Here is a 57,671-nt window from a genome sequence, read left to right on the forward strand (position 1 = left end):
AGCGGTCGAGTCGCGACACCGCGGTTGACTCCTGCGCACGACCTTCGCTGTCGTGCCCGTCTATCCGCGCCATAGCCAATTTTCTCAGGTGCCCGCGCGGATCGACTGGTAGCCTAGGGCGCCTGAGCATTCGCTACTATTCGAGGCCCTCGCCATGACCGTGTCCACTGCAATTGCCCGTCTCAACGCCGCTGATCCGGATTTCGCCCGACATCTGGATCATCTGCTGAGCTGGGAGAGTGTGTCCGATGACGCGGTCAACCAGCGCGTGCTCGACATCATCAAAGCCGTCCGTGAGCGCGGTGATGCCGCCTTGGTCGAGTTCACCCAGCGTTTCGATGGCGTGCAGGCGACCTCCATCAACGATCTGATTCTTGACCGTGCCCGGCTGGAACTTGCGCTTACGCGGATTACCGCGAGCCAGCGTGAAGCCCTGGAAAAAGCCGCCGAGCGCGTGCGCAGCTACCACCAGCGGCAGAAGCAGGATTCCTGGCAGTACACCGAAGCCGACGGCACCGTGCTTGGCCAGAAGGTCACGCCACTGGACCGCGCTGGCTTGTACGTTCCCGGCGGCAAAGCGTCCTATCCGTCGTCGGTGTTGATGAACGCGATTCCGGCCAAGGTTGCCGGTGTTGGCGAAGTAGTCATGGTGGTGCCGACGCCGCGTGGCGAGCTCAACGAGCTGGTGCTCGCGGCGGCCTGCATCGCTGGGGTTGACCGGGTGTTCACGGTCGGCGGCGCTCAGGCCGTGGCTGCGCTTGCCTACGGTACCGAGAGCGTGCCGCAGGTCGACAAGATCGTCGGCCCGGGCAATATCTATGTGGCCACCGCCAAGCGCCATGTGTTCGGTCAGGTCGGCATCGACATGATCGCCGGCCCGTCGGAAATCCTGGTGGTCTGCGACGGCCAGACTGATCCGGACTGGATCGCCATGGACCTGTTCTCCCAGGCCGAGCACGATGAAGATGCCCAAGCCATTCTGGTCAGCCCGGATGCGGAGTTTCTGGATCGGGTGGCGGCCAGTATCGACAAACTGATGCCGACCCTGGAGCGCGCCGAGATCATCGAAAAGTCGATCAATGGCCGTGGTGCACTGATCCACGTGCGCGACATGCAGCAGGCCATCGAAGTGGCCAACCGGATTGCTCCGGAGCACCTTGAACTGTCGGTTGCCGACCCGCAGGCCTGGCTGCCGCAGATCCGCCACGCCGGTGCGATCTTCATGGGCCGCCACACCAGCGAGGCGCTGGGCGATTACTGCGCAGGCCCCAACCACGTCCTGCCAACCTCCGGCACCGCGCGCTTCTCGTCGCCGCTGGGCGTGTATGACTTCCAGAAGCGCTCGTCGATCATCTTCTGCTCCGAGCAGGGCGCTTCCGAGCTCGGCCACACCGCATCGGTGCTGGCCCGTGGCGAATCGCTGACGGCCCACGCCCGCAGCGCCGAATACCGTATCCGCACCACTGCCGAGGGCAACTGAACATGAGTCGATTCTGGAGCCCATTCGTCAAGGACCTGGTGCCTTACGTACCCGGCGAGCAGCCCAAGCTGACCCGCCTGATCAAGCTCAACACCAATGAAAACCCCTATGGCCCGTCGCCCAAGGCGCTGGAGGCCATGCGTGGGGAGCTGAACGACAACCTGCGGCTGTACCCGGACCCTAACAGTGACCGGCTCAAGCAGGCCGTGGCCGAGTATTACGGTGTGAGCAGCGGCCAGGTGTTTGTCGGCAATGGCTCGGACGAGGTGCTTGCGCACATTTTCCATGGCCTGTTCCAGCACGGCGCGCCGCTGCTGTTCCCTGATGTGAGCTACAGCTTCTATCCGGTGTACTGCGGTCTGTACGGCATTGCGTTCGAGCAGATCGCCCTGGACGAGCAGTTCCAGATCCGCGTCGAAGATTATGCCAAGCCCAACGGCGGCATCATCTTCCCCAACCCGAACGCGCCTACGGGCTGCCTGTTGGCGCTGGAGGCGATCGAGCAGTTGCTGCAGGCCAACCCTGACTCGGTGGTGGTGGTAGACGAAGCCTACATCGACTTCGGCGGCCAGACGGCGATCAGCCTGGTCGACCGTTACGACAACCTGCTGGTCACCCAGACCTTGTCCAAGTCGCGCTCGCTGGCCGGCCTGCGGGTAGGCTTGGCGGTGGGCCACCCGGACCTGATCGATGCGCTGGAGCGGATCAAGAACAGCTTCAACTCCTATCCGCTCGACCGCATGGCGATCGTCGGCGCCGCGGTAGCGTTCGAGGACCGCGAGTACTTCGACGAGACCTGTCGCCAGGTCATCGACAGCCGCGAGGCCTTGGTCGCGCAGCTGCAGGCCAAGGGTTTCGAGGTGCTGCCGTCAGCGGCCAACTTCATCTTTGCCCGCCACCCGCAGCACGACGCTGCCGAGCTTGCGGCGCGCCTGCGCGAGCAAGGGGTGATCGTGCGTCACTTCAAACAAGCGCGAGTTGCCCAGTTCCTGCGCATCACCATCGGTACGCCGCAGATGAACCAGGCGCTGGTCGATGCCCTGGGCTGAGTAAGCCAGGCGGCCCGGCCCTCACTTGCGAGGGCCGGCTTTGCTCATCGGACTTGATGACGATCGCCAACAGCAACAGCGTCAGTACCACCAGCCCGATGACGATACCCATGGCTATGTGGTTACGCATTCACGTTCAGCCCTGTAAAAAAGCGCTACAGCCTCCCAAAGTCGCACCGCAGCCGCAACTGACAAAAATGCCAAGTGGCGGCAGGCCAGCTTTCAGTTACAATCCGATAATTCGTAGGATGATTGGTTGAGTTGGTTGCGACATGGGAAATGAACTGATCAAGCGTTCGCTGGTGGAGCTGGCGGTCGAGCAATTGCGCCGGCGGATCGTCGAGGGCAGTTGGAAAGTAGGTGAGCGCCTGCCGACCGAGCCAGAGCTGGCCGCCGAGCTCGGCATCAGCCGCAATACCGTACGCGAGGCCATGCGCGTGCTTGCTTTCAGCGGTCTGGTCGAAGTCCGCCAGGGTGATGGCAGCTACCTGCGTACCGCGCAGGATCCGCTCCACGCGATACAGGCCATGGCCCGCTGCACGCCCGAACAGGCGCGCGAGACCCGCCACATTCTCGAGGCTGAAGCGATTGGTCTGGCAGCCCTGCGGCGCACCGAGCAGGACCTGCTGGAGCTGCGCGCAGCCCTTGCCGGCAGCGCCGAGCACTATCACGCCGACCTCGATACCTATGTGCACTGCGATCTGCTGTTCCACCAGCGCCTGGTCGATGCCGCGCACAACCCTGCCTTGAGCGAGCTGTACCGATACTTCTCCGGTGTCGTGGCCGCTGCCCTGGAACGCAACATGAGCGCGCTGCCGCGCTGCCAGGCGGTGTTCGATCTGCACGGAGAGATTCTCGATGCGGTTGAACAACGCGATCCGGAACGGGCCAAGCGTCTGTGCCGGGCCCTTATCGAATCCTGACTGCGAGACCATCATGGCTGACCAACTGACCCGCTCTGCGCCTGTGCGTGAGACCGAACTGGATGAACTGCTGATCGATGCCGAGGCCGATGACGAACAGGTGCAACAGCAGCCGCCAGCCATTCACCGGCCCTGGCTGTTGCTGTTGGGGCTGGTGCTGGTTGCGCTGAACCTGCGGCCGGCCCTGTCGAGCATGGCGCCAGTGCTCGGCCAGGTTGCCGAGAGCCTGGGCTTGAGTGCTGCGCAATCGGGCCTGCTGACGACCTTGCCGGTGCTGTGCCTGGGTTTGTTTGCGCCACTGGCGCCGTTGCTGGCACGCCGCTTCGGCAGTGAGCGGGTGGTACTGGGCATTCTCTTCACGTTGGCCCTGGGGATTGTCCTGCGCAGTACGTTCGGCGCGACCGGAGTATTTCTCGGCAGCCTGCTGGCGGGGGCGAGTATCGGCGTCATTGGCGTGCTCTTGCCCGGTATCGTCAAGCGCGACTTTCCCAAGCATGCCGGGACTTTGACCGGTGTCTACACCATGGCCTTGTGCCTGGGTGCAGCGCTGGCCGCTGGCGCCACCGTTCCTCTGAGCCACGCCTTGGGCGACAGCTGGTCGCTCGGCCTGGGCTTCTGGATGCTGCCGGCGCTGCTGGCGATGCTGGTGTGGTTGCCGCAGGCGAAGCAGCGGCATGCCGGGCACAAGGTCGCTTATCGCGTGCGTGGCCTGTGGCGTGACCCGCTGGCGTGGCAAGTGACGCTGTACATGGGCTTGCAGTCGTCGCTGGCGTATATCGTGTTTGGCTGGCTGCCGTCGATTCTGATCGGCCGTGGCCTGAGCCCCACCGAAGCAGGGCTGGTGTTGTCCGGCTCGGTCATCGTGCAGCTGATCAGCGCGCTGAGTGCGCCGTGGCTGGCGACCCGCGGCAAGGATCAGCGGCTGGCGATTGTGCTGGTCATGCTGGTAACGCTGGTGGGTTTGTTTGGCTGCTTGTACGCGCCGTTGGGCGGGCTGTGGGGCTGGGCGGTGTTGCTTGGGCTGGGGCAGGGCGGCACTTTCGCTCTGGCGCTGACCCTGATCGTGCTGCGCTCCAAAGATGCCCACGTGGCCGCCAATCTGTCGAGCATGGCTCAAGGCGTCGGTTACACCCTGGCGTCGATGGGACCCTTTGCCGTTGGCGTGGTGCATGATCTGACGGGCGGCTGGGCTGCCTTGGGGTGGATCTTTGCGGTGATCGGTGGCGGTGCCATCCTGTTTGGCCTCAAGGCCGGCCGGGCGCTGCATGTACAGGTGACCTGTGAGCGTATCCAAGGCTGAGCAGGGCCTGGCATTCACCTGGCAAATGAGCGTGGCAATCCTTGGCGTCTGGCTTTATCGTGCCGCTGTTGACCCGGACCATGGATGCCACGCATGAGCGACACCTCACACGCCCTGATTACCCGCTTCTACCAGGCGTTCCAGCGCCTGGATGCCGAGGCCATGATCGCCTGTTACAGCGCGGACATCGTCTTCACTGACCCGGTCTTCGGTACTTTGCGCGGTCAGGAGGCGGGCGCCATGTGGCGCATGCTCACCTCGCGCGCGGAAGACTTCAGCCTGACCTTCGATCAAGTGCGTGGCGAGCCAGGCGGCGCCAGCGCGCATTGGGTGGCAACCTATCTGTTCAGCCAGACCGGGCGTACCGTGATCAACGATATCCGCGCACGGTTCGTGATCGAGGACGGTCTGATCACCGAGCACCATGACAACTTCGACCTGTGGCGCTGGTCGCGCCAGGCATTGGGCATGCCTGGCGTGCTGCTGGGTTGGACGCCGCTGCTGCAGAACAAGCTGCGTCAGCAAGCGCGCAAGGGCTTGCAGGCGTTTACCCGAGCCCGTTGAGCTGGTCTAGTCTGCACCAACCGCCTGTTCCTCCGGGGGACTCGGCCTTATCCCACGCTGCGACGATCACCTCGTTCCACGGAAACGCCAGCGTTGCGGCGAAGATTTTCTTGGACATGATGAAGCCCCGTTGATGTGGGGCTCATCAAGCTAATGCCGGGCAGGAGCAAAGTCGTGAGTGAACAAGTTCCGCCTCCGGCGGAAAAACCCTGGTACGTATATCTGGTGCGCGCGCTGAATGGCTCGCTGTACTGCGGTATCAGTGATGATCCGCAGCGCCGCTTCAAGGTGCACCAGCAGGGGCGTGGTGCGCGCTATTTCAAGACCAGCCCGGCGCAGGCGCTGGTCTATGTCGAAGCCTGGCCAGACCGCTCCGAGGCTTTGCGTCAGGAGCGGCTGGTGAAGAAGCTGCGCAAGTCGGCCAAGGAAGCCTTGGTCGCGTCCTGGTCTGGTTTTACTCAGCCCGACGCTTGAGCTGATCGATCAGCTGGGTTGGCAGGCCCTTGATGATCAAAGTGCCGGCTTCTTCGTCATACTCCACTTTTGACCCGAGCAAGTGCGCCTCGAAGCTGATCGACAAGCCTTCGGCACGGCCGGTGAAACGGCGGAACTGGTTCAGTGTGCGTTTATCCGCCGGGATCTCTGGCGACAGGCCGTAGTCCTTGTTGCGGATGTGATCGTAGAACGCCTTGGGCCGCTCTTCGTCGATCAGGCTGGAGAGCTCTTCAAGGCCGACCGGCTCGCCCATCTTGGTCTGGCTGGTGGCGTAGTCGACAAGCGTCTGGGTCTTCTCGCGCGCGGACTCTTCCGGCAGGTCTTCGCTCTCGACGAAATCACTGAAGGCCTTGAGCAGAGTGCGTGTTTCGCCGGGACCGTCGACGCCTTCCTGGCAGCCGATGAAGTCGCGGAAATACTCCGAGACCTTCTTGCCGTTCTTGCCCTTGATGAACGAGATGTACTGTTTGGAGTTGAGATTGTTCTTCCACTCCGACAGGTTGATCCGTGCGGCCAGGTGCAACTGCCCCAGGTCCAGGTGGCGCGAGGGCGTTACGTCGAGCTCGGCGTTCACGGCCACGCCGTCACTGTGGTGCAGCAGGGCAATCGCCAGGTACTCGGTCATGCCTTGCTGGTAATGGGCGAACAGCACGTGGCCGCCGGTGGAGAGGTTGGACTCTTCCATCAGCTTTTGCAGGTGCTCGACGGCGGTGCGACTGAAGGCGGTAAAGCCTTGCTCCTCGTTCAGGTACTGCTTGAGCCAGCCACTGAACGGGTAGGCACCGGACTCACCATGGAAGAAACCCCAGGCCTTGCCCTGCTTGGCGTTGTAGTTGTCGTTGAGGTCGGCCAGGAGGTTTTCGATGGCATCCGATGCAGCCAGCTCGTTATCCCGTGCGTGGAGCACGGCGGGGCTGCCATCGGGCTTCTTGTCGATCAGGTGGACGATGCAATGACGGATAGGCATGGAAAATCTCGGCAGTAGCTGGAGCGCGGTTTGCGAGTACTCGCGGGGCGCTGGGCAAAGTGGCTAAGTTTAACCCAGACCACCAGTGATGCAGTGGCCAGAAGTTGGCGCAAATAGCGGTTGCTGGTTTTTTGCTCAATTTTTGCCGATTTATGTGAAAAGCCCCGAATTAGCTGCATTAAATCGGCCTCGACAGCGGATATTTATCCAGTCCTGTGGTACTTTTCGCGGTCTTGCGCTGCATCAATGGCGCATCGCTGGCAGATCACTTGCGTAATGTCGAACCAAACGCCGATTTGTGTATCTACATACGCAATTGGCGCGGCCCGCCGGAATTACCGGGCTGGCCCGATACCGACGTAGCATGCTGCATAACCTCTGAATTTTTTAGGGAAGGAACACCACCATGGCATTGACCAAAGACCAACTGATTGCCGACATCGCCGAAGCAATCGACGCGCCAAAAACCACCGCTCGTAACGCCCTGGAGCAACTTGGCCAGATCGTTGCCGACCAACTGGAAAACGGCGCCGAAATCACTCTGCCAGGCATCGGCAAGCTGAAAGTCTCGGAGCGTCCTGCCCGTACCGGCCGCAACCCTTCGACTGGCGCTGCCATCGAAATCGCTGCCAAGAAAGTCGTCAAGTTCGTACCTGCGAAAGTGCTGACCGACGCCGTCAACAAGTAATTGTCGACGCTTGGATAAACCGCGCCCGGCTTGCCGGGCGCGGTTTTTTTACGCCTGCGATTTGCCCTGGCGCTGCGCATGCCAGGCTTTGCGCGCAGCTGCGTCGTGGAAGCTCCAGGCAACCACGCGGCTCTGTTTCTGCCCTTGGCCCATTGCCAGCGTCTGTACTGCTACGGCGCCAGCCTTTTTCAGTGCGGCTTCGATCACCGGCAGGTTACCCGCCTTGGACACCAGGCTGGTGAACCACAGCACCTGCGGCGCACAGGCGACGCTCTCGCTGATCAGCTGGCTGACGAAGCGGATTTCGCCGCCTTCACACCACAGCTCATTGTTTTGCCCGCCGAAGTTCAACACCGGCAGCTTGCGCTTGGGGTCTTGCTTGCCGAGGTTTTTCCATTTGCGCTGGCTGCCACGGGTAGCCTCGTCGCGCGAGCTGTGGAAGGGTGGGTTGCTCAGCGTCACATCGAAGCGCTCGTCGGGCTGTAGCAGGCCGCTGAAGATGAGCTTGCTGTTGCTTTGCTGGCGCAGGGCAACGGCCTTATGGAGGCCATTGGCCTGCACGATGGCCTTGGCCGAAGCAAGCGCCACAGGGTCGATATCGGAGCCGAGGAAGCTCCAGCGGTAGTCGCTGTGGCCGAGCAGGGGATAGATGCAATTGGCGCCAACGCCGATGTCCAGCGCGCGCACCTGAGGGCCGCGGGGGATTTCACCGCCGTTATCGGCAGCCAGCAGATCGGCGAGGACGTGCAGGTAATCGGCGCGGCCAGGGATCGGCGGGCACAGGTAGTCGGCCGGAATATCCCAGTGCTGGATACCGTACTGAGCCTTGAGCAGGGCACGGTTGAACACGCGCACGGCTTCGGGGTTGGCAAAGTCGATGCTGGGGTTGCCGTAGGGGTTGGTAATAGTGAAACGGGCCAGATCGGGGTGGGCCTTGATCAGGGCGGGAAAGTCGTAGCGGCCCTGGTGGCGGTTTCTCGGGTGCAGGGTGGGTTTTTCGGTCATGGTCGGATCCGGTGTTGCAAGCCTTGGGGCTGCTCTGCAGCCCTTTCGCGACACAAGGCCGCTCCTACAGTAACCGCGTCAGTCTAGGTGAACGCGGTCGGTGTAGGAGCGGCCTTGTGTCGCGAAACGAGGGCAAAGCCCTCGCCGCTCAGGTCAGCAATGTCGAGTTACAGCGCTGCAATCCGCGCATGCTGCTCGGTAAAGTTGGCCAGTGCCTGTTCGGCTTCGGCCAGCTTGGCGCGTTCCTTGTCGATCACCGCAGGCGGTGCCTTGTCGACAAAGGCAGCATTCGACAGCTTGCCGCCAACGCGCTGGACTTCGCCCTGCAGACGCTGGATTTCCTTGTTCAGGCGCGCCAGCTCGGCATCCTTGTCGATCAGCCCAGCCATTGGCACCAGCACCTGCAGATCACCCACCAGTGCAGTCGCCGACAGCGGCGCTTCGTCGGCTTCACCGAGCACGGTGAACGACTCGACCTTTGCCAGCTTCTTCAGCAATGGTTCGTTTTCCTGCAGGCGGCGCTGGTCTTCGGCACCGGCGTTCTTGAGGAACAGCGGCAGCGGTTTGCCCGGGCCGATGTTCATCTCGGCGCGGATGTTGCGCAGGCCGTTCATCAGCTGTTGCAGCCATTCGATATCGCCTTCGGCAACGGTATCGATACGGCTCTCGTTGGCCACCGGCCACGGTTGCAGCATGATCGTCTTGCCGCTGACGCCGGCCAGCGGCGCGATGCGCTGCCAGATCTCTTCGGTGATGAAGGGCATGAACGGATGCGCCAGGCGCAGTGCCACTTCAAGTACCCGCACCAGCGTGCGACGCGTGCCACGGGCGCGCTCGATCGGGGCGTTTTCGTCCCACAGGACCGGCTTGGACAGCTCCAGGTACCAGTCGCAATACTGGTTCCAGATGAACTCGTAGAGCGCCTGGCTGGCCAGGTCGAAGCGGAACTGCTCCAGCTGACGGGTCACTTCGGCTTCGGTGCGCTGCAGCTGCGAGATGATCCAGCGATCAGCCAGCGACAGCTCGTAGGCTTCGCCGTTCTGGCCGCAGTCTTCGCCCTTGTCCAGCACGTAGCGCGCGGCGTTCCAGATCTTGTTGCAGAAGTTGCGATAGCCTTCGACGCGGCCCATGTCGAACTTGATGTCGCGACCGGTCGACGCCAGCGAGCAGAAGGTGAAGCGCAAGGCATCGGTGCCGTAGCTGGCGATGCCTTCCGGGAACTCGGCCTTGGTCTGCTTGGCGATCTTCTCGGCAAGTTTTGGCTGCATCATGCCGCTGGTGCGTTTTTCCAGCAGGGCATCGAGGGTGATACCGTCGACGATGTCCAGCGGGTCAAGCACGTTGCCCTTGGACTTGGACATCTTCTGGCCTTGGCCATCACGCACCAGGCCGTGCACATAGACGGTCTTGAACGGTACCTGCGGGGTGCCGTCCTCGTTCTTCACCAGGTGCATGGTCAGCATGATCATCCGGGCAACCCAGAAGAAGATGATGTCGAAACCGGTGACCAGCACGTCGGTGGAGTGGAATTTCTTCAGGAACTCGGTTTGCTCTGGCCAGCCGAGAGTGGAGAAGGTCCACAGCCCCGAGCTGAACCAGGTATCCAGCACGTCGTCGTCCTGACGCAGTACCACGTCGCTGCCCAGCTGATGCTTGGCGCGGACTTCGGCTTCGTTGCGGCCAACGTAGACCTGGCCGGCTTCGTCGTACCAGGCCGGGATGCGGTGGCCCCACCACAGCTGACGGCTGATGCACCAGTCCTGGATGTCGCGCATCCACGAGAAGTACATGTTTTCGTACTGCTTGGGCACGAACTGGATACGGCCGTCTTCAACGGCAGCAATCGCAGGCTCGGCCAGCGGCTTGGTCGACACGTACCACTGGTCGGTCAGCCACGGCTCGATGATGGTCCCGGAACGGTCGCCCTTGGGCACCTTCAGGGCGTGGTCATCGACGCTGACCAGCAAGCCCTGGGCATCCAGGTCGGCAACCATCTGCTTGCGCGCGACAAAGCGGTCGAGGCCGGCGTACTGCGCAGGCAGGCTGGTGTCGAGCTGCTCGTTGAGGCTGCCGTCGAGGTTGAACGCCTGGGCGTTGGCCAGCACCAGCGCATTCTTGTCGAAGATGTTCAGCAGCGGCAGGTTGTGACGCTTGCCGACTTCATAGTCGTTGAAGTCGTGGGCCGGGGTGATCTTCACGCAGCCGGTGCCGAACTCGGGATCGCAGTAGTCGTCGGCGATGATCGGGATAAGACGCCCGACCAGCGGCAGTTTGACGAACTTGCCGATCAGCGCCTGATAGCGCTCGTCGTTCGGGTTGACCGCAACCGCCGCGTCACCCAGCAGGGTTTCCGGGCGAGTGGTGGCGACTACCAGGTAGTCCTTGCCATCAGCGGTGGTGGCGCCATCGGCCAGCGGGTAGCTCAGGTTCCACAGGTGGCCCTTCTCGTCGTGGTTTTCCACTTCAAGGTCGGAGATTGCCGTGTGCAGCTTGGTGTCCCAGTTGACCAGGCGCTTGCCGCGGTAGATCAGGCCGTCTTCATGCAGACGCACGAAGGCTTCCTTGACCGCATCGGACAAACCGTCATCCATGGTGAAGCGCTCGCGGCTCCAGTCGACCGACGAGCCCAGACGGCGGATCTGCCGGCTGATGTTGCCGCCGGACTGTTCCTTCCATTCCCAGACCTTGTCGAGGAACTGTTCGCGGCCCAGATCGTGGCGGCTCTGGCCTTTGGCCTCGAGCTGACGCTCTACCAGCATCTGCGTGGCGATACCGGCGTGGTCGGTGCCCGGCTGCCACAGGGTGTCGCGACCCTGCATGCGGCGGAAGCGGATCAGGGCATCCATGATCGCGTTGTTGAAACCATGGCCCATGTGCAGGCTGCCGGTCACGTTTGGCGGCGGGATCATGATGGTGTAGGACTCGCCTGCACCTTGTGGGGCGAAGTAGTTCTCGGACTCCCAGGTGTTGTACCAGGAAGTTTCAATGGCGTGCGGCTGGTAGGTCTTATCCATGCGCGGCGGGACCCTTAGGCATTAATTCGGGAAAGCCGAGCAGTATAACGGAGCGGCTGGTTGCACGCGACAGGCGCCTGATTCGATCGCAGCGAGTGCTGCGTGCAGACTTCGCCAGCCGCCGCTACGCGGCACTGCGGGCTGTGCTGTTACTCGGGGCGCTTGAGCAGGCGCTCCATGCGGGCATCGAGGCGGCGCTTGATTTCGGTCTCGATGTGCGGGGTGTAGTCGTTGATGACGTCCTGCATGATCAACTGCGCGGCAGCACGCAGCTCGGCGTCCAGCCGCAGCAAGGTGTCCTGGCGGCGCGCCTGGGCAGCGTCGTCGTCCTCGGCTTCGATTTCGGCCACGGACGTCGGCGCATGGTTGCCTTGCGGCTCGTCGAGCACCAGCGGGATTTGCTCGACGGTATCGGTCAGCAGCGGCGGTTGCAGGTTGTCGTCGCCCAGCAGCACCCGAATCGACTCGAGATCATCCAGCAGGTGGGCGGAGGTAGGCAGAGAAGAAGGCTTGTCCATCGTCGTTAAAGTCGCTGTAGGCGGTGATTGTGCAGAGCATAGCCCTGTTCCCGGTAGAAACGGAACCGTTCTCGGGCCGCCTCGCGAATCGCTGGCGCCTCGACGACGATTTCCGCTACACGCTGGAAGTTGCCGACAAAGCCTGGCACTTCGCCGCCAAGGTTGATCAGCAGGTCGGCATGGCTGCCGGCATCGTTGCCCAGGCCCAGCACCACCACGGCGTTGGCATCGACCTCGGCCAGGTCGTGGGGCACGAAGGCTTCGCCCTTGAACTGCCACAGGCGTTGGTCGAGCTGAGCGCGCTGGTCGGCATCCTCGCAATGCAGGTACACCCGATGGCCCAGCCGCCAGGCTTTCTCGCACAGCTTGCAGGCAAAATCCAACCGCGCGTCGAGGGCGTCGGTAGGCAGCACATAGAAGTCTACTTGGCTCATGATTCAGTCCGTTGGCGGCAGCCCCTGCGGGCTGCCGCCGTGCCCGGTCAGGCGTTGGCGCGGTCGAGCAGGTACTGGGTCAGCATCGGCACCGGGCGGCCAGTGGCGCCCTTGTCCTTGCCGCCGCTGATCCAGGCGGTGCCGGCGATGTCCAGGTGGGCCCAGTTGTAGGCTTTGGCAAAGCGCGACAGGAAGCAGGCAGCGGTGATGGTGCCGGCCTTTGGCCCGCCGATGTTGGCGATGTCGGCGAACGGGCTGTCGAGCTGCTCCTGATACTCATCGAACAGTGGCAGCTGCCAGGCGCGGTCGTCGGCGCGCTTGCCGGCGTCGAGCAGTTGCCCGAGCAGTTCGTCGTTGTTGCCGAGCATGCCGGTGGTGTGGCTGCCTAGAGCGACGATGCAGGCGCCGGTGAGGGTGGCGATGTCGATCACCGCCTGCGGCTTGAAGCGCTCGGCGTAGGTCAGGGCGTCACACAGCACCAGACGGCCTTCGGCGTCGGTGTTGAGGATTTCGACGGTTTGCCCGCTCATGGTGGTGACGATGTCGCCCGGGCGAGTGGCATTGCCGCTCGGCATGTTCTCGGCACAGGCGAGGATGCACACCAGGTTGATCGGCAGCTTCAGTTCAAGCACGGCGCGCAGGGTGCCGAACACGCTGGCGGCGCCGCACATGTCGTACTTCATTTCATCCATGCCGGCGCCAGGCTTGAGGCTGATGCCGCCGGTGTCGAAGGTGATGCCTTTACCGACCAGAACGTAGGGTTTTTCGCTTTTTTTGCCGCCCTGGTACTGCATGACGATCAAGCGTGGCGGCTGCTCGCTGCCCTGGCCGACCGCATAGAAAGCACCCATGCCCAGTTCTTTGATTTTTTTCTCGTCGAACACTTCGATCTTGAGGCCCTTGTGCGTCTTGCCCAGCTCCTTGGCCTGTTCAGCCAGGAACACCGGGTGGCACAGGTTAGGCGGCAGGTTGCCGAGGTCGCGCGTGAAGGCCATGCCGCTGGCAATCGCGGTAGCGTGCTGCACGGCGCGTTCGACTTCGGCCAAGCCAGCCTTGTCGGCCAGCAGGGTAATTTTCTTCAGGGCGCGCGGCTCGGCTTTCTGGCTCTTGAAGCGGTCGAACACGTACTCGCCATCGAGCAGGCTTTCAGCCAGCAGACGGTATTTGCCGTAATGACCTTCGCGGCCAGTGATGGCGATATCGTCCAGCGCCAGTACGGCATCGCTGCCACCGAGGTTTTTCAGCACGCCGGCGACAGCGCTGGCCAGCTTGCGCCAGCTGCGGTCGCCAAGGTCATCCTTGCCGCTGCCGACCAGCAGCACGCGCTCGGCCTTCAAGCCGGCCAGACCGTGCAGAAGCAGGGTCTGGCCCGACTTGCCGGCCAGGTCGCCGCGCTTGAGCACGGCGCTGATGGCGCCGTTGCTGGCTTCGTCGACAGCCTTGGCGATTTCACCGAGCTTGCGCCCTTCGCCAACGGCCAGTACCAAAGTGGCGGTTTTCACCGATGCAGCAGCTACGCTCTTTACAACCAGTTCCATGTACGGGTCCCCGAATGGTCAGTCAGATAGCGCATGGGCTTTTGTCAGCCCTGGATACGCTCGATGCGAGCCTGGCCGCGTACTAGCGTGCCAGCAGGAAAGCTGCCAGTTTGAGCCTCGCGCAAGCGTGCTGACAACCCCGATGTCTGCGCTGATGCGTAGCCAAGTGACAGGCGAGGGCAATCACAGGATAATGCGCGCACTTTACATGGAGGTTCGCCCCTGGCGAACCGGCATTGGTCTTGGCTGTCTGAAGCCATTGTTTGGCGTCCGCCCCTGACAACCCAGGAGTGTCTGGTTTGATCGTCTTTCGTTATTTGTCCCGCGAGGTCCTGCTGACCTTGAGCGCCGTCAGCGCTGTGCTGCTGGTGATCATCATGAGCGGGCGTTTCATCAAATACCTGGCGCAGGCCGCACAGGGGGTTCTTGACCCGAGCGTGCTGTTCCTGATCATGGGCTTCCGGCTGCCGGGTTTCCTGCAGTTGATCCTACCATTGGGGCTGTTCCTGGGTATCTTGCTGGCTTATGGCCGGCTGTACCTGGAAAGCGAAATGACCGTGCTGTCTGCCACCGGCATGAGCCAGCAGCGTCTGCTCGCCATGACCTTGGCACCGGCTGCGCTGGTGGCACTGCTGGTGGCCTGGCTGAGCCTGAGCCTGGCCCCGCAGGGCGTCGCGCAGGTGCAGCAGATCATCTCTCAGCAGGATGCGCTGACCGAGTTCGATACCTTGGTGCCTGGGCGTTTCCAGACCTTGCGTGACGGCTCGCGGGTGACCTACACCGAGCAACTGTCGGACGACCGCGTCAACCTCAGTGGCGTGTTCATCTCCGAGAAGCGCTTCAATCAGGACAAGACCAAGGACCGCGCGCCTTCGGTGCTGGTGGCTGAAAAGGGCCACCAGGAAGTACAGGCCGACGGCAACCGCTACCTGGTGCTGGAAAACGGCTATCGCTACGACGGTAACCCCGGCCAGGCCGATTACCGCGCGATCAAGTACGACACCTATGGCGTATTGCTGCCCAAGCCTGAGGTCAGCGAAGAAGTCACCGAGCGTGAAGCCATCCCGACTTCCGAGCTGTTCGGCCAGACGGGCCTGCGTGAGCGCGCCGAGCTGCAGTGGCGCTTGTCGCTGCCGCTGCTGGTATTCATCGTGACCCTGATGGCGGTGCCGCTGTCGCGGGTCAACCCACGCCAAGGGCGCTTCCTCAAACTGTTGCCGGCGATTCTTCTCTACATGGCTTACCTGACAATGCTGATTTCCGTACGCGGCGCCCTCGAGAAGGGCAAGCTGCCAATGGCCCTGGGCATGTGGTGGGTGCACGGGTTGTTCCTGCTCATCGGCCTGGGCCTGATGTACTGGGAACCGATGCGTCTGAAACAGGCTGCACGGCGCGCGGAGGTGACCCGTGGCCAAGCTTGATCGTTATATCGGCATGAGCGTGCTGGTGGCCATTCTGGCGGTCCTCGGCATCATTCTCGGGCTGGCTTCGCTGTTTGCCTTCATCGATGAGATGGGTGACCTGAGCGACACCTACAGCGTGCTCGACGCCAGTTACTTCGTGTTACTGACCGCGCCGCGGCGGCTATACGAGATGCTGCCGATGGCGGCCTTGATCGGCTGCCTGATTGGTCTTGGCAGCCTGGCCAGCAGCAGCGAGCTGACCATCATGCGTGCGGCGGGCGTGTCCATCGGGCGCATCGTCTGGGCAGTGATGAAACCGATGCTGGTACTGATGCTGGTTGGTCTGTTGATCGGCGAATACATCGCGCCGGTGACGGAGAACAAGGGTCAGGCCGAGCGGTCGCTTGCTCAGGGTGGCGGTGAGGCGCAGAGCTCCAAGCGCGGTATGTGGCACCGGCAGGGTGATGAGTATGTGCACATCAACTCGGTGCAGCCCAATGGCTTGTTGTTGGGTGTGACCCGTTATCGCTTTGATGCCGAGCGCAAGATCATCACCTCGAGCTTTGCTCGTCGTGCTACCTACAGCACTGATCATTGGCAGCTGAATGACGTCACTACTACGCACTTCCGCGGGGATCACACTGAGGTGATCAAGGCGCCGGAAGAGCGTTGGGATGTGTCGGTTACGCCTGAGCTGCTCAATACCGTGGTGTTGGCGCCTGAGTCGCTGTCGATTACCGGGTTGTGGGATTACATCCATTACCTGGCCGATCAGGGGCTGAACAATGCGCGTTACTGGTTGGCGTTCTGGGGCAAGGTGTTGCAACCGGTGGTGACGGCGGCGCTGGTGTTGATGGCGATCTCGTTTATCTTTGGGCCGTTGCGGTCGGTGACCTTGGGGCAACGGGTGTTTACCGGTGTGCTGGTTGGGTTCACCTTCAAGATTGCTCAGGATTTGCTGGGGCCTTCTAGTCAGGTGTTTGGCTTCCCGCCGTTGTTGGCGGTGCTGTTGCCGGCTGGTATTTGTGCGTTGGCTGGGGTTTGGTTACTGCGTCGGGCTGGGTGATCTGGCTGGGATGTGGGAATGTGAGCTTATGCGGCTTTTTTGGTGGCTGATCGGGCCCCTTTCGCCTTTACGGCGAGTTACTTTTTTGGCAAACGCCCCAAAAACGTAACCAAAAAAGGGCTTGGCTCCACATCCGGCCCCTTCGCTGCGCTGCGGGGTTCCCTCGCTCCGGTCCTGCTCCCGGGAGGACCGCGCTGTACGGCCCATCCTGGGCCGCAGCGCTTGCCGGCCATCCATGGCCGGCACCTCCCTCCGCAAGACCTGCGCTCGGCCTTCTGAGTCGCCGGTAGATCAAGATCAAGATCACGCCTCGCTGCGCTGGCGCAGATCAAGAGCGGGCGCCGCTTCGCGGGTGAATCCGCGAACACTGGCGCAGCCAGTGCCTCAAACTCTTCAATACTGCACGAAAACTACTTCTTCTGCTTCGGCACCCGCACCAACTCCGTCTGCGAATAGATGTCATGCCAGCCGCGTTTGCGTTTGTCGAACAATGCCCAGACAAAGCCCAGACCCAGGCACAGCCACGACGCAATCGACACGACAAAACGCAACAGCGCCTGCCACAGGCTGATGGCGCTGCCGTCGGGGTTCTGTACCCGTACACCCCATACTTGCATGCCCAGGGTCTGGCCGCCGTGGGTCCAGAATTTGGCGAAGAAACCGAACAGCGCAAACAGCAGCACCGTCGACAGCAGCGGATCGCCATCCAGCGCGCCGGCGTCGGTGAGGGTGCGCATGCGGTCCTGGCCAATGATCGACATCTGGATCAGCTTGTACGCCCCGGCGGTGACGATCAGCAGTGCCGTGCACAGCAGGAAGTCGTAGAACATCGCCGCCAGTCGGCGCCCGAGGCCGGCGGGTGGGAACTCGCCTTGGGGGTGCAGGGTGTGCTTGGGCATGCAGGCAACTCGTCAGGCCAAAAGCGCATTCTATGAAATTGCAGGCGTAAAAAAGCCCCCGCAGGTCAATGCGGGGGCTTTTTTATATCAGTTGTCAGGCGATTACTTGCACTTCATCAGCTTGCAGGCCTTTTTGCCCCTGAGTTGCCACGAAGCTGACCTTCTGGCCTTCTTTCAAGGTCTTGAAGCCGTCGCCCTGGATGGCGCGAAAGTGCACGAACAAGTCCGCGCCGCTTTCCGGGGTGATGAAGCCGTAGCCTTTTTCATCGTTGAACCATTTGACGGTACCGTTCTGACGCTGAGCCATTGTCTTGTTTCCCATGAATCTTCTAGAGGGTGATAACCGCGCACTGCTGTTGCAGGCAGTCGGCAAAATTACGCTGTAGTGCAGGAAACCAAGCGTCGTCGAACGGGTTGTAGCGGACCGCGGCTACTGGCCCAAGTCACGATCAATTGCGACCCATGCAAACACAGTGGGCTGAATGTACGCCAACTTTTGCGACCATGACAAGCCCTCGCATAGCACCCACCAAGAGGATCTCAGGCGCACTGTTCAATAGTGCTCCAGATACCATGGCGCCTGGGCTGGCGCCATTTTCAAAAGGTTATCGAACAGGTTCGAAATCGAATAAGCAGGCCGGCTTAGCCGCGGTAGTAACGTGGCGCAACGAAAGGCATCTTGCTGACTTTCAATGGCACGTTCTTACCCCGCACTACCGCACTCAGGGGAGTGTCGAGTGCGGTGTGGGCGAGATCGACGTAGCCCATCGCGAGCGGTGCTCCCAGGGTCGGACCGAAGCCGCCGCTGCAGACCTTGCCGACTACCTTGCCTGAGGCATCGACAATCTCGGCGCCCTCACGCACCGGAGTTCGTTCCTGCGGCAGCAAACCGACCCGTCTACGCGCCACCCCCTGGTGCTGCTGGGCGAAGATCTGCTCGGCACCGGGGAAGCCACCGGCACGTTCGCCGTCGGCGCGGCGTGCCTTGGATATGGCCCAGAGCAGGCTGGCCTCGATCGGTGTGGTCGCGCTGTCCATGTCATGCCCATACAGGCACAGGCCGGCTTCCAGGCGCAGCGAGTCACGCGCGCCAAGGCCGATGGCCTGCACTTCAGGCTCTTGCAGCAGGCGCCGGGCCAGCAGCTCTGCACCTTCGGCCGGTACCGAAATCTCGTAACCATCTTCGCCGGTGTAACCCGAGCGGCTGACGTAGCAGTCCAGACCGAGCAACTTGACTGCACGGAACTGCATGAAGGTCATGCTCGCCACCTCTGGCGCCAGGCGCGCCAGCACCGTTGCTGCGGCCGGGCCTTGCAGGGCCAGGAGCGCACGCTCGGTAAACAGCGGCTGGATCTCGCACTGGCCTTCGAGGTGTTGGCGCAGGTGCGCCAGGTCCTGCTCCTTGCAGGCAGCATTGACTACCAGCAGCAACTCATCGTTGCCCAGGTTGGCCACCATCAAGTCATCCAGAATGCCGCCAGCGTCGTTGGTGAACATCGCATAACGCTGCATGCCGACTGGTAGGTCGATGATGTCGACCGGTACCAGGGTTTCCAGCGCCTGCGCCGCAGCGCTGCCGCTGAGGCGGATCTGGCCCATGTGCGAGACGTCGAACAAACCGGCCTGGGCGCGGGTGTGCTGGTGTTCCTTGAGCACGCCGAGCGGGTACTGCACCGGCATGTCATAACCGGCGAACGGCACCATGCGCGCGCCCAGTTCCAGGTGCAGCGCGTGCAGCGGGGTCTTGTGCAGCTGTACTTCGGACATCGGTGACTCCTTGAGAGTGGTTCAGATCAACATTCGATGATGTTGACGGCCAGACCGCCGCGGGCGGTCTCCTTGTATTTGCTTTTCATGTCGGCGCCGGTCTGGCGCATGGTGCGGATCACCTTGTCGAGCGAGACGAAGTGCTGGCCATCGCCGCGCAAGGCCATGCGCACGGCATTGATCGCCTTGACCGAGCCCATCGCGTTGCGCTCGATGCACGGCACCTGGACCAGCCCGCCAATCGGGTCGCAGGTCAGCCCGAGGTTGTGCTCCATGCCGATTTCGGCGGCGTTCTCGACTTGCTGGGCAGTGCCGCCCATGACCTCGCACAGCGCCCCGGCAGCCATCGAACAGGCTACGCCGACCTCGCCCTGACAGCCGACTTCGGCGCCGGAAATCGACGCGTTTTCCTTGTACAGAATGCCGATCGCTGCGGCGGTCAGCAGGAACCGCACCACGCCGTCCTCGTTGGCACCGGGCACAAAGCGCATGTAGTAGTGCAGCACGGCCGGGATGATCCCGGCGGCACCGTTGGTGGGCGCTGTGACCACGCGCCCGCCGTTGGCGTTTTCTTCGTTGACCGCCAGTGCATACAGGTTGACCCAGTCGAGCACTGACAAGGCATCGCGCAGGCTGGCTTCCGGGTGCTGGCTGAGCTGACGGTACAGCGCCGCCGCACGGCGTTTGACCTTGAGTCCTCCAGGCAGGATGCCTTCGTGCTGGCAGCCGGCAGTGACGCAGTCCTGCATGACCTGCCAGATCCGCAGCAGGCCGTCCCGGGTTTCCTGTTCCGGTCGCCAGGCCGCTTCGTTGGCCAGCATCACCTGGCTGAACGAAAGCTGCTGCGCGCTGCAATGGGCGAGCAACTGATTGCCGGTGGTGAACGGGTAGGCCAGGACGGTGCGGTCTTCGACGATGCGGTCGTGCCCGGCCGCTTCTTCATCGACCACGAAGCCGCCGCCAACCGAGTAATACTCGCGGCTGCGCAACTGCAAACCGGCCTCGTCGAAGGCGCGAAAGATCATGCCGTTGGGGTGATAGTCGAGCGGCTTGCGGATCATCGCCAGGTGCTGCTTTTCGTTAAAGGCGATTTCGTGCTCACCGAGCAGGCACAGCCGGCCACTGCTGCGAATAGCTTGCAGACGCGGGGCGATGCTGTCGGTATCGACGCTGTCGGGCTGGGCGCCTTCAAGGCCGAGCAGCACCGCCTTGTCGCTGCCGTGGCCCTTGCCGGTGGCACCGAGCGAGCCATACAGCTCGGCCTTGACGCTGGCCGTCTGGCTCAGCAGGCCGTCGCGGCGCAGGCCTTCGGCGAAGCGCGCGGCCGCGCGCATCGGCCCAACCGTGTGTGAGCTGGAGGGGCCGATGCCAATTTTGAACAGGTCGAACACGCTCAGGGACATGGATTGCTCCTCGGAACAGGCCTGGCTGTCGGGTGCGCCCGCCTCCAGTGGAGGCGGGCGAGGCGGCTATCAGACGTCCTGATAGCTCTCGATCGACGGGCAGGCGCAGATCAGGTTGCGATCACCAAACACGTTGTCGACCCGACCCACTGGTGGCCAGTACTTGGCTTCTACCAGGCTTGGCAGCGGGTACACCGCCTGCTCGCGGCTGTAGCCGTGGGCCCATTCACCGACCAGCTCGGCGGCGGTGTGAGGGGCGTTCTTCAGCGGGTTGTCATCCTTGTCCAGGTAGCCGTTTTCGACGGCGCGGATCTCTTCGCGAATCTTGATCATGGCATCGCAGAAGCGGTCCAGTTCTTCCCGCGATTCACTTTCGGTCGGCTCGATCATCAACGTGCCGGCCACCGGGAACGACATGGTCGGGGCGTGGAAGCCGTAGTCGATCAGGCGCTTGGCCACGTCATCGACGCTGATGCCGCTGCTGTCCTTGAGCGGGCGCAGGTCAAGAATGCACTCGTGCGCCACCAGGCCATTGCTGCCGGTGTACAACACAGGATAGTGCTCTTCCAGGCGGCGGGCGATGTAGTTGGCGTTGAGGATGGCCATCTGCGAGGCGCGGGTCAGGCCAGCGCCACCCATCATGCGGATGTACATCCAGGTGATCGGCAGGATGCTGGCGCTGCCGAACGGCGCGGCGCAGACCGCACCGGTGGTGTTTTCCAGCGCGGCGTGGCCGGGCAGGAATGGCGCCAGGTGTGACTTGACGCCGATCGGGCCGACGCCCGGGCCGCCACCGCCGTGGGGGATGCAGAAGGTCTTGTGCAGGTTCAGGTGCGAGACGTCGCCACCGAACTTGCCCGGCGCGCACAGGCCGACCATGGCGTTCATGTTGGCGCCGTCGATGTACACCTGGCCGCCGTTGTCATGGATGATCGCGCAGATTTCGCCGATGGCTTCCTCGAACACGCCATGGGTGGACGGGTAGGTGATCATGATCGCTGCCAGCTGCTCGCGGTGCTCGACGGCCTTGGCGCGCAGGTCGGCGATGTCGACGTTGCCGCGTGCATCGCAGGCGGTCACTACCACCCGCATACCCGCCATGTGCGCGGTAGCCGGGTTGGTGCCGTGTGCCGACGACGGGATCAGGCAGATATTGCGGTGCGCGTCACCACGGCTGCGGTGGTAGGCACGGATCGCCAGCAAGCCGGCGTACTCGCCCTGGGAGCCGGCGTTGGGTTGCAGCGACACCGCGTCATAGCCGGTGGCAGCGCAGAGCATCGCCTCCAGCTCGTTGGTCATCTGCAGGTAGCCCTGACTTTGCTCGGCGGGGGCGAACGGGTGCAGGTTGCCGAATTCGGCCCAGGTTACCGGGATCATTTCGCTAGCGGCGTTGAGCTTCATGGTGCAGGAGCCCAGCGGGATCATGCTGCGGTCCAGCGCCAGGTCCTTGTCGGCCAGCTTGCGCAGGTAGCGCATCAGCTCGGTTTCGCTGTGGTAGCGGTTGAACACCGGGTGTTCGAGGATCGCCGACTGCCGACGCAGCGCTGCTGGCAGGCGAGACTCATCGGCCGCAGCCAGGGCGGCGAAGTCAGGCAGCGACTGCTCGCCGGCAAATAGCTGCCAGAGTGCTTCGACGTCAGCCTGGGTGCTGGTTTCATCAAGCGACAGGCCCAGTTGCTCGGCGTCGATCTGGCGCAGGTTGATGCGCTGCTCGCGGGCCTTTTGGTGCAGGGCGGCGGTGGTTGCGCCGGTGGCCAGGGTCAGCGTGTCGAAATACGCCTGGGTCTGCAGGGTGACGCCCAGTTGCTGCAGGCCAGCGGCGAGAATTGCGGTGAGCGCGTGAGTACGCTCGGCGATGCGCTTGAGGCCAGCCGGGCCGTGGTAAACGGCATACATGCCGGCGATGTTGGCCAGCAGGACCTGCGCGGTGCAGATGTTGCTGGTGGCCTTCTCGCGGCGGATATGTTGCTCGCGGGTCTGCATGGCCAGGCGCAGGGCGGTCTTGCCGAAGCGGTCGATCGACACGCCGACCAGGCGGCCTGGCATATCGCGTTTGAATGCATCGCGGGTGGCGAAGTAGGCCGCATGCGGGCCGCCGAAGCCCAGCGGCACGCCGAAGCGCTGCGCGCTGCCGATGGCCACGTCGGCTTCGAATTCACCGGGTGGGGTCAGCAAGGTCAGCGCCAGCAGGTCAGCGGCCACCGCGACCAGGGCGTTGCCGGCGTGCAGGCGCTGGACCAGTTCGCGGTAGTCGAACACATCGCCATTGCTGGCCGGGTATTGCAGCAGCGCGCCGAAGAAGCGGCTGGTGTCATCCAGTGTGCGCTCGTCACCGATTACCACTTCGATGCCCAACGGCTCGGCACGGGTGCGCAGCACGTCGAGGGTCTGCGGGTGGCAATGCTGCGAAGCGAAGAAGCTGTGGCTGGCCTTGTTTTTCGACAGGCGCTTGCAGAAGGTCATGGCTTCGGCGGCGGCGGTGGCTTCGTCGAGCAGCGAGGCGTTGGCGATCGGCAGTCCGGTCAGGTCACTGATCATGGTCTGGAAGTTCAGCAGGGCTTCCAGGCGGCCTTGGGAGATCTCTGGCTGGTAAGGCGTGTAGGCGGTGTACCAGGCCGGGTTTTCCAGCAGGTTGCGCAGGATCGGGGCAGGCGTGTGGGTGTTGTAGTAGCCCTGGCCGATCAGGCTTTTGAACAGCTGGTTCTTGCCAGCGATGGCTTTCAGCGCGGCAAGCGCCTCGGCTTCACTCTGGCCGTCGCTGCTGCCGAGCACACTGGTGCCCTTGATGCTGTCGGGGATCACCGCGGCGCTCATGGCGTCGAGGCTGTCAAAACCCAACTTGGCGAGCATGCTCTGCTCGTCAGCGGTGCGCGGACCGATATGGCGGGCGATGAATTCGTTGGCAGTGCCGAGGTTACTGGTCATGGTCGGTCCTCAAGCGTCAGCGTTGGCTTTGATCAGGCGGTCGTAGGCATCCTGGTCAAGCAGTTTAGCCACGGCGTCGGCATCGGCCGGCTGGAAGCGGAAAAACCAGCCTGCGCCCAACGGGTCTTCGTTGACCAGTTCAGGGTTGTCAGCCAGTTGCTGATTGACCTCGAGCACTTCACCGGTCAGCGGCATGTACACGCCACTGGCGGCTTTCACTGATTCCACGGTGGAGGCTTCTGCGCCTTGCTCGTAGTGCTGCAGCTCAGGCAGTTGCACGTACACCACGTCCCCCAAGGCGTTCTGGGCAAAGGCGGTGATGCCTACGGTGACGCTGCCGTCGGCTTCGCTGCGCAGCCATTCGTGATCTTCAGTGAAACGCAATTCGCTCATGGGGATTCCTCAAGGAAACAGGGCGGTGGCGCGGTCGTCCGCGCTCTTGGGTTGAGGATTGGTTAGCAATAACGTTGCCAATTGAAGAATATTGAATAAATTCAATGGCTTGTCTTTATTTCGGGCTAATTGTTGGCAGATATTGGAATGATTTCGATACGGGCGGGGTGGGGTAGAAATGCTTAGAGGTATCAAACCCTTGCATATGTGGTGCTTCGGCATGGCGGAACGTATTCGATACGGTGTGTTGAAATCGATACGGTGGCGTTTGGAAAGGGGCCGCAGAGCGGCCCGAATGTGGCAGGTGTAAGCCTTGATACGGGTCCATCCGGTATTTGCAGGTGGAGCGTGGCCAAAAAAAGGCGCCCAGCAGGGCGCCAAAAGATCCACCTTTACCAAAGGAGCGCTTGGCTACTCAAGGTGAATGGGTACAACTTGCGGTATTACAGGATCGACAACGGGTATTCGATGATCAGGCGAACTTCATCCAGGTCCGATTCAAAGGCGGTAGCGCGGGTGTTGGCCTGGCGCATGCGCACTGACAAGTCCTTGGCCGGGCCCGCCTGCACCACGTACTTGACCTCGATGTTGCGCTCCCAGCGTTTCTGCTCGGTGAGCGGGTCGCCGTTGCTGTCAGTACGCAGGTAGAAGCGGTTGGCGTTGCTGTAGTCCGCGCCGCTGCCACGGGCATAACGGGTCATGAACGACAGCCCGGGGATCCCATAGCTGGCCATGTCCAGGTCGTAGCGCAGCATCCATGAGCGCTCTTTCGGCGAGTTGAAATCGCTGTACTGGATCGAGTTGTCGACAAAGATCGAATCCGACTGGCGCAGGTAGTCGAAATCGTCGTCGCCGTTGTTGCGCTGGTGTGACAGGGCCAACGTATGCGCGCCAAATTGAACGCCTACTTTGGCGCTCCAGATGTTGTTGTTGAATTCGCCCAGGCGCTGTTTGCCTTGATCGACAGCCTTGTAGTAATTGGCACCGCCGATCAACGCCAATTGATCGCTCAACGGATAATTCAGGCTGATGCCGGTGTAGTACTGATTCCACACGTCTTTCAACTGACTGGCATAGGCGCTGACACTGATGGTGTCGTTGACCTGATAATCACCGCCGCCGTAGCCGATCCACGGTGAGTCCACTGCGCCGCCGTAGAACGTGACGAAGCTGTCATTGAGGTCGCTGGAGACCGGCTGGCTCATTGCATGCAGGCGGCCACCTTGCACGGTCAGGCCATCGATGCTGGTGTTCTCGACGGTGACGCCACGAAAACTCTCTGGCAGCAGCCGCGAATCGCCGGCAGCCACCACTGGCGTCGACGGGAACACATCACCGACTCTGACCGTGGTGTCGAACAGGCGCACCTTGGCCGCAGCGCCGAGTTTGCTGTACTCATCGCGGGCCTCGCCATTGCTGGCGACAGGCAGGATGTCGAAGGAGCTGCGGCCGCCGTTGCGCCCGTCGCCGGTGTCGAGTTTCAGCCCGAGCATGGCAAAGGCGTCGATACCGAAGCCGACTGTACCTTGGGTGAACCCGGAACTGAAACGGCTGATGATCGCGTGGGCCCAGGCCTCGGAGTAGCCGTTGGTATTGCCCTTGCCGCTGTTGTAAGTGGGCGCTGCCGCGCTGCGATCATCCCGATTGAAATAGAAATTGCGGTTGAGGACGGTCAGGCTACTGCCTTCGATAAAACCTTCGGCTTGGTCAGCAGCGTTAGCCGAAACTGCATAAGTTGCCGATAACGCGGAACTTGCCGCTACACACAGCGCTAGTTTGACATTCATCCAGAGCTCCCCTGATACGGCAGTTTTTATTAGTGTGCCAAAGGTTGTTTTTATGAAATCTGCCTCGGCGGCGCAGGGATATTTGCGCTGGATATATCGTTGCAGTCAGAAGATAACGGCAGGGTAATCCGATCATTACAATTTGGTCATTTGCCTGTTGCCCGACCACGTCAACGGGACGCGCTGGAAAGTCACGCCGCATTCACTTCCTTGCAAAATTGTAATGTTGCCGCCACCGCGCTGATAGCTGCCGTTCATTAGCGTGCCTGCACTTGATTCAACAGGGCTTGGCGGCGGCCGCAGGGTGCTTGCCAGGTTTCAGTGAAATGTGTGCAGAGGACCCTTACCGTGCCCCGGTTCAACCGTTCCACCTTGATCAGCAAGCCAGCCTGGGCGTGCCGGCTGCTGGCTGTCTGCGCGCTGATCGGCGCCGGCCTGCCCGCGCCGGCACTGGCCCAGGGCCTGACTTTGACCCAGGCCCTGGCCCAGGCCATGGCGGCCAACCCGCAGTTGGCAGCTGCCCGCCAGGAAATCGGCATCGCTCAAGGTGCGCGTGACCAGGCTGGGGTCATGCCCAACCCTGAGCTGTCTTACGAGGTTGAAGACACTGACCGCAACAGCAGCACGACCACGGTCACGCTCAGCCAGGCGCTGGAGCTGGGTGGCAAGCGTGGTGCGCGCATCGAAGCTGCCAGCTACGGCCAGAGCGTCGCCCAGCTGGAGCTGGCGCGTCAGGTCAACAGCCTGCGCGCCGATGTTGTAGAGACCTTTCATGCCGCGCTGCGCGCGCAGGTCGGGGTCGATCTGGCGCGCCAGTCGCAGCAGCTCGGCGAACGCGGCCTGAAGGTTGTCGATGGCCGGGTGCGGGCGGGCAAGTCGTCGCCGGTCGAGGCGACCCGCGCCCAGGTCGAGCTGGCCGAAGCGCGCCTGCAGTTGCGCCGTGCTGAAACCGAACAGGCCATGGCTTACCAGAACCTGGCCCTGATCAGCGGCAGCGCCACTGCCGATGTTCAGCGGCTGGATGCGCCGAGCCTGTCGCCTGGCTTGCCGCCATCCTCCGTCGACCTGCTGGCCCGGCTCGAGGAGACCGCCGAGATGCGCCACGCGCTTGCCGTGATCGACCAGAGCGATGCCGCGCTTGGCTCGGAAAAGGCCCTGCGCGTGCCCAACCTCACCGTCAGTGTCGGCAGCCAATACGACCGCACCGTGCGCGAGCGGGTCAACGTGGTCGGCCTGTCGATGCCCTTGCCGCTGTTCGATCGCAACCAGGGCAACGTGCTCTCGGCGGCGCGCCGCGCCGATCAGGCGCGCGACCAACGCAACGCGGTCGAGCAGCGGCTGCGCAGTGAAACCCAGACCGCGCTGCTGCAATGGACCCGCGCAATGCACGAGGTCGAGACCTACGAGCAGACCATCCTACCGGCAGCCCAGCAGGCGCTCGACAGCGCCACGCGCGGTTTCGAAATGGGCAAGTTCGGCTTTATCGAAGTGCTCGATGCCCAGCGCACCTTGATCACCGCACGCGGCCAGTACCTCGACTCGCTGGGCGCCGCCAGTGCTGCCCGGGCGCAAGTGGAACGGATCTACGGCGACCTTGATGGTGCCGTTGCCGCGCGTTGAGCGGCCAGACGCTTTATTCGGTACCTGGCGGCTGAGCTCGCCACTGCCCACGATCAGCAGGAGTAGCAATGAACAACACACGCAAGATCGCCCTCGCGGTTGCCGCCGTGGCCGCCCTCGGCCTGGGCAGCCTGCTCTGGAGCTCGAATACCGAGCAGCACGCCGATGCCCATGGCAAGGATGACGATCATGGCCATGCCGAGACGCAGGCGACGCCAGCCAAAAACTCAGGTGAGGATGATCACGACCACCAGGAAGGCGCTGAAGACGAGCACACCGAAGCAGGCCATGGAGAAGAGGAGGGCAAGCTGACCCTCAGTGCCGAGCAGATCAAGGCTGCGGGCATCGTCCTCGCCCCTGCAGGGCCACGCCAGCTCGGCACCGTGGTGAGCTTCCCGGGTGAAATCCGCTTCGACGAAGACCGCACCGCGCACGTGGTGCCGCGGGTGCCTGGCGTGGTCGAAAGCGTGCAGGCCAATCTCGGCCAGGCGGTGCGCAAGGGCCAGGTGCTGGCGGTGATCGCCAGTCAGCAGATCTCCGACCTGCGCAGCGAACAGCAGGCCGCCCAGCGCCGACTGGAGCTTGCCCGGCTGACCTTCACCCGCGAACAACAGTTGTGGCAGGACAAGATTTCTGCCGAGCAGGACTACCTGCAGGCGCGCCAGGCCCTGCAAGAGGCTGAGATTGCCCAGGCCAATGCCCGCCAGAAAATCGCCGCAATCGGCTCTGCCATCGGGGCCGCCGGCGGCAACCGCTACGAACTGCGAGCACCGTTCGATGCAGTGGTGGTGGAGAAGCACCTGAGCGTCGGCGAAGTGGTCAGCGAGGCCACCAACGCGTTCATCCTGTCCGACCTCAGCCAGGTCTGGGCGACGTTTGCGGTGCCGCCCAGTGACTTGAACAAGGTCACCACCGGCCGCGCGGTCAAGGTGTCCTCGCCAGACATGAATGCCGAAGTCGACGGCAAGGTCGGCTATGTCGGCAGCCTGCTCGGTGAGCAGAACCGCGCGGCGACCGTGCGCGTCACCCTGACCAATCCCGAGGGGGCTTGGCGCCCGGGCCTGTTCGTGAATATCGCGGTCACGGCGCAGTCGGCCCAGGTCGCCGTGGCCGTGCCCGAGTCGGCCGTGCAAACCCTCGAAGCACAGCCTGCGGTATTCGTGCGCAGCGTCGACGGCTTCGAGGCGCACCCGGTCAGCCTTGGTCGGCGTGACGGCGGTTATGTGGAAATCACCACGGGCCTGCAGGCCGGTGTCGAGGTCGCTGCCAGTGGCAGTTTCACGCTCAAGTCGGAGCTGGGCAAGGCCACTGCCGAGCACAGCCACTGATGCGCCGCGAAAGGAAGATTGCCCATGTTTGAACGTCTTATCAGATTCGCCATCGAGCAGCGTATCGTGGTCATGATCTCGGTGCTGATCATGGCTGCGGTCGGGGTCTACAGCTACCAGAAGCTGCCCATCGATGCGGTCCCGGACATCACCAACGTCCAGGTCCAGATCAACACCGCCGCACCAGGCTATTCACCGCTGGAAACCGAGCAGCGCATCACCTTTGCCGTGGAAACGGCCATGGCCGGCCTGCCGGGGCTGCTGCAGACCCGCTCGCTGTCGCGCTCGGGCCTGTCGCAGGTCACGGTGATTTTCAAGGACGGCACCGACATCTTCTTCGCCCGGCAGCTGGTCAACGAGCGTCTGCAGGTGGCCAAGGCGCAATTGCCGCAAGGCGTCGAGGCGATCATGGGCCCGGTATCGACCGGGCTCGGCGAGATTTTCCTGTGGACCGTCGAGACCGAGCCTGGCGCGTTGAAGGAAGACGGTACGCCCTACACCCCGACCGACCTGCGGGTGATCCAGGACTGGATCATCAAGCCGCAGTTGCGCAACGTGCCCGGGGTTGCCGAAATCAACACCATTGGCGGCTACGCCAAGCAGTACCAGATTGCGCCCGATCCCAAGCGCCTGGCTGCCTACAAGCTGACCTTGAATGATTTGCTGACTGCCCTGGAAAGCAACAATGGCAACGTTGGCGCCGGCTACATCGAGCGCAGTGGCGAGCAATTGCTGATCCGCGCACCTGGCCAGGTGGGCACTGTCGATGACATCGCTAATATCGTCATCAGCAGCGTGGGCGGCGCGCCGATCCGCGTCAGCAATGTCGCCGAAGTCAGCATCGGCAAGGAACTGCGCTCCGGCGCTGCCACCGAGAACGGCCGTGAGGTGGTGCTCGGCACCGTGTTCATGCTGATCAACGAGAACAGCCGCAGCGTGTCGCAAGCTGTTGCCAGCAAGCTCGCCGAGATCAACCGCACGCTGCCCAAGGGCGTGGTGGCAGTCACCGTCTATGACCGCACCAATCTGGTCGAAAAAGCCATTGCCACGGTCAAGAAGAACCTGATCGAAGGGGCGATCCTGGTCATCGTGATTCTGTTCCTGTTCCTCGGCAATATCCGCGCGGCGTTGATCACGGCGATGGTGATCCCGCTGTCGATGCTGTTCACCTTCACCGGCATGTTCAACAACAAGGTCAGCGCCAACCTGATGAGCCTGGGCGCGCTGGACTTCGGCATCATTGTCGACGGCGCGGTGGTGATCGTGGAAAACGCCATCCGACGTCTGGCCCATGCCCAGCACAAGCACGGGCGCATGCTGAGCAAGACCGAGCGTTTCCATGAGGTGTTCGCGGCGGCCCGCGAGGCGCGCCGGCCGTTGATCTTCGGTCAGTTGATCATCATGGTGGTGTACCTGCCGATCTTTGCCCTCACCGGGGTCGAGGGCAAGATGTTCCACCCGATGGCGTTCACCGTGGTGCTGGCGCTGCTCGGCGCGATGATCCTGTCGGTGACGTTCGTGCCTGCCGCGATTGCCATGTTCGTCACCGGCAAGGTCAAGGAAGAGGAAGGCGTGGTCATGCGCACCGCGCGCCAGGGCTACCAGCCGGTGCTGCGCTGGGTGCTGGAGCATCGCCGGTTTGCCTTCGCCGGGGCGTTCATCGTGGTACTGCTCAGCGGCGTGCTGGCGACGCGCATGGGCAGCGAGTTCATCCCCAGCCTGAGCGAGGGCGATCTGGCCTTGCAGGCGTTGCGTGTGCCGGGCACCAGCCTGACCCAGTCGGTCGACATGCAGCAGCGTCTGGAAAAAGCCATCATCGAGCAGGTCCCAGAGGTGGAACGGATATTTGCCCGAACCGGCACCGCCGAGATCGCCTCCGACCCGATGCCGCCGAACATCTCCGATGCCTACATCATGCTCAAGCCGCAGAGCCAGTGGCCCGACCCAAGCCTGTCGCGGGAGGCATTGATCGCCCAGGTGCAGAAGGCAGCCGCCAGCGTGCCGGGCAGCAACTATGAGCTGTCGCAGCCGATTCAGTTGCGTTTCAACGAGCTGATCTCCGGTGTGCGCAGTGATGTTGCGGTCAAGGTTTTCGGCGATGACATGGATGTGCTCAACCGCACTGCGGCCAAGATCGCCACGGCGTTGCAGGGCGTGCCAGGTGCGTCCGAGGTCAAGGTCGAACAGACCACCGGCTTGCCGGTACTGACCATCAATATCGACCGCGACAAGGCCGCACGTTATGGCCTGAGCATGGACGCTGTGCAGGACGCCATCGCCATCGCGGTAGGTGGCCGTGAGGCTGGCACCTTGTATGAAGGCGACCGCCGTTTCGACATGGTGGTGCGTCTCTCGGAGACCTTGCGCACCGACGTTGCCGGGCTGTCCAGCCTGTTGATTCCGGTGCCGGCAAGCGCCGCCAGCGGGGCCCAGCAGATTGGCTTCATCGCCCTGTCGCAGGTGGCCAGCCTGGACCTGCAGTTGGGGCCCAACCAGATCAGCCGCGAGAACGGCAAGCGCCTGGTGGTGGTCAGCGCCAACGTGCGCGGGCGTGACCTTGGCTCGTTCGTCGCGCAGGCCAGCGAGACCCTGGCCAGCACGGTCGCCATCCCGGCAGGTTACTGGACCAGCTGGGGCGGCCAGTTCGAGCAGTTGCAGTCGGCGGCCAAGCGCTTGCAGATCGTGGTGCCGGTGGCCTTGCTGTTGGTCATGACCTTGCTGTTCCTGATGTTCAACAACCTCAAGGACGGCTTGCTGGTGTTCACCGGGATTCCCTTTGCCCTGACCGGCGGGGTGGTGGCGCTGTGGCTGCGTGATATCCCGCTGTCGATTTCGGCTGGGGTCGGCTTTATTGCCTTGTCCGGGGTCGCGGTGCTCAACGGGCTGGTGATGATCGCGTTCATCCGTGGGCTGCGTGAGGAGGGTCGCAGTGTCAGGCTGGCCGTGGATGAAGGTGCGCTGACCCGGCTGCGGCCGGTGTTGATGACGGCACTGGTGGCGTCGCTCGGCTTCATCCCGATGGCCTTGGCCACCGGCACCGGCGCTGAGGTGCAACGGCCGCTGGCGACCGTGGTGATTGGCGGGATTCTGTCGTCTACGGCGTTGACGCTGCTGGTGTTGCCGGCGCTGTATCACTGGGTGCATCGGCGTGATGATGAGGTAGAGCAGGCTTGAAGTAGTTGCCCAACAAAAAACCCACAATGCAGATTGTGGGTTTTTTTATTGAAGATTGAATAGAGCGGGGCCGCTGCGCGGCCCCGTTATTGGTATGACAACTTACTTACTTTCAGTGCGTGGCTGTTTCTGCTGTTGCGCAACTTTTTGTTTGTCATCCTGCTGCAACGACTTGCTATCCCAAAGTCGTGCCTGTTCAGTCCGAAAATCCTTATTGAATTGCTTGGCGCGCTCATGCCCGCCTTCAGCATATGCGGTGCCGGTCATTCCAATCAGCAGGCTGGCCATGGCCATGCACTTCAGCAATTTCATAATTAACCTCGCTATCGTCAACCTGCCGGGAACGGCGGTTTCTCTCGCATGCAGGTTAACCAGGCGAAGTTAACGCGAGGGTGAGTGGGCCATTACAGTTTGGTTAGGTTGGCGCACTCATAACGGCACCGAGTAATCGGCGCGCTAAAGATTACGGTAGCGTTAGTTGAATTCAATTTTTGAACTTTCATTGCCTGACCATTCGTCTTGTTTTGATAAAAATAGGGCACGATCTCTAACCGTTTTTCTCCCAATAGGTAGATGACGCGGTTCTGCGGTATCGCCCGACTACAGCAAAGGCTAGGAGAAAAATGTATGCACAACCCCGCCGATAAACAACACCAGCAACAAACACCGAGCAAGTCCGCCGGAGAAGCCGAGCGCGACAACGATGCACTCCGGCCAGACGGCTCGACGGGCACCGAGCATGATTCGACCGCGCAGAAAACTGCACGTCAGAAAGACCAGCAGCGCAAGTAAAAATGAAAAAGCGGCGCGCATCTCTCGGGATGCGCGCCGCTTTTTTTGCAGGGTTTACAGGATGGGCTTACCGCCGGTCACGCCATAGCTCGAACCGGAAATGTAGCTGGCCTCATCCGAGCCCAGCAGCACGTAGATCGGGGCGACTTCGACCGGCTGGCCAGGGCGGCCCATCGGCGTTTGCGTACCGAATTCGCTGACCTCTTCGACCGGCATGGTCGCCGGGATCAATGGTGTCCAGATCGGGCCAGGTGCGACGCTGTTGACGCGAATGCCCTTGCTTCCAAGCATCTGCGCCAACCCGGCGGTGAAGTTGGCGATCGCACCTTTGGTCGTCGCGTACGGCAGCAGTGTCGGCTTGGGCGAATCGGAGTTGATCGAGCTGGTGTTGATGATCGAACTGCCCTTGGCCATCGACGGCAGCGCTCTCTGGCAGATGCGGAACATGGCAGTGATGTTCACATCGAAGGTCATCACCCACTCGTCATCGGTGATGTCTTCGAGGTTTTCGTGGGACATCTGGAACGCGGCATTGTTGATCAGGATGTCGATGCGGCCAAACTTCTCCACCGTCTTGTCGACAATTTCGTAGCACACCGCCTTGTGCGCCAGATCGCCTGGCAGCAGCAGGCACTGGCGGCCAGCCTGTTCGACCCAACGGGCAGTTTCCTGGGCGTCTTCGTGTTCATTCAGATAAGCGATGGCAACGTCGGCGCCTTCACGGGCATAGGCAATCGCCACGGCGCGGCCGATGCCGCTGTCGCCGCCAGTGATCAGGGCAATCTTGCCCTGCAGGCGGCCATTGCCTTTGTAGCTGTGTTCGCCGCAATCGGGGAGCGGTTGCATCTTCTGCTGCTCGCCGGGTACGTCCTGCGGTTGTGCCGGAAACGGTGGCGTAGGGTAATCGCGCATGGTCGGTACTCCTGTTGAGATGAAAGGCTCCTGTTATTGGAAGGAGCTCATCCGCGGGAGTTGGAGTGCATGCACGGTCAACGCGACCAGTGGTCAAGCCTCAGGGTTTGGCAGGAATCCCGTACTTGCGCAGGCGCTGAGCAATCGCAGTATGTGAGGTATTCAGCCGTGCCGCCAGCTGCCGGGTCGAGGGATAGCTGGGGTACAGGCGCTGCAGCAGCTCACGCTCGAAATCGCCAACTGCCTGCTCAAGGCTGGCCACCTCGGTGTCCTGGCCTCGGCGCACCGCGGTGCCGGCGATGTCCAGGTCGCCAATGTCGACCAGGTCGCTGTCGCAGATGGCCGCAGCGCGGAAGATCACGTTCTGCAATTGGCGCACGTTGCCCGGCCACGGGTTGGCCAGCAACGCTGCATGGGTGCCTGGGGCGAGCTGGCAGGTCGGGCGCTGGATCTGTGTGCAGGCCTGCTGCATGAAGTAGTGCGCCAGCAGCAGAATGTCCTGGCCGCGCTCGCGCAGCGGCGGCACTTGCAGGTTGAGCACGTTGAGGCGGTAGAACAGGTCCTCGCGAAAGCTGCCCTCGCTGACCATGTGCTCGAGGTCACGGTGGGTGGCGCTGATGATGCGTACATCGACCTTGACCTCGCGATCGCCACCGACCCGGCGAAAGCTGCCGTCGTTGAGAAAACGCAGCAGCTTGGCCTGCAGGTACGGCGACATTTCGCCGATTTCGTCGAGAAACACCGTACCCTGGTTGGCCAGCTCCATCAGCCCCGGCTTGCCGCCGCGCTGCGCGCCGGTAAACGCGCCCGGGGCATAGCCGAACAGTTCGCTCTCGGCCAGGCTCTCGGGCAGCGCGGCGCAGTTGAGAGCCAGAAACGGCGCGCCCTGACGGCTGCTCAGGGCATGGCTGGCGCGGGCCACCAGCTCCTTGCCGGTGCCGGTTTCGCCATGCACCAGTAACGGCGCATCCAGCGCCGCCACACGCAGGGCACGGGCCTTGAGGGTGCGAATGGCTGGCGAGTCGCCGAGCAGCGCATCGAAGCCTTCGGCGTGATCATGGTGCAGCGCCGACAAGCGCTCCCCCATACGCTTGGGCGGGTACAGCGTCAGCAGGCCGCCGGCATGGGTGATCGGCGTGGCATCCAGGAGCAGGCTGTGGCCGTCGAACTGCATCTCGCGCATCGGCAGGTGGAAGTTGTTGTCCAGCAGCGCCTGCAGCAGGGCCGGGTCCTTGAACAGCTCGCCAACCGAACGCCCGGCCGACTCGCGCCCGCACAGGGCGATCAGCGCCGGGTTGGCCAGCAACACCTTGCCGGCGCTGTCGACGGCCAGCACCGGGTCGCTCATGGCTGCCAGCAAGGCATCCAGCTGCAGGTGGCGGCGCTGGCCGGGGAGGATGTCGACCACTTCCACCGATTGCACGCCGTGCACTTCCAGCAGGGCATCGTGCAGTTCTTCGAGCACCGCCGGGCTGAGGGTCGGGGCGTCGATGTAGACGTTGGGCGGGACCATCTCCACGGCGTCCAGGTTGAGATGGCGGGCACCGAGCAGGGCCAGGACTTCCTGGGTGATGCCGACGCGGTCGATGAAGCTGACATGAATGCGCATGGGGAGCGTACAAGGCTGTGGCCGCAGAGGCGCTCAGTATGCCGCGCCCGCCTCAGGCTTCAAGCCTTGTGCATCAACAAAACTGCCGGCGGTACTGTCGCCGTAGAGGCTATTCCAGATGCTCAGGCTTGACGCAGTCGCCGGATTTGACCGCGAGCTTCTGGCGGATGTCTTCAAACATCAGGTCATAGATTTTGTGCGACGAGCCCATGCTTTCGAATTTTTTCGGCTGCGGCATGTAGCTCTGGGCCTTGCGCGTGGCGATGCTGAGAAAGCTCGGCAGGACCTGGTCCTTGGCCAGAAAGAACGTCTCATCGACCGGCTTGCCTTCGATGCTGCCGTGCATACGAAACTGGATGCCGGCGCCGTCCTTGGGGTCCGTGGCCACTTCGTAGTTGATGTTGAGGTCGTAGCTGTGATCCTGGTTGTGCAGCGCCATGCGCTCGATATGCACGTGACCTGGCTCGAACTTGGCCATGATAGCTCCTCGCAAAGGTGTGAAAACGGCGGGCGACCGGCACCCGCCAACTGCAATCAACGGTAGCTTATTCCAGGCTTGGCGGTGGATACCCGAGTGCCGGCGGTGCCTTTGACGATCTCTTCGATGTCGGCCAGCGAGCCAATCACCGCGACCTTGCCGGTGTTGCGGGCGAAGTCGCAGGCAGCCTGCACCTTGGGTCCCATCGAGCCTGCGGCAAAGCCAAGCCGCTCCAGTTCATCCGGGTGAGCCTGGGCAATCGCCTTCTGCGTGGGCTTGTTGAAGTCGACATACGCGGCATTGACGTCGGTGGCGATGACCAGCAGATCAGCGTCCAGCTGTTCAGCCAGCAGGGCCGAACACAGGTCCTTGTCGATCACCGCTTCGATGCCTTTGAGCTTGCGGTTTTCATCGTACATGGTGGGGATGCCGCCGCCCCCGGCACAGATCACGATGCTGCGTTTTTCCAGCAACCATTTGATCGGACGGATTTCGAAGATGCGCTTGGGTTTCGGGCTGGCGACTACCCGGCGGTATTTGTCGCCGTCAGGCTTGACCACCCAGCCCTTGTCCTTGGCCAGACGCTCGGCGTCCTCCTTGCTGTAGACCGGGCCGATGAACTTGGTCGGGTCCTTGAAGGCGGGGTCGTTGGCGTCGACTTCGACCTGGGTGAGCAGGGTGGCGAACGGCACTTCGAAGTCGAGCAGGTTGCCCAGCTCCTGTTCGATCATGTAGCCGATCATGCCTTCGGTTTCAGCGCCAAGCACGTCCAGCGGGTAGGCTTCGTCCGGCTTGTAGGCCTGGGCCTGCAGCGACAGCAAACCGACCTGCGGGCCGTTGCCGTGGGCGATGACCAGTTCATTGCCGGGGTGGATCTTGGCGATCTGTTCGGTGGCGGTGCGGATGTTGCTTCGCTGATTGTCAGCGGTGAGAGGCTCGCCTCGGCGGAGCAGGGCGTTGCCGCCCAGTGCAACAACGATACGCATGGTGAAGTGTCCTTTGGCAGAGAGGAGCAGACGGCGTGGCCGCTGCGGGTGAACGTGCTGACAAGCAGCAATTCACCCCGCAGCGGCCACGCCAGCCCAGCGGGTCGGTCAGAGATCAGCCAGGGTCGAGACCAGGATCGCCTTGATCGTGTGCATGCGGTTTTCCGCCTGCTCAAAGGCAATGCAGGCCGGCGACTCGAACACGTCGTCGGTCACTTCGATACCGTTGGCCAGGTGCGGGTACTGCTCGGCGATCTGCTTGCCGACCTTGGTGTCGGAGTTGTGGAACGCCGGCAGGCAGTGCATGAACTTGGCCCGCGGGTTGCCGGTGGCCTTCATCAGCTCGGCGTTGACCTGATAAGGCAGCAGTTGCTGAATGCGTTCGCCCCAGGCTTCGACTGGCTCGCCCATCGATACCCAGACGTCGGTATGGACGAAATCGACGCCTTTGACCGCCGCTTTCGGGTCTTCGGTGAGGGTGATGCGCGCGCCACTTTCTTCGGCGTATTTGTGGCAGCGTTCGACCAGATCATCATGCGGCCACAGCGCCTTGGGCGCGGCAATGCGCACGTCCATGCCGAGTTTGGCGCCGATCAGCAGCAGCGAGTTGCCCATGTTGTTGCGGGCGTCGCCCAGGTAGGCGTAGCTGATGTCGTGGATCGGCTTGTCGCTGTTTTCGCGCATGGTCAGCACGTCGGCGATCATCTGGGTAGGGTGGTATTCATCGGTCAGGCCGTTGAACACCGGTACCCCGGCAAACTTGGCCAGCTCTTCGACGATCTCCTGCTTGAAGCCGCGGTACTCGATGGCGTCGTACATGCGCCCGAGCACCCGTGCGGTGTCCTTCATGCTTTCCTTGTGACCGATCTGCGACGAATTGGGGTCGATGTAGGTGACGTTGGCGCCTTGGTCGTAGGCGGCCACTTCGAACGCGCAGCGGGTGCGGGTCGAGGTCTTTTCGAAGATCAGGGCAATGTTGTTGCCCTTCAGGTGCTGCTGCTCGGTGCCGGTGTACTTGGCGCGCTTGAGGTCGCGGGACAGGTCGAGCAGGTAGCGCAGCTCGCGCGTGGTGTGATGTTCCAGGCTGAGCAGGTTGCGGTTGTGGATGTTGAACGCCATGACAGTTCTCCTTGGATTCGGTGAGGTACCCGGCCGGCGCCTGGTGAGCGCGGCCGGGGTGCTGGCTATTTCAGTAATCGATAGGGTCGCGGATGATCGGGCAGGTCATGCAGTGGCCGCCGCCACGGCCACGGCCGAGTTCGCCGGCACTGATGGTGATGACCTCGACCCCGGCCTTGCGCAGCAGGGTATTGGTATAGGTATTGCGGTCGTAGCCGATGACCACGCCAGGCTCGAGCGCGACCACGTTATTGCCGTCATCCCACTGCTCGCGCTCGGCGGCAAAGGCGTTGCCGCCGGTTTCCACCACGCGCAGCTCTTTCAGGTTGAGCGACTCGGCGACCACTTCGATGAAGCTCTTGTGCTCGCGGCGCACGTCCAGGCCATACGGCTTGCTGCTGTCCTGACGGATCACGAACGGCACGATCTCTTTGACTACTTCCGGGAAGACCGTGACCAGGTCGCGGTCGCAGAAGCTGAACACGGTGTCCAGGTGCATCGCCGCGCGCGATTTGGGCAGGCCGGCGACCACTACTTTTTCTACCGCGCCCTTGGCGAACAGCGACTGCGCCAGTTGGCCGATGGCCTGGCGCGAAGTGCGCTCACCCATGCCGATCAAGACCACGCCATTGCCGATCGGCATCACGTCGCCGCCTTCCAGGGTGGCCTTGCCGTGGTCCTGGTCAGGGTCGCCGTACCAGATTTCGAACTCGGCGTTGGTGAACTGTGGGTGGAACTTGTAGATGGCGGTGGTCAGCAGGGTTTCCTGACGGCGCGCTGGCCAGTACATCGGGTTCAGCGTGACGCCGCCGTAGATCCAGCAGGTGGTGTCGCGGGTGAACTGGGTGTTGGGCAGCGGGTCGAGGAGGAAGCTGGAGTGACCGAGGTAGTCGCGGTACATCTTGATCACGCTGGCGCCTTCGCTTTCAGGCAGGTCTTCGCCGGCCACGCCGCCAATCAGAAACTCAGCCAGACGGCGCGGCTCCATGCCTTCGAGCCAGCTGCGCACTTCGTTGGTCAGGCCCAGACCGACGGTGTCGGCGGTGATCTTGCGGTCGAGGATCCACTTCAGAGCTTCAGGGATCTGCACGGTCTCGGTCAGCAGGTTGTGCATTTCCAGCACTTCGATGCCGCGCTCGCGCATCTTGGTAACGAAGTCGAAGTGGTCGCGCTTGGCCTGGTTGACCCAGATCACATCGTCGAACAGCAGGTCGTCGCAGTTGCTTGGGGTCAGCCGCTGGTGTGCCAGGCCTGGGGAGCAGACCATCACTTTGCGCAGTTTGCCGGCTTCGGAATGGACGCCGTACTTGAGGTTTTCGGTGGACATGGTGATTGCCTCCATGATGCAGATTCGGTGATTAAAGGGTCAGGAAACCGTCATACAGGCCGTAGGCCGCCACCAGCGCGCCGACGACTACTGCGGCGAAGATCAGCTTCTCCATGCTGGTGAAGATCGGTTGCCCCAGTTCACGCTTGGCCTTGGCGAACAGGATCGCCCCAGGCGCATACAGCAGCGCCGACAGCAGCAGGTACTTCATGCCGCCGGCATACAGCAGCCAGATCGCGTAGAGCAGGGCGATGGCGCCGATCAGCAGGTCCTTGCGCCGCTCACCGGGTGCTTGTTCGTAGGTTTCGCCGCGCAGCGCCATGAGAAAGCCGTAGGCCGCCGACCACAGGTAGGGCACCAGGATCATCGAGGTGGCGAGGTAGATCAGCGACAGGTAGGTGCTGGCCGAGAACAGGGTGATGATCAGGAACACCTGCACCATCGCGTTTGTCAGCCAAAGGGCGTTGGTCGGGACATGGTTGGCGTTTTCGCGGCGCAGGAACTCCGGCATGGTGTGGTCCTTGGCCGCCGCGAACATGATCTCGGCGCACAGCAGCACCCACGACAGCAACGCCCCTAGCAGCGAGATGATCAGGCCGACGCTGATCAGCACCGCGCCCCAGTGGCCGACCACATGCTCAAGCACTGCCGCCATCGACGGGTTCTGCAGCTTGGCCAGTTCCGGTTGGGTCATCACGCCCATCGACAGCACGTTGATCAGCACCAGGAACAGCAGCACGGTGATAAAGCCGATTACCGTGGCCTTGCCGACGTCGGCGCGTTTTTCTGCGCGGGAGGAGAAGATACTCGCGCCCTCGATGCCGATGAACACCCACACGGTGACCAGCATCATGTTGCGCACCTGGTTCATCACGCTGCCCAGGTCCGGCGAGCCGACCGCCCAGATGTCGGCGGTGATCACGTCGAGCTTGAACGCGAACAGGCAGATCAGCGCGAACAAGGCCAGCGGCACCACCTTGGCGATGGTCGTCACCAGGTTGATGAAGGCGGCTTCCTTGATCCCGCGCAGCACCAGAAAATGCACGGCCCAGAGCAGGATCGAGGCGCCGATCACCGCCGCCGGCGTGTTGCCTTCGCCAAATACCGGGAAGAAATAACCGAGCGTGCTGAACAACAGCACGAAGTAACCGACGTTGCCCAGCCAGGCACTGATCCAGTAACCCCAGGCTGAAGAAAAGCCCATGTAGTCACCAAATCCAGCCTTGGCGTAGGCATACACGCCACCGTCCAGATCGGGCTTGCGATTGGCCAGGGTCTGGAATACGAACGCCAGGGTCAACATGCCTACTGCGGTAATTGCCCAGCCAATCAATACCGCGCCAACACCGGCACTGGCGGCCATGTTTTGCGGCAGGGAAAATATCCCGCCACCAATCATCGAGCCGACCACAAGTGCGACCAGTGCGCCGAGTTTAAGTTTTTCGGGAGAATCAGACATTTAACGACTCCGTACCAGGAGAAAGTTGACGTCATGGTAAACCTGACGCCGCCGGCATTCGCTGATGTAGATCAGTTCATGGCAACGTAAGGCCTGGGCCAGACGTGTCTCCTGGAGTGTGCCGACCGCTCTGCTGCAGGCCTTTGCACCGGCAACTCCATGTCTAGCTAGAGTAAACACTCTGTTCTGCCTGCGATGTTTCAAACTAGCCGCTTTTACTGGATAGGCAAATTTTCAGCGTAAATTAAAATTATTACTGCAGAGGCTATAGTTGCCCGGCAGCCTCCCACTGGCCCACAGGATCGCCTATAGACAGTGTTGCTATTAGTGCTATAGCGTTTAAGGGTGACAGCGCATATACAGCGCTATTTATATGGGCTCAAAAGTTTTGCGTGCAGATGACATCAACCAACGGTGGGCGCCCAATGAGCGAGCCTGGAAATAAACTGCGACTCGGTGCTTTGATTGCGCTGGTAGTGGGTTCGATGATTGGTGGCGGAATCTTTTCGCTGCCGCAGAACATGGCCGCCCGCGCCGACGCCGGCGCTGTGTTGATCGGCTGGGGCATCACCGCCGTAGGCATGCTGGCGCTGGCGTTCGTGTTCCAGACCCTGGCCAACCGCAAACCCGAACTCGACTCGGGGGTGTATGCCTACGCCAAGGCCGGCTTTGGCGACTACATGGGTTTCTCTTCGGCGTGGGGCTACTGGATCAGCGCCTGGCTGGGCAACGTCGGCTACTTCGTACTGCTGTTCAGCACCCTGGGGTTTTATTTCCCGATGTTCGGCGAGGGCAATACGCCGGTGGCGATCGGCTGCGCCTCGGTGTTGCTCTGGTGCGTGCACTTTGTGGTGCTGCGTGGGATCAAGGAAGCCGCGTTCATCAACCTGATCACTACCGTGGCCAAGGTAGTGCCACTGCTGATTTTCATCATGATTGCCGCCGTGGCGTTTCGTGCCGAAGTCTTCACCCGCGACTTCTGGGGCGCGAGCAACCCGCAGTTCGGCAGCGTAATGGAGCAGGTCCGCAACATGATGCTGGTGACCGTGTTCGTGTTTATCGGCATCGAGGGCGCGAGCGTGTACTCGGCGCGGGCCCAGCGCCGTTCAGACGTGGGCAAGGCGACCGTGATCGGCTTTCTCGGCGTGCTCGCCTTGCTGGTGCTGGTCAACGTGCTTTCGCTTGGGGTGATGACCCAGCCGGAGCTGGCGGGGTTGCAGAACCCGTCGCTCGCAGCGGTGCTGGAGCATATCGTCGGCCCATGGGGCGCGCTGCTGATCAGCCTTGGCCTGGCGGTGTCACTGCTGGGCGCGCTGCTGTCGTGGGCACTGTTGTGTGCAGAGATCCTCTACGCCACGGCCAAGGACAAGACCATGCCGCGTTTTCTCGCCGTCGAGAACGCCAATCACGTGCCGGCCAACGCGCTGTGGCTGACCAACTGCATGATCCAGGGCTTTTTGCTGATCACGCTGTTTTCGGCAGGCACCTACACCAGCCTGATCTATCTGGCGTCGTCGATGATTCTGGTGCCGTACTTGTGGTCGGCGGCCTATGCGGTGCTGCTGGCGCTGCGCGGTGAAGGCTATGCCGAGCAAGCCGGGCTGCGCCGCAAGGACCTGACGGTGGCCGGCCTGGCGCTGGTCTACGCGATCTGGCTGTTGTACGCCGGCGGGCTCAAGTACCTGCTGCTGTCGGCGTTGCTGTATGCGCCAGGGGTGATTCTGTTTGCAAGGGCCAAGCACGAGCAGGGCCAGGCGCTCTTCACCGGCTGGGAAAAGCTGATTTTCGCTGCGGTGCTGGCAGGTGCAGGCGTGGCCGCGTATGCGCTGTACGCGGGGTTGTTGACGCTCTAGCTCAGCCGGCGTTGCAGTTGGAGGCTGCGGGCTGAACGCGCTCCGGGCGTGACCAGATCCACAGGTTGCCCAGGCTCATGCCGGCGATGGCCAGAAACACCGGCCAACGGTGCTCGAGAAAGGTCAGCATCAGGCAGGCGCATATCAGCATGCTCACGGTGGCGCTGATTTTCGTCCGGCGCTGGATCACCCGGCCGTTGCGCCAGTTGTGCAGGATCGGCCCGAACAGCCGATGGTTCTCCAGCCAGGCGCTCAGGCGCGGCGAGCTGCGCGTCGCGGCCCAGGCTGCAAGCAGAATGAACTCGGTGGTCGGCAGGCCCGGAATGACAATCGCCACCAAGCCGATCCCCAGGCTCACATAAGCCAGGATCGCGTACAGCAGGCGGGTCAGTTTCGAGCGGGCAAGTTGGGTCATGGTCTCACTGCAAAAACGGCCGGCCACCACCGCGGTGACCGGGTAAAGCGTATCAGGCCGGCGCGACTTCTGCCGCGTAGGCATGCTTGAGCAACTCGGTGAAGCGCTCGAAGGCGGCGACTGCAGCACGCTCGGCGGCTGCGTCTTCTTCAGCCGACAGCTCCAGGCCGTCGAGGATGCGCGTGAACTGTTTCCAGCCTTCGGCACGGCCACCGGCCGGCTCACCCAGGTGACGTGCGCCAAAGCTGTCGGACAGCTCCAGTGCCACTGCACGCTTGATCAAAAAAGCGGCGCCCAGTTTGGAGCCTTCGGAGACGAAGATCCAGCCCAGTGCCTCGCCCAGGCTCGGCGCCTGCAACGCGCCAGCCACGGGCGCCGGCACTGCGGTATCGAGATCGGCCAGGTCCAGGCGAGCCTGATCGGCGCGGCAGCGTGCGGCCAGGTCGGGCACGATAGCGATCAGTTGTGGGTCGTTGTACAGCGCCTGCAGCTCGGACTGAAACAGGTACTGGGCGACCACGAAGCGGGCAAAGTTGTCACGGTTGGCAAACGGCGCGTGGGCTTTGACCAGTGCGTCGAGCTCGGTGTGTGGGGCGTTGGTCGCTTGATTCAGGCGTTGCGAGCGCAGCAGCGGGCGCTCGGCGTTGGCGGCGTTGTTCATGGTGGATCCTTGGAAAAAGGGCGGTCTAGTTACGAGACGAACAAGCGGGCTGAACACAGTAAAAATTCATGCTCAATAGTCCTGGCAGCGCAGGTCCATGTAGGAGCGGCCTTGTGTCGCGAAAGGCGCGCGTAGCGGGCCCAGGATCTGCGCAGCACCACAGAATGCCGGGGCCGCTACGCGACCCTTTCGCGACACAAGGCCGCTCCTACAGGGAACGCGGCGCCCGCCAGATATCAGTTTCGCCGGGGCATCGCGCCGGCGCAGGTCAGATATCCCAGATGACGTTCACGGCAAAATTGCGCCCGGGCATGGTCAGGCGGTCGAGGTTGGCCGGCTGGGTCACCGCCGCTTCGCCCTGGCCGTCGTAGCCACGCACCGAATCCCACTGCCAGTACTTCTTGTTGGTCAGGTTGTACAGCCCGGCGTTGACGGTGACGTCGTCGGTGACTTTGTAGAAACCGCTCAAGTCGAGCACGCCGTAGCCCGGGCTGCGGAACTGGGTGCTGGCGCCGTCCGGAGCGAAGAAGGCGCTGTCGTCGACGCGGGTCTTGCGTTTGACCAAAGTCCAGCTGAGCAGGGCGCCGTAGTCGGCCTGGTCATAACCGAGACCAAACACGCCGGTCAGCGGGTTGACGCTGTTGATCGGCTGGCCATTGTCATCGTTGCGACCGTTGGCATAGGCAATCGAGGTCTGGCCATACAGGCCCTGCGGTGCGCCAAAGTGATCGAGGTTCAAGCGGCCTTTGAACTCGGCGCCCTTGATGGTGGCGTGCTTGATGTTGCTGGCCTGGAAGGTGGTGCCGAGGTTGGCCGACTGCACGGCGTCTTCGTTGATGAAATCCCGGTACTTGTTGTAGAACACCGCGACATCGAAGTTACCTGCGGCAAAGTTGCCGCGCAGGCCGGTTTCATAGCTCTTGCTTTTTTCCGGCTCCAGGTCCGGATTACCCTCTACCCGGTAGCCCACAATCGGGTTGTCGAAGCGCCCGTACATCGACTTGGCCGTCGGCGTGCGGAAGCCTTCGGCGTACTGGCCGTACCAGGTGTAGTTGTCGTCAAAGGCGTAGGTCACGCCAAGCTTGGGCGACAGGCGATGCCACTTCTTGTCCGAGTCGTCGACTGCAGTCGGAGCGACGCCGGTGCCCTGAATGCCACGCAGGAAGGCGTCGGTCATCTCTGGCTGCATGCGGGTGTAGTCGTAGCGCGCGCCGGGCAGGAAGGTCCAGCTGTTCCAGCGGATTTCGTCCTGGGCGAACAGGCTGTAGGTGTCGACGGTCGGGTCGGGGAAGTCGCTGACCAGCACTTGGCCATCGCTGGCTTGGCCTACTGCCGTGCAGCTGCCGCCGACGTTCAGGCAGGTGCCGCTGCCGCTGCGCGTACCGGTGACTTCTTCGTGCTTGAGGGTGGTGCCGTAGGTCAGCAGATGGTCGGTCTGGCCGATGCTGAAGGACTTGTCCAACTGCCCGTCGAATACCCACTGGCGGTCCTTGTAGGTGGTCTTGCGATCACGCGCCACCTGGCGGCCCGAGGCGACATACAGCTCTTCGGTGCGCTGGTCGGTCTTGGCGATCTGGTAGTTCAGGCTCCACTTGGCGCGGTCGGCGAACAGGCTGTCGAGGCCGAATTCATGGTTGATGCCAAAGCGTTCGCGGGTAACTGTGTCGTTGCCCTGGCGCGCGCGGTACATGTTCCTCGCGCCACCGCCTGGGATAAACGGCCCGCCCACGGCACTGAGGATGTTCTGGTCGCGATCATCCTTGTAGTTTTCGTAGGTGAAACCCAGCCGCGCATCGTCGGCGTAGTTCCAGCCGGCCTTGGCCAGCACGTTGGTGGTGCGCACGTCTTCCGGGTTGGCCGCGGTGCGATCGAGGCCGGTGCCGTTGTGCTCGCCATAGGACTCGGTCTCATGGCCGTTACGCTGGCTCAGGTGCAGCAGGCCGTCGACATCGCCCTGACGGCCGGCGATGGTGGCCGAGGTCAGCCAGCTTTCGTCAGCCGAGCTGTAGCCGGTCTTCAAGCGTGCGCCGAAGTCCTTGCCCGGTTTGATGATGTCGTCCGCGTCGAGGGTGAAGTAGCTGACCGCGCCACCGATGGCGTTGCTGCCGTACAGCACCGAAGCCGGGCCACGCAGTATCTCCACGCGCTTGACGATTTCCGGGTCGACATAATTGCGTTGGGTCTGCGCGTAGGGGCCGTAGAAGAAACTGTCGGGGATCGACACTCCGTCGATCTGGGTCAGGATCCGTTCACCGTCGATGCCGCGGATGTTGTAGCCGTTGAGGCCGCTGCGCTGGCCGGTGCCGCCAACCGAAACACCCGGCTCGTAACGCACCAATTGCTGGATATCGTTGACGTTCTGTCGATCCAGCTGCTCGCGGGTCTGCACAGTGACGGTGCTCGGTACCTGGCTGACATCCTGGGCGCTGCGGGTGGCGCTGACGGTCAGTTGCTGCAGGGCAATCACACTGCTGGCCGACTGGCGTTCAAGCACCACGTTGCCGTTACCGATCTTGCGGTAGCTCAGCCCGGTGCCTTGCAGCAAACGCTGCAGCGCAGGCTCGGCTGGCAGCGAGCCCTGAACGCCGGGCGATGAGATACCCTCGGCGACCTCGGCGCTGAAGCCGACCTGCCAGCCGGTAACCTGGCTGAAGGCGTTGATGGCCGCAACCAGCGGCTGTTGGCTGATGCTGAAGCGGTAATCGCCCATGCGCGGGCTGTTGGCCTGGGCCGGCTCTGCGGCCGGGGCCGGCAGGCTGACGGCGCCACTGGCGATCAGGGCCAAGGTCAGCAGAGACAGCTGCCCCAGGCGGCGGGGTGACGGGCGGAGTTGAGCTGTGGACATCGAAAGCGCTCCCAGACGCGCGAACTGTTATAGGTGATGCTTGTTCTTGTTTAAAAACAAGAATCAGTTGCATTGGCTATAACGAGACGTGTTGTCGGTAGCGATCGCGTAAAAATAATTCAGGCGGCAGTCAGCGATTCAGTTGAGGATCACCAGCGCCGGGTATTCATGCAGCCTGGCTGAGGTGATCTGGGCCAGCGCGCGCAAGGTTTCCAGCGGTTGGTCGAGGCGGTAGTTACCAGTCACGGCAACCTGCTCGAGCGCGCCGTTGCGGCTGATGATCCAGCCCGGATAGTAACGGCGCACCTCGGCCAGCACTTCGCTCAGCGGGCAGTTCTCGAACACCAGGCGGCCCTCGACCCAGGCCAGATCCTGGCCCATATCGGGGCGGCTGGGCTGGCCAAAACCCTGCGGGCCAACGCTGATGCTGTCACCGGCGCGCAGGCGAATGTGCTGATCACTGGCAGCGTGCAGGTCAACATCGCCGCGCTGCACGCGGACCTGCGCCTGGCCATCCAGGTAGCGCACGGCAAAGTCGGTGTCGCGGACCTGCGCACGCATCGGCCCGGCCTGCACCTCAAGCGCCTGCTCACCGGCACGGCTTACCTGAAAATACGCCTCGCCTTGCAGCAGGCGGGCCACTGGCTGGCCGTCGCGCACATCGCTGGCAAACGCCGAGTCGGTGTTGAGCAGGACCTTGGTGCCGTCGTCCAGTTGCAGCCGATGGCGCTCGCCGACCACGGTCAGGTGATCGGCCTGCAGGCGCACCGGCAGGTTGCCGAAGGTGAACAGGCCGACCAGCAGCACGGCTGCGCTGGCCAGTGGCTTCCAGTGGCGGCGCAGGCGAGCCGCTGGGGTTTTGCGCTGGGCCTGATGCATCTGCCCGGCGGCCTGGCGCAGGGGCGCACCGTTCCACACCGCTTCGGCCTCGACATAGGCCTCGGCGTTTTCCGGCGCAGCGCTCAGCCAGACCTCGAAGGCTGCGGTGTCTGCTGCGCTGGCGCATTGCAGGCGCAGCAGCCAGTCCAGTGCCTCGTCCATGGCACGCGCGCGGGCATCGGGCCCGGCAGGTGTCGGGCGTGGGCTGGGGCTGTCGGTCACGAAGGGTCCTTGCTTGGGGGATTTTGCCGAATGATCGGGGCTGCAACGGGCCAAGGCAAGCGCTTTACCGATCCTGGCGGGCCAGTGGTCGGCTTACTTGAGCCGCTCGGCCACACCCATGCAGATGGCCATGATCAGTTTCAGTTCCTTTTGCACCGTGCTCGCCGAAACCTGCAACTGCTCGGCAATCTCCAGGTAGCTGGCGCCGTGCAGGCGGCTGAGGATGAAGATGCGCTGCTGGCGCGTGCTCAGTTGGCCAAGGCTGACACTCAGGTGCTTGAGCAACTGCTCGGCGTGGGCGGCGTCCTCGCTGCTGCTGGTGGGGGCGGCGACGTTGTGCAGGACTTGCTCGGGTACATCCTCGACCAGCGTGCGCGCTTGTACGCGGCGGGCGCGCAGGTGATCCAGGGCCAGGTTGCGGGCAGTCTGGAACACGAACGGCTCAAGGTGTTCGACCGGCCGTTCGCCGAGGGCGCGGGTTACCCGCAGGTAGGTTTCCTGGAGCAGGTCTTCAGCGGTACTGGGGTTGCCCACCATGCCTTGCAGCGTGCGCAGCAGGCTGAGGCGTTGGGTTAGGAAGACGATATTGAAGCGTGACTGACTCACGGGGCGACCTGGCCGATACGGAGGTTAATGATAATGCTTATCATCACCTGTATTGGTCAAGCGTTAAAACGACCCCTTGCGAGGCGTATGTCCGGCCCGAGCAGGCAGCGCAATGTCTGCGCTGCTGCTGGGCGAGCCAGCTTACTGCGCGTTGTGCAGCGCCAGGCAGTTGTCGAGCATGCGGTTGGAGAAGCCCCACTCGTTGTCATACCACGCCAGCACCTTGAGCATGCGACCGTTGCTGCGGGTGTGGTTGGCATCGAAGATCGACGACAACGGGTTGTGGTTGAAGTCGCACGACACCAGCGGCAGGGCGTTGTAACCCAGTACCCGCGAGTGGCGGCTGGCCTCGAGGAACAGCTGGTTGACCTGCTCGGCGCTGGCTTCGCGCTTGAGGTTGACGGTCAGGTCCACCAGCGACACATTGATCACCGGCACGCGCACGGCCATGCCGGTCAGCTTGCCCGCCAGTTCCGGCAGCACCAGGCCGACCGCTTCGGCGGCGCCGGTCTTGCTCGGGATCATCGACTGGGTGGCCGAACGCGCCCGGTATGGGTCGCTGTGGTACACGTCGGTCAGGACCTGATCGTTGGTGTAGGCGTGAATGGTAGTCATCAAACCCTGCTCGATGCCGAACTCGCGGTGCAGCACCTGGGCAATCGGCGCCAGGCAGTTGGTGGTGCAGGAGGCGCTGGAGATGATCTGGTGCGAGGCACGCAGCACATCATGGTTGACCCCGTAGACGATGGTGGCGTCAACGCCCTTGCCCGGCGCCGAAATGATCACCTTGCCGGCGCCGGCGCTCAAATGTGCTGCAGCCTTGGCGCGGTCGGTGAACAGCCCGGTGCATTCGAACACGACGTCGATGGCTTCGGCCTTCCACGGCAGCTCGGCCGGATTACGGATGGCGCTGACCGCGATGCGGTCGCCGTTGACGGTCAGGCTTTCATGATCGGCCTCGACCTGTGCATCGAAAATGCCGTGGACGCTGTCGTACTTGAGCAGGTGGGCGTTCATCGCGCTGTCGCCCAGATCGTTGATGGCGACGACCTGCAGGTCTTGCCGGTAGCCTTGGGTATACAGTGCGCGCAGGACGTTGCGCCCGATACGGCCGAATCCGTTGATGGCGATGCGTAGGGTCATGGTAATACCTCTGGCAGTCGGGTGAAGGCTGTGGCACAAGGCCTATTGCCGTGGAGCACGCATTCACTGAAACGATTTTGTTATTGGAATTACAAGATTATGCGTTATGGGATAGAAAACAAGCCCTTTTGATGGCAGTATTTTGTGTAAACATACAACGAGTGGTCGGGCGAGCTGCTTCCACGTTGCACCAGGCAGGTTTCACTTGAGCCTAGGTCGCAATCGGGGGGAGGGGAAATCCCGCTTCAGATCACCCTTACCGTCAGCCTGGAGTTCAGTACATGCACCCGCGCATCCTAGAGGTCACCCAACGGCTGATCGAACGTAGCCGTCCTACCCGTGAACGTTATCTGCAACTGATTCGCGGTGCGGCCAGTGACGGCCCGATGCGCGCCAGCCTGCAGTGCGCCAACTTCGCCCACGGCGTGGCCGGCTGCGGTAGCGAAGACAAACACAGCCTGCGCATGATGAATGCCGCCAACGTGGCAATTGTTTCGGCTTATAACGACATGCTTTCGGCGCATCAGCCGTACCAGCATTTCCCCGAGCAGATCAAACAGGCGCTGCGCGAGATCGGCTCGGTCGGTCAGTTTGCCGGCGGTGTGCCGGCCATGTGCGATGGCGTCACCCAGGGTGAGCCGGGCATGGAGCTGGCCATCGCCAGCCGCGAAGTGATCGCGATGTCCACCGCGATTGCCCTGTCGCACAACATGTTCGACGCCGCCTTGATGCTCGGCATCTGCGACAAGATCGTCCCTGGCCTGATGATGGGCGCGTTGCGCTTCGGCCATCTGCCGACCATCTTCGTCCCTGGCGGACCAATGCCGTCGGGCATTTCCAACAAGCAGAAGGCCGATGTGCGCCAGCGCTATGCCGAAGGCAAGGCCAGCCGCGAAGAGCTGCTCGAGTCGGAAATGAACTCCTACCACAGCCCCGGCACCTGCACCTTCTACGGCACCGCCAACACCAACCAGCTGGTGATGGAAGTGATGGGCCTGCACCTGCCCGGCGCCTCGTTCGTCAATCCTTACACGCCATTGCGTGATGCCCTCACCGCCGAAGCTGCGCAGCAGGTCACGCGCATGACCAAAGCCAGCGGCAGCTTCATGCCGCTGGGCGAAATCGTCGATGAAAAGGCCCTGGTCAACTCGATCGTCGCCCTGCATGCCACCGGCGGCTCGACCAACCACACCCTGCACATCCCGGCGATTGCCCAGGCTGCCGGCATCCAGTTGACCTGGCAGGACATGGCTGACCTGTCCGAGGTCGTGCCAACCCTGTCCAACGTCTACCCCAACGGCAAAGCCGACATCAACCACTTCCAGGCCGCCGGCGGCATGTCGTTCCTGATTCGCGAGCTGCTCGATGCCGGGCTGCTGCACGACGACGTCAACACCGTGGCCGGACATGGCCTGCGCCGCTACACCCAGGAGCCGTTCCTTGAGGATGGCCGACTGGTCTGGCGCGAAGGCCCGTTGCAAAGCCTGGACGAGAACATCCTGCGCCCGGCTTCGCGGCCATTCTCCAGCGAGGGCGGCCTGCGGGTGATGGAAGGCAACCTCGGCCGCGGCGTGATGAAAGTCTCCGCCGTGGCGCCCGAGCACCGCGTGGTCGAAGCGCCGGCGCGAGTGTTCGAAGATCAGCAGGCATTGGCCGATGCGTTCAAGGCCGGTGAGCTGGAGCGCGATTTCGTCGCGGTGATGCGCTTCCAGGGCCCGCGCTGCAACGGCATGCCCGAGCTGCACAAGATGACGCCGTTTCTCGGCGTGCTGCAGGATCGCGGCTTCAAGGTCGCGCTGGTCACCGATGGGCGTATGTCAGGCGCCTCGGGCAAGATCCCGGCGGCGATCCACGTCTGCCCGGAAGCGTTCGACGGCGGCCCGCTGGCACGTGTGCGCGATGGTGATATGGTGCGCGTTGATGGTGTCGAAGGCACCTTGCGGGTGATGGTCTCGGCCGAAGAGCTGGCCAGCCGCGATCTGCCGCCTGCACCCCAGGGCAATGACCTGGGCTGCGGGCGCGAACTGTTTGGTTTCATGCGCATGGCGTTCAGTTCAGCGGAACAGGGCGCCAGCGCCTTTACCTCTGGCCTGGAGAATCTCAAGTGAATGAGTTGCTGGTTGGCGACATCGGTGGCACCAACGCACGTTTTGCCCTTTGGCGCGACAACCAGCTGCACGCCGTGCGGGTGTTGCCGACGGCTGACTACACCAGTCTGGAGCAGGCGATCCAGGCGTACCTGCAGGAGCAGGGCATCGCACGCGGTGAGCTTGCGGCGGTATGTCTGGCGGTTGCCGGGCCGGTGGATGGCGATGAGTTCCAGTTCACCAACAACCACTGGCGGCTGAGCCGACGGGCGTTCTGCGACATGCTTCAGGTCAAGCAGCTGCTATTGCTCAACGACTTCTCGGCGATGGCGCTGGGCATGACCCGTTTGCTGCCTGGTGAATTCCAGGCGGTATGCGCCGGTAACGCCGACCCAGCCCGTCCGGCGCTGGTGATCGGCCCTGGCACCGGGCTGGGCGTCGGCAGCTTGTTGCACCTCAACCAGCAACAGTGGATGGCGGTGCCAGGCGAGGGCGGCCATGTCGACCTGCCCGTCGGTAACGCGCGTGAAGCCGCGATCCATCAGCAGATCCAAAGCCAGATTGGTCATGTCAGTGCCGAAACCGTACTCAGCGGCGGCGGCCTGGTGCGCTTGTATCAGGCGATGTGCGCGCTGGATGGTGTTCAGCCAGTTCACCTGAGCCCAGCGGAAGTCACCGAGGCTGCGCTGGCTGGTGAGCCGCAGGCATTGGCCGTGATCGAACAGTTCTGCTGCTTCCTTGGCCGGGTTGCCGGCAACAACGTACTCACCCTCGGCGCGCGCGGCGGGGTGTATATCGTCGGTGGCGTGATCCCGCGGTTTGCCGAGCTGTTCCTGCGCAGCGGTTTTGCTGCCAGCTTTGCCGACAAGGGCTGCATGAGCGGCTATTTTGCCGGGATCCCGGTATGGTTGGTCACCGCTGAGTTTTCTGGCCTGTTGGGTGCCGGTGTGGCGCTGCAGCAAGCGATGGCTCGTTAGATTTCTTGGGGCCGCCGCGCGGCTCTTCGCGGGTGAACCCGCTCCCACAAGGACCGCGCCGTTCTCAAGCGCAGCTCATAACCCTGTGGGAGCGGGTTCACCCGCGAAGGGCCGCAGAGCGGGCCCAACAACACGGAAGAACTTCAGTGAGCACTGCCCCCCGATCGATCCTGATGGTCGATGACGACCATGACATCCGCGAACTGCTGCAGACCTACTTGAGCCGCTCCGGCTTTCAGGTGCGCGCCGAGGCCGATGGCCAGGGTTTTCGCCAGGCGCTGGACAGCACGACGTGTGACCTGGTGATTCTCGACGTGATGCTGCCCGACGAAGACGGCTTCAGCCTATGCCGTTGGGTGCGCCAGCACCCGCGCCAGTCGCGGGTGCCGATCATCATGCTCACCGCCAGTTCCGACGAGGCCGATCGGGTCATCGGCCTGGAGCTGGGCGCCGATGACTACCTCGGCAAACCGTTCAGCCCACGGGAGTTGCAAGCGCGGATCAAGGCCTTGCTGCGCCGTGCTGAGTTTGGCCAGGTAGCGCCCGCCAGTGCCGTGCTGGCGTTTGACGAATGGCAGCTGGATACCGTCAGCCATCGACTGTTCCACCGCGACGGTGAAGAGGTGATTCTGTCGGGCGCCGACTTTGCTTTGCTCAAACTGTTTCTCGACCACCCGCAGCAGATCCTCGATCGCGACACCATCGGCAATGCTACCCGTGGCCGCGAGCCGATGCCGCTCGACCGCATCGTCGACATGGCCGTCAGCCGCCTGCGTTCACGCTTGCGCGATACCGACAAACCGCCACGGCTGATCCGCACCGTGCGCGGCAGTGGCTACCTGCTGGCGGCACATGTCAACCGCAGCCACTGAGCGCCGCTGGCGCCTGCTGCCGCGCTCGCTGCTGGGGCGCATGCTGCTGTTGACCCTGCTGGTGGTATTGCTGGCGCAGGGCCTGTCGAGCTTGATCTGGGTGGCGCAGTTGCGCGCCAGCCAGTTGCAGGGCCTGCGCGCCAGCGCGCAGAGCCTGGCCCACTCGATGAGCGCCAGTGTCAGTTACTTCCGCTCGTTGCCGGTGGCCTATCGGCCAATGGTCCTCGACCAATTGCGCAGCATGGGCGGCACGCGCTTTTTCGTATCGCTCAACGACAAGCCGCTGGACATGGCCACGCTGCCGATCACTCCGCGCAAGCAGGCAGTCATCGACGTGTTCCAGCAAGTGCTGCACGAGCGCCTCGGCCAGCAGGTGGAAGTTTCGGTCGAGTTCGTCAGCCCCGATCAGCTGCGCATCTTCAACAGCGGCCTCAAGCTCGATGAATTGCCGCGCTCGTGGGCGCATTATTCGCTGACCCTGGAACCGCTCAACCCGCCGGTGCTGGTCAACCAGATCCGCCTGGCCGAAGGCGAGTGGCTGTACATCGCCTCGCTGCTGCCGGAGCCCTACACCAGCCTTGAGGCCGAGCGCCTGCCGCGTCAGCAGATCGGCTTCATTGCCCTGACCACGGCCATGTTGCTGCTGTTCATCGGCCTGTTGGTGCACTGGCAAAGTCGACCGTTGAAGCGTCTGGCGCGCGCGGCCCGCGATCTGTCGCTGGGCGCCGATGTGGTGCCGGTGACCGAGGGTGGCGGCAGCGAAGTGGTTGAGGTAGGTCGCGCCTTCAACAGTATGCGCGAGCGCATCAGCCGTTACCTGACCGAGCGCAGCCAGTTATTCAGCGCGATCTCGCACGACTTGCGCACGCCGATCACGCGCCTGCGCCTGCGCGTCGAGCTGCTTGAAGACGAACGCCTGCAAGCGCAGTTCAGCCGTGATTTGGACGAGCTGGAGCTGTTGGTCAAAGGCGCACTGCAGTGCGTCAAAGACACGGATATCCACGAGAACATCGAGCCGATCGATCTCAACCAGCTGCTGGAAATTCTCGCTGAACCGTACCTGCGTGACGGCCGTATCACCGTCGAGGGGCGGGCGTTGGCGCCGTATCCGGGCAAGGCGTTGGCCCTGCGCCGCTGCATCGGCAACCTGGTCGACAACGCGATCAAGTACGGCGAGCGCGCGCACCTGCGCATCATCGATGGCCCGGAGGGCTTTGTGCTGCAGGTCGATGACCACGGCCCGGGTGTGCCGCAGCAGCAAATGGAGCAGGTGTTCGAGCCGCATTTTCGTCTGGCCGGGCAGCAGCAAGGCTATGGCCTGGGCCTGGGCATCGCGCGCAATATTGCCCACAGTCATGGCGGTGAAGTCAGTTTGCTCAACCTGCGCGAGGGCGGCCTGCGGGTGACCCTGTGCCTGCCGCGCAGCGCCGAGTGAGCAACGCTTGGTCACCAGCCAGTGACAGCAATGGCGGCCTTTGTGACCTATTGGCCGTAGCACTCTGGCTAGACTTGGCCGCCACGACAGGCGCCGTGCCTGTTCTCGACAAGGACGCAGCAGGCCAATGAATCATGCTCAATCGCCGTTGATCGACGGGCCGCACAGTGCCTGGCTGGATGCCGAAGGGCAGCGTTTGCTGGCCTTCGCCAGAGCCTCACAGCTGGAACTCGGCTTCGGCAACCTCGACAGCTACGGCCACCTTGCCGCCGACGCAATTGCCGACACCATTACCACCGCGCGGATGACCCACAGCTTCGCCTTGGCTCATCTACAAGGCAGGCCCGGTTGCCTGGAACTGGTTGAGCTCGGCATCGCCGCCTTGGCCGGCAGGCTGCGCGATGTCGAGCACGGCGGCTGGTACGCCAGCGCCGCTACCGCTGGCGACAGCATCAAAGCCGCTTACCTGCACGCCTTCGTTGCCCTTGCTGCGAGTTCTGCGCAGGTGGCCGGCAGCGCTGCTGCGCCGGCCTTGCTGGCGCAAGCCATCGAGATCATCGAGGCGCATTTCTGGAGTGAAAGCGAGGGTGCCCTGCGCGAAAGCTTCAGTCGCGATTGGCAGCAGCAGGAGGCCTATCGCGGGGCCAACAGCAACATGCATGGCACCGAAGCGTTTTTGGCCCTTGCCGACGTGACTGGCGAGCCGATCTGGTTGCAGCGTGCGCTGCGCATCGTCGAGCGGGTGATCCACGGCCATGCGCGTGCCAATGGCTTCAGTGTGATCGAGCACTTCGACCTGCACTGGCAGCCGCTCACCGATTACAACAGCGACAACCACGCCGATGGCTATCGACCCTACGGCGTTACTCCCGGCCACGGCTTCGAGTGGGCGCGGCTGCTGCTGCACCTTGAAGCTGCGCTGCAATTGGCCGATCTAGCGACACCCGACTGGCTACTGGCCGACGCACGCGGCCTGTTTGCCAGCGCCTGTCAGCACGCCTGGCACGCCGACGGCGCCCCCGGAATCGTCTACACCCTCGACTGGCAACAACGCCCGGTAGTACGCCAGCGCCTGCACTGGGTGCATGCCGAAGCCAGCGCCGCTGCCGCTGCGTTGTGGCAGCGCACGGGGGAGGCGCAATACCAGTGCTGGTACGGGCGTTTCTGGGCGTTCATCCAGGCGCATCTGATTGATAACGACGCCGGCAGCTGGCACCACGAACTGAGCCCGGACAACCTCCCCAGTGCGACGATATGGGCGGGCAAACCGGACCTCTATCACGCTTATCAGGCCGTGCTGTTGCCCACCCTGGCTCTGGCGCCAAGCCTTGCCACGGGCCTCGCGCGGCGAATGTAACCAACTGATGACAATAGCGCAGCGCTTCGTTACCTGAGGCGCCTTGCCGGGTTATTACACTCCTGTGCAATGCAAGCGACAGTCTTGCCCTGCATAACAACAAGAAAGGTATTGCGATGAACTCCACTCTGCGTCTCGCCGCCGCGATTTCCCTCGCCTCCCTGCTGCCCCTGAGCGCGTCTGCCGCCGATGCCAAAGGCTCGGTCGAAGTGGTGCACTGGTGGACCTCTGGTGGCGAAAAGGCTGCTGTCGATGTACTCAAGGCTCAAATCGAAAAAGACGGCTTCATCTGGAAAGATGGCGCTGTTGCCGGCGGCGGCGGTGCCACCGCAATGACCGTACTGAAGAGCCGAGCCGTGGCCGGCAATCCGCCAGGCGTGGCCCAGATCAAGGGCCCGGACATCCAGGAGTGGGCCTCCACCGGCCTGCTCGACAGTGACGTGCTCAAGGATGTGGCCAAAGAGCAGAACTGGGACGGCCTGCTGGAGCAGAAAGTCGCCGACACCGTCAAGTACGAGGGCGACTATGTCGCTGTGCCGGTCAACATCCACCGCGTCAACTGGCTGTGGATCAACCCCGAAGTATTCAACAAGGCCGGCATCGACAAGGCGCCGACCACCCTCGACGAGTTCTACGCCGCAGCCGAAAAACTCAAGGCAGCCGGCTTCATCCCGCTCGCCCACGGCGGCCAGCCATGGCAGGACAGCACCGTGTTCGAAGCGGTGGTGCTGTCGGTAATGGGCGCGGACGGTTACAAGCAGGCGCTGGTTGATCTTGACCAAAAGGTGCTGACCGGACCGGGCATGGTCAAGGCGCTGACCGAGCTCAAGCGCGTCGCTACCTACATGGACGCTGACGGCAAAGGCCAGGACTGGAACCTGGAAGCCGCCAAGGTCATCAACGGCAAGGCCGGCATGCAGGTCATGGGCGACTGGGCCAAGAGCGAGTGGACCCTGGCCAACAAGGTCGCCGGCAAGGATTATCAGTGCGTGCCGTTCCCGGGTACCGACAAGGCCTTCACCTACAACATCGACTCGCTGGTGGTGTTCAAGCAGAAGGACGCCGGCACTTCGGCTGGCCAGCAGGACATCGCCAAAGTGGTGATGAGCCAGGACTTCCAGAAGCTGTTCAGCAGCAACAAGGGCTCGATCCCGGTACGTAAGGACATGCTCGTCGACATGGCCAAGCATGGCTTCGATGCCTGCGCGCAGACCTCGGCCAAGGACTTCCTTGCCGACGCCCAGACCGGCGGCCTGCAACCAAGCATGGCGCACAACATGGCGACCAACCTGGCAGTGCAGGGCGCGTTCTTCGATGTGGTCACCAACTACATCAACGACCCCAAGGCCGACCCGGCCGATGCCGCGAAAAAGCTCGGCGCGGCGATCAAGTCCGCCCAGTAACGGCTGGTCCGGCGCAGCCGTCCTTGCGGCGGCTGCACGCCACCCTCAGTTAACGTTCTGTACTGACAGGTATCGCTGCCATGACTACTGCGACCGCGCAACTGCGGGCCTCACCCCTGGACGCCGTGCAGCGCTGGTTACCTAAACTGGTACTGGCGCCGACCATGGTCATCATCCTGGTGGGCTTCTACGGTTATATCCTGTGGACCTTTGTCCTCTCGTTCACCACCTCGACCTTTTTGCCCAATTACAAATGGGCAGGGCTGGCGCAATACGCACGCCTGCTCGACAACGACCGCTGGTGGGTGGCGAGCAAGAACCTGCTGGTGTTCGGCAGCCTGTTCATCGGCATCAGCCTGGTCATCGGAGTACTGCTGGCGATCCTGCTGGACCAGCGTATCCGCCGCGAAGGGTTTATCCGCACCATCTACCTGTACCCGATGGCGCTGTCGATGATCGTCACCGGCACCGCCTGGAAGTGGCTGCTCAACCCG

General features: G+C 62.8%; 49 protein-coding genes (2 of these 49 cut by a window edge). 22 read left to right on the forward strand and 27 right to left on the reverse strand.

Annotation, left to right across the window (positions count from 1 at the left end; all coding sequences use genetic code 11):
- From hisG to K3F44_RS00325, 7 genes are all read left to right on the forward strand, one after another.
- On the forward strand, window positions 1–28 hold the 3' portion of the coding sequence (gene hisG, locus K3F44_RS00295) for an ATP phosphoribosyltransferase (RefSeq protein WP_101316884.1). Its footprint begins 608 nt before the window's first position; the window shows 28 of its 636 coding nt (coding positions 609–636); its start codon lies off the left edge, out of view; it ends in the stop codon at window positions 26–28.
- A gap of 126 nt (window positions 29–154) precedes the next feature.
- Window positions 155–1,480: a histidinol dehydrogenase gene (hisD, locus tag K3F44_RS00300; RefSeq protein WP_101316886.1), complete on the forward strand. Its 1,326-nt coding sequence runs from the start codon at window positions 155–157 to the stop codon at window positions 1,478–1,480.
- Between the two features lie 2 nt (window positions 1,481–1,482).
- The gene (gene hisC, locus K3F44_RS00305; RefSeq protein WP_150570827.1) at window positions 1,483–2,529 is read left to right on the forward strand and encodes a histidinol-phosphate transaminase; all 1,047 of its coding nucleotides are present in this window, start codon (window positions 1,483–1,485) and stop codon (window positions 2,527–2,529) included.
- Window positions 2,530–2,801: 272 nt separating this feature from the next.
- Entirely contained in the window at window positions 2,802–3,452 is a 651-nt protein-coding gene (locus K3F44_RS00310) for a FadR/GntR family transcriptional regulator (protein WP_101316890.1), read from the forward strand.
- 13 nt (window positions 3,453–3,465) lie between these two features.
- Entirely contained in the window at window positions 3,466–4,752 is a 1,287-nt protein-coding gene (locus tag K3F44_RS00315; protein WP_101316892.1) for an MFS transporter, read from the forward strand.
- 93 nt (window positions 4,753–4,845) lie between these two features.
- On the forward strand, window positions 4,846–5,316 hold the full coding sequence (locus K3F44_RS00320; RefSeq protein ID WP_220633145.1) for a nuclear transport factor 2 family protein: 471 nt from the start codon (window positions 4,846–4,848) through the stop codon (window positions 5,314–5,316).
- Window positions 5,317–5,490: 174 nt separating this feature from the next.
- On the forward strand, window positions 5,491–5,790 hold the full coding sequence (locus K3F44_RS00325; protein ID WP_101316896.1) for a GIY-YIG nuclease family protein: 300 nt from the start codon (window positions 5,491–5,493) through the stop codon (window positions 5,788–5,790).
- On the opposite strand, the gene yejK is transcribed toward K3F44_RS00325, so the two are convergent.
- Window positions 5,771–6,778 (reverse strand): nucleoid-associated protein YejK, encoded by a 1,008-nt coding sequence (gene yejK, locus K3F44_RS00330; RefSeq protein WP_220633146.1) that lies wholly within the window; start codon window positions 6,776–6,778, stop codon window positions 5,771–5,773. The two genes, K3F44_RS00325 and yejK, sit on opposite strands and share 20 nt — an antisense overlap.
- Window positions 6,779–7,184: 406 nt before the next feature.
- On the opposite strand from yejK, the gene K3F44_RS00335 reads away from it, so the two are divergent.
- Window positions 7,185–7,466: an HU family DNA-binding protein gene (locus K3F44_RS00335; RefSeq protein ID WP_029613585.1), complete on the forward strand. Its 282-nt coding sequence runs from the start codon at window positions 7,185–7,187 to the stop codon at window positions 7,464–7,466.
- Between the two features lie 48 nt (window positions 7,467–7,514).
- Here K3F44_RS00335 and rlmF read toward each other — a convergent pair whose 3' ends face one another.
- The 5 genes from rlmF to K3F44_RS00360 form a co-directional block, all read right to left on the reverse strand.
- The gene (rlmF, locus tag K3F44_RS00340) at window positions 7,515–8,471 is read right to left on the reverse strand and encodes a 23S rRNA (adenine(1618)-N(6))-methyltransferase RlmF (RefSeq protein WP_220633147.1); all 957 of its coding nucleotides are present in this window, start codon (window positions 8,469–8,471) and stop codon (window positions 7,515–7,517) included.
- 167 nt (window positions 8,472–8,638) lie between these two features.
- Window positions 8,639–11,485 carry a valine--tRNA ligase gene (locus K3F44_RS00345; RefSeq protein WP_220633148.1) on the reverse strand — a complete coding sequence of 949 codons (2,847 nt, stop codon included), beginning with the start codon at window positions 11,483–11,485 and terminating at the stop codon, window positions 8,639–8,641.
- A 149-nt stretch (window positions 11,486–11,634) separates the two neighbouring features.
- Entirely contained in the window at window positions 11,635–12,003 is a 369-nt protein-coding gene (locus tag K3F44_RS00350; protein WP_220633149.1) for a DNA polymerase III subunit chi, read from the reverse strand.
- A 5-nt stretch (window positions 12,004–12,008) separates the two neighbouring features.
- On the reverse strand, window positions 12,009–12,437 hold the full coding sequence (locus tag K3F44_RS00355) for a DNA polymerase III subunit chi (RefSeq protein ID WP_101316906.1): 429 nt from the start codon (window positions 12,435–12,437) through the stop codon (window positions 12,009–12,011).
- A 47-nt stretch (window positions 12,438–12,484) separates the two neighbouring features.
- Window positions 12,485–13,975 (reverse strand): leucyl aminopeptidase, encoded by a 1,491-nt coding sequence (locus K3F44_RS00360; RefSeq protein ID WP_220633150.1) that lies wholly within the window; start codon window positions 13,973–13,975, stop codon window positions 12,485–12,487.
- Window positions 13,976–14,274: 299 nt separating this feature from the next.
- On the opposite strand from K3F44_RS00360, the gene lptF reads away from it, so the two are divergent.
- Window positions 14,275–15,396, forward strand: a complete 1,122-nt coding sequence (gene lptF / locus K3F44_RS00365; protein ID WP_101316910.1) for an LPS export ABC transporter permease LptF — start codon at window positions 14,275–14,277, stop codon at window positions 15,394–15,396.
- Complete coding sequence (lptG, locus tag K3F44_RS00370) at window positions 15,383–16,444, forward strand: LPS export ABC transporter permease LptG (protein WP_101316912.1); 1,062 nt, start codon at window positions 15,383–15,385, stop codon at window positions 16,442–16,444. Before lptF ends, lptG begins: the two co-directional genes overlap by 14 nt.
- Window positions 16,445–16,854: 410 nt before the next feature.
- Here lptG and K3F44_RS00375 read toward each other — a convergent pair whose 3' ends face one another.
- The 7 genes from K3F44_RS00375 to K3F44_RS00405 form a co-directional block, all read right to left on the reverse strand.
- On the reverse strand, window positions 16,855–17,343 hold the full coding sequence (locus tag K3F44_RS00375; protein WP_101316914.1) for an RDD family protein: 489 nt from the start codon (window positions 17,341–17,343) through the stop codon (window positions 16,855–16,857).
- A gap of 94 nt (window positions 17,344–17,437) precedes the next feature.
- Complete coding sequence (locus K3F44_RS00380; protein ID WP_101316916.1) at window positions 17,438–17,650, reverse strand: cold-shock protein; 213 nt, start codon at window positions 17,648–17,650, stop codon at window positions 17,438–17,440.
- A gap of 335 nt (window positions 17,651–17,985) precedes the next feature.
- On the reverse strand, window positions 17,986–19,110 hold the full coding sequence (gcvT, locus tag K3F44_RS00385; protein ID WP_220633151.1) for a glycine cleavage system aminomethyltransferase GcvT: 1,125 nt from the start codon (window positions 19,108–19,110) through the stop codon (window positions 17,986–17,988).
- A gap of 26 nt (window positions 19,111–19,136) precedes the next feature.
- Window positions 19,137–20,513 carry an L-serine ammonia-lyase gene (locus K3F44_RS00390; RefSeq protein WP_220633152.1) on the reverse strand — a complete coding sequence of 459 codons (1,377 nt, stop codon included), beginning with the start codon at window positions 20,511–20,513 and terminating at the stop codon, window positions 19,137–19,139.
- Window positions 20,514–20,582: 69 nt separating this feature from the next.
- Entirely contained in the window at window positions 20,583–23,438 is a 2,856-nt protein-coding gene (gene gcvP, locus K3F44_RS00395; protein ID WP_150572053.1) for an aminomethyl-transferring glycine dehydrogenase, read from the reverse strand.
- A 9-nt stretch (window positions 23,439–23,447) separates the two neighbouring features.
- Window positions 23,448–23,831, reverse strand: coding sequence for a glycine cleavage system protein GcvH (gene gcvH, locus K3F44_RS00400; protein WP_101316925.1), 384 nt, complete (start codon window positions 23,829–23,831; stop codon window positions 23,448–23,450).
- A gap of 443 nt (window positions 23,832–24,274) precedes the next feature.
- The gene (locus K3F44_RS00405) at window positions 24,275–25,618 is read right to left on the reverse strand and encodes an OprD family porin (RefSeq protein WP_220633153.1); all 1,344 of its coding nucleotides are present in this window, start codon (window positions 25,616–25,618) and stop codon (window positions 24,275–24,277) included.
- A gap of 348 nt (window positions 25,619–25,966) precedes the next feature.
- Here K3F44_RS00405 and K3F44_RS00410 point away from each other — a divergent pair, with 348 nt between their 5' ends.
- The 3 genes from K3F44_RS00410 to K3F44_RS00420 all read left to right on the forward strand — a co-directional run bounded on the left by K3F44_RS00410 (window position 25,967) and on the right by K3F44_RS00420 (window position 31,740).
- Window positions 25,967–27,238, forward strand: coding sequence for a TolC family protein (locus K3F44_RS00410; RefSeq protein WP_220633154.1), 1,272 nt, complete (start codon window positions 25,967–25,969; stop codon window positions 27,236–27,238).
- Between the two features lie 68 nt (window positions 27,239–27,306).
- On the forward strand, window positions 27,307–28,566 hold the full coding sequence (locus tag K3F44_RS00415; RefSeq protein WP_220633155.1) for an efflux RND transporter periplasmic adaptor subunit: 1,260 nt from the start codon (window positions 27,307–27,309) through the stop codon (window positions 28,564–28,566).
- A 24-nt stretch (window positions 28,567–28,590) separates the two neighbouring features.
- Window positions 28,591–31,740, forward strand: coding sequence for an efflux RND transporter permease subunit (locus tag K3F44_RS00420; RefSeq protein WP_220633156.1), 3,150 nt, complete (start codon window positions 28,591–28,593; stop codon window positions 31,738–31,740).
- Window positions 31,741–31,842: 102 nt separating this feature from the next.
- Here K3F44_RS00420 and K3F44_RS00425 read toward each other — a convergent pair whose 3' ends face one another.
- Complete coding sequence (locus K3F44_RS00425) at window positions 31,843–32,052, reverse strand: hypothetical protein (RefSeq protein WP_101316932.1); 210 nt, start codon at window positions 32,050–32,052, stop codon at window positions 31,843–31,845.
- 315 nt (window positions 32,053–32,367) lie between these two features.
- Between K3F44_RS00425 and K3F44_RS00430 the strand changes: the two genes are divergently transcribed.
- Window positions 32,368–32,532 carry a hypothetical protein gene (locus K3F44_RS00430; protein WP_220633157.1) on the forward strand — a complete coding sequence of 55 codons (165 nt, stop codon included), beginning with the start codon at window positions 32,368–32,370 and terminating at the stop codon, window positions 32,530–32,532.
- 54 nt (window positions 32,533–32,586) lie between these two features.
- Here the strand turns inward: K3F44_RS00430 and K3F44_RS00435 are convergent, their stop codons facing one another.
- From K3F44_RS00435 to arcD (K3F44_RS00465), 7 genes are all read right to left on the reverse strand, one after another.
- Complete coding sequence (locus tag K3F44_RS00435; protein WP_220633158.1) at window positions 32,587–33,444, reverse strand: SDR family oxidoreductase; 858 nt, start codon at window positions 33,442–33,444, stop codon at window positions 32,587–32,589.
- Between the two features lie 100 nt (window positions 33,445–33,544).
- A complete protein-coding gene (locus tag K3F44_RS00440; RefSeq protein ID WP_220633159.1) occupies window positions 33,545–35,053 on the reverse strand; it encodes a sigma-54-dependent transcriptional regulator in 1,509 nt (502 codons plus the stop codon).
- Between the two features lie 109 nt (window positions 35,054–35,162).
- Complete coding sequence (locus tag K3F44_RS00445; protein WP_101316938.1) at window positions 35,163–35,531, reverse strand: DUF5064 family protein; 369 nt, start codon at window positions 35,529–35,531, stop codon at window positions 35,163–35,165.
- Between the two features lie 56 nt (window positions 35,532–35,587).
- Window positions 35,588–36,517: a carbamate kinase gene (gene arcC, locus K3F44_RS00450; protein ID WP_101316940.1), complete on the reverse strand. Its 930-nt coding sequence runs from the start codon at window positions 36,515–36,517 to the stop codon at window positions 35,588–35,590.
- A 108-nt stretch (window positions 36,518–36,625) separates the two neighbouring features.
- Entirely contained in the window at window positions 36,626–37,636 is a 1,011-nt protein-coding gene (locus K3F44_RS00455; RefSeq protein ID WP_101316942.1) for an ornithine carbamoyltransferase, read from the reverse strand.
- A gap of 70 nt (window positions 37,637–37,706) precedes the next feature.
- Complete coding sequence (arcA, locus tag K3F44_RS00460) at window positions 37,707–38,963, reverse strand: arginine deiminase (RefSeq protein WP_150572047.1); 1,257 nt, start codon at window positions 38,961–38,963, stop codon at window positions 37,707–37,709.
- Between the two features lie 31 nt (window positions 38,964–38,994).
- The gene (arcD, locus tag K3F44_RS00465; RefSeq protein WP_101316946.1) at window positions 38,995–40,422 is read right to left on the reverse strand and encodes an arginine-ornithine antiporter; all 1,428 of its coding nucleotides are present in this window, start codon (window positions 40,420–40,422) and stop codon (window positions 38,995–38,997) included.
- A 425-nt stretch (window positions 40,423–40,847) separates the two neighbouring features.
- On the opposite strand from arcD (K3F44_RS00465), the gene arcD (K3F44_RS00470) reads away from it, so the two are divergent.
- The gene (gene arcD, locus K3F44_RS00470) at window positions 40,848–42,275 is read left to right on the forward strand and encodes an arginine-ornithine antiporter (RefSeq protein WP_220633160.1); all 1,428 of its coding nucleotides are present in this window, start codon (window positions 40,848–40,850) and stop codon (window positions 42,273–42,275) included.
- A gap of 1 nt (window position 42,276) precedes the next feature.
- Here the strand turns inward: arcD (K3F44_RS00470) and K3F44_RS00475 are convergent, their stop codons facing one another.
- From K3F44_RS00475 to gap, 6 genes are all read right to left on the reverse strand, one after another.
- The gene (locus K3F44_RS00475) at window positions 42,277–42,690 is read right to left on the reverse strand and encodes a YbaN family protein (RefSeq protein ID WP_220633161.1); all 414 of its coding nucleotides are present in this window, start codon (window positions 42,688–42,690) and stop codon (window positions 42,277–42,279) included.
- A gap of 52 nt (window positions 42,691–42,742) precedes the next feature.
- The gene (locus tag K3F44_RS00480; protein WP_220633162.1) at window positions 42,743–43,351 is read right to left on the reverse strand and encodes a biliverdin-producing heme oxygenase; all 609 of its coding nucleotides are present in this window, start codon (window positions 43,349–43,351) and stop codon (window positions 42,743–42,745) included.
- 268 nt (window positions 43,352–43,619) lie between these two features.
- Entirely contained in the window at window positions 43,620–46,196 is a 2,577-nt protein-coding gene (locus K3F44_RS00485; RefSeq protein ID WP_220633163.1) for a TonB-dependent receptor, read from the reverse strand.
- Window positions 46,197–46,334: 138 nt separating this feature from the next.
- Window positions 46,335–47,297, reverse strand: coding sequence for a FecR domain-containing protein (locus K3F44_RS00490; RefSeq protein ID WP_220633164.1), 963 nt, complete (start codon window positions 47,295–47,297; stop codon window positions 46,335–46,337).
- A gap of 93 nt (window positions 47,298–47,390) precedes the next feature.
- Window positions 47,391–47,903: an RNA polymerase sigma factor gene (locus K3F44_RS00495; RefSeq protein ID WP_101316956.1), complete on the reverse strand. Its 513-nt coding sequence runs from the start codon at window positions 47,901–47,903 to the stop codon at window positions 47,391–47,393.
- A gap of 141 nt (window positions 47,904–48,044) precedes the next feature.
- A complete protein-coding gene (gene gap, locus K3F44_RS00500; protein WP_101316958.1) occupies window positions 48,045–49,046 on the reverse strand; it encodes a type I glyceraldehyde-3-phosphate dehydrogenase in 1,002 nt (333 codons plus the stop codon).
- Window positions 49,047–49,327: 281 nt separating this feature from the next.
- Here gap and edd point away from each other — a divergent pair, with 281 nt between their 5' ends.
- From edd to K3F44_RS00535, 7 genes are all read left to right on the forward strand, one after another.
- Window positions 49,328–51,154 carry a phosphogluconate dehydratase gene (gene edd / locus K3F44_RS00505; protein WP_101316961.1) on the forward strand — a complete coding sequence of 609 codons (1,827 nt, stop codon included), beginning with the start codon at window positions 49,328–49,330 and terminating at the stop codon, window positions 51,152–51,154.
- A complete protein-coding gene (locus K3F44_RS00510; RefSeq protein ID WP_220633165.1) occupies window positions 51,151–52,110 on the forward strand; it encodes a glucokinase in 960 nt (319 codons plus the stop codon). Before edd ends, K3F44_RS00510 begins: the two co-directional genes overlap by 4 nt.
- Window positions 52,111–52,256: 146 nt before the next feature.
- On the forward strand, window positions 52,257–52,982 hold the full coding sequence (locus K3F44_RS00515) for a response regulator (protein WP_101316965.1): 726 nt from the start codon (window positions 52,257–52,259) through the stop codon (window positions 52,980–52,982).
- Window positions 52,963–54,417: an ATP-binding protein gene (locus K3F44_RS00520; RefSeq protein WP_103436225.1), complete on the forward strand. Its 1,455-nt coding sequence runs from the start codon at window positions 52,963–52,965 to the stop codon at window positions 54,415–54,417. Before K3F44_RS00515 ends, K3F44_RS00520 begins: the two co-directional genes overlap by 20 nt.
- Before the next feature lie 127 nt (window positions 54,418–54,544).
- Window positions 54,545–55,774 (forward strand): AGE family epimerase/isomerase, encoded by a 1,230-nt coding sequence (locus K3F44_RS00525; RefSeq protein WP_101316969.1) that lies wholly within the window; start codon window positions 54,545–54,547, stop codon window positions 55,772–55,774.
- A gap of 116 nt (window positions 55,775–55,890) precedes the next feature.
- The gene (locus tag K3F44_RS00530) at window positions 55,891–57,177 is read left to right on the forward strand and encodes an ABC transporter substrate-binding protein (RefSeq protein ID WP_150571065.1); all 1,287 of its coding nucleotides are present in this window, start codon (window positions 55,891–55,893) and stop codon (window positions 57,175–57,177) included.
- 80 nt (window positions 57,178–57,257) lie between these two features.
- Window positions 57,258–57,671, forward strand: the start of a protein-coding gene (locus K3F44_RS00535; RefSeq protein WP_101316973.1) for a carbohydrate ABC transporter permease. Its footprint extends 495 nt past the window's final position; the window shows 414 of its 909 coding nt (coding positions 1–414); its start codon is at window positions 57,258–57,260; its stop codon lies off the right edge, out of view.

The sequence above is a fragment of the Pseudomonas sp. S07E 245 genome (genome assembly GCF_019599025.1).
Lineage (GTDB): Bacteria > Pseudomonadota > Gammaproteobacteria > Pseudomonadales > Pseudomonadaceae > Aquipseudomonas > Aquipseudomonas shirazensis.

Coding starts and splice junctions, on each gene's coding strand:
- hisC (WP_150570827.1), top strand. CDS start 1,483: ATGAGTCGATTCTGGAGCCCATTCGTCAAGGACCTGGTGCCTTACGTA.
- K3F44_RS00350 (WP_220633149.1), bottom strand. CDS start 12,003: ATGGACAAGCCTTCTTCTCTGCCTACCTCCGCCCACCTGCTGGATGAT.
- gcvH (WP_101316925.1), bottom strand. CDS start 23,831: ATGAGCGAATTGCGTTTCACTGAAGATCACGAATGGCTGCGCAGCGAA.
- K3F44_RS00355 (WP_101316906.1), bottom strand. CDS start 12,437: ATGAGCCAAGTAGACTTCTATGTGCTGCCTACCGACGCCCTCGACGCG.
- K3F44_RS00485 (WP_220633163.1), bottom strand. CDS start 46,196: ATGTCCACAGCTCAACTCCGCCCGTCACCCCGCCGCCTGGGGCAGCTG.
- yejK (WP_220633146.1), bottom strand. CDS start 6,778: ATGCCTATCCGTCATTGCATCGTCCACCTGATCGACAAGAAGCCCGAT.
- K3F44_RS00375 (WP_101316914.1), bottom strand. CDS start 17,343: ATGCCCAAGCACACCCTGCACCCCCAAGGCGAGTTCCCACCCGCCGGC.
- K3F44_RS00405 (WP_220633153.1), bottom strand. CDS start 25,618: ATGAATGTCAAACTAGCGCTGTGTGTAGCGGCAAGTTCCGCGTTATCG.
- K3F44_RS00425 (WP_101316932.1), bottom strand. CDS start 32,052: ATGAAATTGCTGAAGTGCATGGCCATGGCCAGCCTGCTGATTGGAATG.
- K3F44_RS00380 (WP_101316916.1), bottom strand. CDS start 17,650: ATGGCTCAGCGTCAGAACGGTACCGTCAAATGGTTCAACGATGAAAAA.
- arcD (WP_101316946.1), bottom strand. CDS start 40,422: ATGTCTGATTCTCCCGAAAAACTTAAACTCGGCGCACTGGTCGCACTT.
- K3F44_RS00345 (WP_220633148.1), bottom strand. CDS start 11,485: ATGGATAAGACCTACCAGCCGCACGCCATTGAAACTTCCTGGTACAAC.
- edd (WP_101316961.1), top strand. CDS start 49,328: ATGCACCCGCGCATCCTAGAGGTCACCCAACGGCTGATCGAACGTAGC.
- K3F44_RS00455 (WP_101316942.1), bottom strand. CDS start 37,636: ATGGCGTTCAACATCCACAACCGCAACCTGCTCAGCCTGGAACATCAC.
- gcvP (WP_150572053.1), bottom strand. CDS start 23,438: ATGACCAGTAACCTCGGCACTGCCAACGAATTCATCGCCCGCCATATC.
- K3F44_RS00430 (WP_220633157.1), top strand. CDS start 32,368: ATGCACAACCCCGCCGATAAACAACACCAGCAACAAACACCGAGCAAG.
- K3F44_RS00530 (WP_150571065.1), top strand. CDS start 55,891: ATGAACTCCACTCTGCGTCTCGCCGCCGCGATTTCCCTCGCCTCCCTG.
- K3F44_RS00475 (WP_220633161.1), bottom strand. CDS start 42,690: ATGACCCAACTTGCCCGCTCGAAACTGACCCGCCTGCTGTACGCGATC.
- hisD (WP_101316886.1), top strand. CDS start 155: ATGACCGTGTCCACTGCAATTGCCCGTCTCAACGCCGCTGATCCGGAT.
- K3F44_RS00480 (WP_220633162.1), bottom strand. CDS start 43,351: ATGAACAACGCCGCCAACGCCGAGCGCCCGCTGCTGCGCTCGCAACGC.
- K3F44_RS00420 (WP_220633156.1), top strand. CDS start 28,591: ATGTTTGAACGTCTTATCAGATTCGCCATCGAGCAGCGTATCGTGGTC.
- K3F44_RS00310 (WP_101316890.1), top strand. CDS start 2,802: ATGGGAAATGAACTGATCAAGCGTTCGCTGGTGGAGCTGGCGGTCGAG.
- rlmF (WP_220633147.1), bottom strand. CDS start 8,471: ATGACCGAAAAACCCACCCTGCACCCGAGAAACCGCCACCAGGGCCGC.
- arcD (WP_220633160.1), top strand. CDS start 40,848: ATGAGCGAGCCTGGAAATAAACTGCGACTCGGTGCTTTGATTGCGCTG.
- K3F44_RS00335 (WP_029613585.1), top strand. CDS start 7,185: ATGGCATTGACCAAAGACCAACTGATTGCCGACATCGCCGAAGCAATC.
- K3F44_RS00520 (WP_103436225.1), top strand. CDS start 52,963: ATGTCAACCGCAGCCACTGAGCGCCGCTGGCGCCTGCTGCCGCGCTCG.
- K3F44_RS00415 (WP_220633155.1), top strand. CDS start 27,307: ATGAACAACACACGCAAGATCGCCCTCGCGGTTGCCGCCGTGGCCGCC.
- gap (WP_101316958.1), bottom strand. CDS start 49,046: ATGACCCTACGCATCGCCATCAACGGATTCGGCCGTATCGGGCGCAAC.
- arcC (WP_101316940.1), bottom strand. CDS start 36,517: ATGCGTATCGTTGTTGCACTGGGCGGCAACGCCCTGCTCCGCCGAGGC.
- K3F44_RS00390 (WP_220633152.1), bottom strand. CDS start 20,513: ATGTCCCTGAGCGTGTTCGACCTGTTCAAAATTGGCATCGGCCCCTCC.
- K3F44_RS00315 (WP_101316892.1), top strand. CDS start 3,466: ATGGCTGACCAACTGACCCGCTCTGCGCCTGTGCGTGAGACCGAACTG.
- gcvT (WP_220633151.1), bottom strand. CDS start 19,110: ATGTCCGAAGTACAGCTGCACAAGACCCCGCTGCACGCGCTGCACCTG.
- arcA (WP_150572047.1), bottom strand. CDS start 38,963: ATGTCCACCGAAAACCTCAAGTACGGCGTCCATTCCGAAGCCGGCAAA.
- K3F44_RS00440 (WP_220633159.1), bottom strand. CDS start 35,053: ATGCGCATTCATGTCAGCTTCATCGACCGCGTCGGCATCACCCAGGAA.
- K3F44_RS00320 (WP_220633145.1), top strand. CDS start 4,846: ATGAGCGACACCTCACACGCCCTGATTACCCGCTTCTACCAGGCGTTC.
- K3F44_RS00435 (WP_220633158.1), bottom strand. CDS start 33,444: ATGCGCGATTACCCTACGCCACCGTTTCCGGCACAACCGCAGGACGTA.
- K3F44_RS00525 (WP_101316969.1), top strand. CDS start 54,545: ATGAATCATGCTCAATCGCCGTTGATCGACGGGCCGCACAGTGCCTGG.
- K3F44_RS00360 (WP_220633150.1), bottom strand. CDS start 13,975: ATGGAACTGGTTGTAAAGAGCGTAGCTGCTGCATCGGTGAAAACCGCC.
- K3F44_RS00445 (WP_101316938.1), bottom strand. CDS start 35,531: ATGGCCAAGTTCGAGCCAGGTCACGTGCATATCGAGCGCATGGCGCTG.